We start from the raw sequence: 57671 nt of genomic DNA, 5'->3' as shown, positions 1-57671 counted from the left end.
TGCATCCGCCACGATGGCAGTCCTTGATGTAGCGAGTCGTCATAGGACCCAAGCCACACAGGAATTTCAAAGAACGGTCCGATGGAGCCACCCCCCCCGCGCCAGGTCACGGCACGCGGACTGCTGTAGTTCGATCGCGGCCGTCAAGTCCCTCCTGCTCTACCTCCCGCCCACACGCCCAGTCGCGACGCTCCTGAAGAAAAAGCGTGCCAATCGCTCCGAGGCCGATTTTCCGGCTCCGGACAAGACCCCCTTTACACGGCGATCTCACTTCCCAAAATGGCCCCTCTTTCGTGCTACACGCCTGTGGAAGCACGTTTCGTACGGTACGGAGAAGGGTCTTGCCGGAGGTCGCGAGGGAGTTCAGGGAGCTGCGGGTGGCGGTGGATGCGGCGGCGGCGGTGTCGGGGACGGAGGTCCGCGCGAACGCTGAGCAGCAGTCACAGCCGTTGACGCCCTTCCACGAGCGTCTGCTCGCCGAGGAGCTCACCATCAAGAGCTCGGACTCGCGCGAGCGGCTCGCGGGAGCGCTCGCCGAGGCCAAGGTGGATCTCAACCCCCACCAGCTCGAGGCCGCGTGCTTCGCGCTGGACTCGCTGTCGCGCGGCGGCTGCATGCTCGCGGACGAGGTGGGTCTCGGAAAAACCATCGAGGCGGGCATGGTCATCGCCCAGCTCGTGGCCGAGGGGAAGACGCGCATCCTGATCCTCGCCCCGGCCGTCCTGCGGGCGCAGTGGAACAGCGAGCTGCGCGAGAAGTTCGATCTCGAGTCGGTGATGGTGGATGGCCGCACCGTGCGCGCCACGGGCAACTGCTTCGATCAGCCCTTCCCCGTCATCTGCTCGCACCCGTTCGCCGCCAACAAGGCGCAGCTGGTGGCCGAAATCCCCTGGGACGTCGTCATCATCGACGAGGCCCACCGCCTGCGGAACGCCTACCGCGCGGGCCACAAGACGGGCCAGGCCCTCCGCTCGGCCCTCAGCGGCCGTCCCAAGCTGCTGCTCACCGCCACCCCGCTCCAGAACGACCTCATGGAGCTGTTCGGGCTGGTGACGCTCCTGGACGAGCAGATCCTCGGCCCCGAGCACGCCTTCCGCAGCCGCTACCGGCTGGAGGCCGAGACGGGCGGGCTGCAGACGGACGCCGTCAACGAGCTCAAGGAGCGGCTGGCCCCCGTGGTCCAGCGCACGCTGCGCCGCCAGGTGCGCGAATACGTGCGCTACACCAACCGCCGCTCCATCGTGGAGGACTTCGCGCCCTCGCCCGAGGAGCAGGACCTCTACGAGAAGGTCAGCGAGTACCTGCGGCGCTCCGAGGTCGCGGCCATCGAGCCGGGCAAGAAGACGCTGCTCACGCTCTGCTACCGCAAGCTGCTGGCCTCCTCCACGTACGCCATCGCCCCCACCCTGCGGCGGCTCGCGGACAACCTCGCCAAGCGCCTGGAGGCGGCCAGGCTCGGCCAGCGGGCCCTGGCGCTCTTCGAGCCGGAAGAGGCCAAGCAGTACGTCGAGGAGGGCGAGGAGTGGTCGGATGACCCCGCCAAGCCCGTCAGCCTCCGCACGCTCGAGAACGAGCAGTGGGAGCTGAAGCAGTACGCGGACCTGGCCGACTCCATCAAGGTGAACGCCAAGGGCGAGGCCCTCAAGCGCGCCCTGGACCGCACCTTCAAGGTGATGAAGGGCCAGGGCTGGCCGGAGAAGGCGCTCATCTTCACCGAGTCCAAGCGCACGCAGCAGTACCTCTTCAACCTGCTGTCCGCCAACGGCTACGCGGGGAAGATCTCCCTGCTCTCCGGTGACGCCGCGGGTGGCCCCGAGGAGCGCCGCGCGCTGGTGAACGAGTTCCGCGAGAAGACGCAGATCCTCATCTGCACCGAGGCCGGCGCCGAGGGACTCAACCTCCAGTTCTGCAACCTGGTGGTGAACTACGATCTGCCGTGGAACCCGCAGCGCGTGGAGCAGCGCATCGGCCGGTGCCACCGCTACGGCCAGCAGCGGGACGTGCTCGTCATCAACTTCCTCAACCGGCAGAACGCCGCGGACGCGCGGCTGTACGAGTTGCTGGAGAAGAAGCTGAACCTCTTCGACGGCGTGTTCGGCGCGTCGGATGAAATCCTCGGCGCGCTGGAGAGCGGCGTCGACTTCGAGCGGCGCATCCTGGACATCTACCAGTCCTGCCGCCACCCGGACGACATCAACAAGGCCTTCGACAAGCTGCGCTCGGACATGGAGGGGCGCATCAGCGCGCGGATGACGGAGGCGCGCTCGGTGTTGATGGAGCGCTTCGACGGCGACGTGCGGCGGCGGCTGCGCATGGCCGGGGCGGTGACGAAGGAGGCGCTGGAGAAGCGCCAGCAGGGCGCCAAGGCGCTGACGGGCTCGGTGCTGGGCAACAACAGCGCCTCGGGCCGGCTCCAGGTGGCCAAGGCGGCCTACGCGGTGCGCGACCGCACCCACGACGCCATCAACTACCTGCAGCTGAGCGCGGCGGAGCTGCCCGCGCGGCTGGCCCGGCTGGCGGGCAGCGAGGGCTGGTGGTTCGTCTACAAGTTCGAGACGACGGGCCTGAAGGCCGAGGAGAAGATGGTGCACCTGGTGCTGGTGCTGGACCGGGACGGCAAGAGCTTCCGGGCCCTGCCGCTCGCGGACGGCGAGCACTTCGTGAAGCTGGCGGCCAAGGAGGAGCGGCGCCGGCAGCCGCCTTCGGTGTCCGTGTCGCTGATGCAGGAGCAGGCGCTGATGGCGGCCAAGGAGGACATCCTCCGGGCGGCCGAGCGGCGCAACGCGCTGGAGATGGACCTGGCGCGGGAGCGGGCGGACCGGTACGCGGAGGACTGCCTGCTGGAGACGCGCGAGCAGGTGGAGAAGGCGCGCGAGGCCTGGCAGGAGGCGCGCAAGGTGGTGTGCGCGCAGGAAGACCCCGCCGAGCGGGTGAAGGCCCGTGGACACGCGGAGCGGCTGGAGCGCGAGTACCGCAAGAAGCTGGCCTCGCTGCGCAACGAGGAGGAGAAGCGTTACGCGGCGAAGGACCGGCAGGTGGCGGACCTGGCCAACAAGTCGAAGGTGACGGAAAAGCGCTCACTCATCGCCTCCGCCTACTTCTGGCTGTCGTAGACTCCACTCGACCCCACGCTCCCCTCTCCTTTCGGGAGAGGAGCCCCCCGTCGTTCAAAGGGGGGGCAAGCCCCCCGGGGTGAGGGTATCCGTCCCCCGGGTTACCCCCTGACCAGGCATGCGTCCAGGCACTCGCCTTGTATGTCCCGACGGAGCAGGCGCCCCAGTGTCCGATGGAGACACGAAAGTCGCCCTCGCTGCCTGGCCGGCCACAGATTGGACCCAGGCGACGGAGGAATGAGCCGATGAGCAACAGGGAGAAGGGCGACACCGGGCCTCAGGACGAGTCCTCACGGTCGGCCCGGGCGGGACGTCTCCGGGCACAACCGGGAACCCCGAGGACCTCGGGCCCGACAGGCATGCATCCCCTCGGTGTGAGCCTCGGGCACGACAGCATCCTCTACGTGCCCCCTGGCTACCAGCCGGACCATCCCGCGCCACTCGCGGTGATGCTCCATGGCGCGGGAGGCTCGGCCCGGCACGGACTGGACCTGCTCCGGCCCCTGGCCGATGACGTGAACCTCCTCCTCCTGGCGCCGGGCTCTCAGGGCCCCACATGGGACGTCATCGTGGAGGACTTTGGGCCGGACGTGCAGGCCATCGACGAGGCGCTCGCGCACACCTTCGAGCGCTACGCGGTGGACCCCGCGCGCATCGCCATCGGCGGCTTCTCCGACGGGGCGTCGTATGCACTGTCGCTCGGGCTCGGCAACGGGGACCTGTTCAAGCACATCATCGCCTTCTCCCCGGGCTTCGCCGTGCCACCGCGCCAGCTGGGCACCCCGCGCATCTTCATGAGCCACGGGACGCAGGACCGGGTGCTCCCCATCGACCGGTGCAGCCGCCGGCTGGTACGCGTGTTCGAGCGCGCCGGCTACGACGTGAACTACCAGGAGTTCGAGGGCCCCCACATCGTCCCCGAGGAGATGATGCGCGAGGCGGTGCACTGGTGGCTGGAGGGCACCGTCCACTGAGGCACGGGGCCTCGCGCCCTACCCTTCCGAGTCTCCGGGAGCCAGGGGCTTCAACCGGACCCAGGTGGCGCCCCACCCACCGTCACTCTCGGAGGCGGAGCGGAACGACTCCACCTCGGGCAACTTGGGCAGCAGCGCCTGCACGGTGCGCCTCAGCGCTCCCGAGCCCTTGCCGTGGATGATGCGAACGTCGAGTACACCCTTCTGACGGCAGGCCCAGAGGTACTCGGTGACGACGTCCTTCACGTCGCGCGGGTGGAACACATGCAGATCGAGGTTCCCATCCAGGGGGAGCTCGACGGGTGCTTCGGGGTCGAAATCGGCGTCCGGGTCCTGCTCAGCGGCCACGACGCTCGCGCTCCAGCTCCTGCTGACGACGCTCCGCGGCGAGCTTGTGACGCGCCTCGGCGTCTCGGAACTCGGACTCCAGCGTGGAAATCTCGTTACGCAGGGTGGAGAAATGTTTACGCACGTCTTCCCAGGTGTTGCCGGCTTGCTGGCGTCGCGACTCTTCCTCGACACCAGCGCCCGCCCCTCCGGCCGCCGTCATGCGTGCCACGAGCGCTGCAACCAGGACCGATCTCATGACCACCCCTCCAAGCAAGCTGCGTGCTCAGCCCAACGGGTGTTTCTGATCCTACATCCACCACCATAAGCGCACACGCGAAGGGCTCAAGAGTCCACACTCGCGGGCTTTCCTGTACGTGACATGACGCTTCGCGCCAGGAGCACGGCGGAAAGGGGTGCGCTGCCCTCCGCTTTGTTGTTGAGCGTGATGAAGACGGGCCTGCCGGAGCGCAGCGCGGCGGCACTGGCGCGAGCGATGGCCTCGCGGGTGCGCACGTCCTCTTCCACCAGCTTATCGAAGGGGAAGAAGCGCTTGCGGGCCTCCTCGTAGTCGAGGTGGGGCGGCAGCATCCAGCGCACCACGAGCGCCGGAGCCTGCAAGGCGCGCAGGCGCACGGCCTGGCGCTCCACGGGAGGCATGTTCTTCCAGGCGGCGAGCACGGGGCAGACGCCCACGTCCGCCAGCGCCTGGGCCAGGGCCTCCGTCAGCAGCGACTCGTTGCGCAGCTCGACGGCGTAGAGCGGCCCCCGGGGCAGCGCGGAGAGGAACGCGTGCAGCCGCTCCACGAAGGGCCCTGCCCCGCCGAGGTCATGCGGATCCTGCGGCGGGAGCTGGAACACGAGCGGCCCGGCCTTCTCTCCCAACCCCTCGACGAAGGGAGCCACCACGAGATCTCTCGCGTAGGCGGCATCAAGGAAACGATCATTGGGCTGGCCGCGCAGGTCGCCATAGCGCACGTGCACGGGCCAGCGGGACAGGGTGCAGGCCTCGTGGGCCTTCACGAGGAAGCGGAAGCCGGGAGGCACCTGGGTGGCGTACTCGGCGAAGGCCGAGGCGGGGATGGGGGCGTAGAAGGTCCGGTCCACGCCCACGGTGCGCAGCACGGGGTGCTGTGCATAGGCGGCGAGCCCCTCGCGGGAGAGGCGCGCCGGGGTGGCCTCGCGGTCGTAGACGAGCCCCGGCCCCGTCCAGCCCGGGAACGTCCAGGAAGAGGTGCCCAGGAACAGGCCCGGAGGCAGGTGCTCCCCGAGCGCCCTCACCTCCTCGGGCTGCTCGGCGGGGCCCACGGGCTCCTCGTGGCCCCGGCGGCGCCCTCGAGGCGGCGTGGGGCTGGGGCCTCCGGTGAAGAGATCGAGCTGGGAGGGGTCACGGTCTGGCATGCGCGCTCCGGCGTACTCTATTCCTAGAGTAAGTCGTAACGGCCGAACTTCCAAGGTCAAGTCGAAGTCGAGGCGCACGCCCGGCACACGGGGGCCAGGCGACCACCGGGGTTGAAACCGACGGGTGGCAGCCGGTTGCCCGGAAATATCGCTCCACGGGTCCAAGGCTTCGTCAGACCCACCAGGAGCGAGCCGTGGCTCAATACAAGAATCTCCAGCTGATCGCGTACCGGGTCCCGACGGACCTGCCGCTGCCCCCGGGAAATGAGTGTGACCTCGTCAGCCTCAATCTGTGCAAGGGGCTGGGAACGGACCTCTCCCCCCACCTGGAGGAACTGGAGACGCTGTCCGAGGACGCGCTGAGCCGGGTCACGCGAATGATCGCGGTCATCGACCGGGCCATGCAGTCGAAGAAGGTGTCCCAGGACCCGGCCACGCTGAAGGTCTTCATGGCTCCGGAGTTCTATTTCCGGCCGCAGGCGGGCGGCGCCGCCAGGAGCTACTCGGAGAAGACGCGGCACACCGTCCTCGCCATCCTGCGGCGGGTCTTCGCCCAGAAGAGCCTCATGGGCTGGATCTTCGTCCCCGGGACCATCGTCTGGAACCTGAAGGGACAGACCTTCCTCGAGGACCTCCAGCTCGACGCCAGCACCAGCAAACTCAAGAAGATCGCGAGCCAGGACATCGTCATCAACACCGCCATGGTCGGCATCGGCGGTCATGGAATGACCAGCTACGACAAGCTGCACTATTCGGGCGCGGACAACATCGACGCGAAATACCGCGCCCTGCTCAACAAGGAGAAGAAGACCCCTCAGGACCAGGATGCGACGACCTTCGACCTGAACGTGCTCGAGCCGCAGCGGCCCCTGTTCAGCGAGTACTTCGAGCTGATGCGGAAGAGAAACAAGGATCAGTGCGTCATGGGGGCCGGTGACAACCGCTGGTTCGGTATCGAGGTCTGCCTGGACCACGAGCTCCGTGTGCTCAAGAACGCCTACGGCGAGTTCACGGCCACCTGGCCGAACAACCCTCCCCGGCTCGACTTCCAATTGCTGACGGCGTGCGGCATGCGAATCCAGCCGCACAACGTCACCGTCGGAAAGCACCACTTCATCCTGAGGAATGACGGCATCAGCTGCATCCCCTACGACTGGAAGACGCCCTACGACCCCTCGGAAATCCAGCGCGTGACCGAGGTCGACGAGAACGGCGTGCTCGAGACGACCACCGCCCAGAACGAGGACACCAAGGAGGACTGGGCGAGGATCAACGACATCGTCGATCGGATCGCCCTCTCCGGCGACCTCAAGCTCGATGCGACGGGCGTGGACGCCATCATCTGCACGCCGGTCTACGACAAATACGGGAAGGACATCGAGTCGTTGGACGTGACGAAGAAGCCCCTGGACCCGTGGTTCCCGCAGCAGATCGCCGTCTACCGCCCCCTGCAGCTCGCCAATTTCTGACGAGGAACCCCCGATGAACTACCAGGATCTGAAGCAGAAGCTGTCCGCGGCCGATGGCAAGGCCGTCATCGCGCAGAGCACGCTGACCTCGGGCGTGAGTGATTTCCTCGCCGCCTTCTACAACGGTCAGCCCATCGAGATCTCCGAGGCGAAGACGGAGAGCGAAGACACCGCGGGAGGCACGGTCCGCATCACGGGCCGGGCGAGCTTCCTCGGCGCGGCCGACGTGCCCGTCTCGGCGCGCTTCAGCGTCGATGCCCAGGGCCAGGTGCACGCGACCCTCCGCTACCAGCTGCGCGGCGCGGCCCCGGGGCCCGACGCCTGGACCTTCTCCCGCAGCTTCCCGAAGCTGCCCACGAGCGTCGACTACGCCACGGAGCTCTCCCCGTTCTTCCGCGAGGCCCGGTACGACCCGTTCGCCAACCAGCGCTCCTTCCTGGATGCACTCGACCTCTTCGACACCTTCTTCGTCGTCTCCACGCACGCGGGGCTCGACCTCGAGTCGGACCTTCCGATCGACGTGGGGATCAACTTCGTCAGCCGGATGCGTCCCCAGGGCGTGATGGGAGTCCTCGAGCATGGCCTCGGCGACTCGCCCACCGTTCCCCTCTACGGGACCATCCGCATTCCCAAGGCGGCGGACCGGACCCTCGCGCTCATCCCCATGCAGCGCGCGTGGGATCGTCCGGAGGCACCGGGCATCCATCTCCAGTCGCCCCTGGCGGTGAACTTCAAGCTGGGCTCGCTGTCGTTCCAGCGGGCGATGTTCCAGGTCTACAGCCCCCACTCCACCGAGTGGCTGGCACAGAACCCCTCCTTCAAGCCGGTGCATGGCTACACGGGCACGCTCGCCATCCCGAGCGCGGGGATCCAGGTCAAGCTCGGGGCCGATCTGAAGTGGAACCTGCCCCAGGCACTTCTCTCCGGCCAGTGTGAGGGCATCTCGCTCGGCAAGCTGACCCAGCTCGTGGATCTCACCGGTACCGATGGCCTCTCGTCCTACCTGCCGCAGGAGCTCCAGAAGGCGGTCGACGCGCTCGACACGCTGGAGCTCATGTACATCGCGGTGGATGTCGGGGTCTCCGGCGTCACGCCCACCGTGGACGCGGCCTGGTTCACGGTGGGCTTCCCGAACCTGAAGTGGAAGGTCTGGGGCGATCACCTCGAGGTGAAGGATCTCGCCTGCCGCTTCAACATCCGGCCGGCGGCCCAGAAGACCTCCGTCTCGGTCATGCTGACCGGCACGCTGGAGGTCGAGGGCGTCCCGCTGTCCATCTACGCGAGCAGCGAGGACTCCTTCACCGTGCGCGCCACGACGAAGGAGAAGATCAGCCTCCCGCTCGACAAGCTGCTGAAGACCTACGCGCCCGGCGTTCCCCCGCCCTCCGCGCTGGCGGTCGACAGCCTGGGAGTGATGGTCGCTCCAGGACGCGCGTACGAGATGTCGGCGCTCCTCGCCGGTGCGCCGGATCCCTGGGTCATCCCCATCGGCCCCAAGAAGCTCACCGTCAGCGACGTGGTGCTCGCCCTGCAATGCAGCAATGGAGCGCCGCTCTCCGGCTCGTTCGCCGGGAAGATGGCCTTCGGCGACGACATCCAGCTCGACATCGCCTACGACCTCCCGGGTGACGTCGTCATCCGCAGCACCTTCGAGCGCGTCAACCTCACGAAGCTGATCGATCAGCTGTGCGACGTGAAGGTCCCGATGCCGGGCGGGTTCGACCTGGTACTCGACAACGCGTCGGTGCTGATCCAGAAGCGCGGTAACGACGGCACCTTCCAGGTCTGCGCCGGTGTGAAGGATCTCGGCCTCTTCGCGTTCGAGGTCAGCAAGGTGCCCGGCAAGGGCTGGGGCTTCGCCGCGGGCCTGAGCCTCGGCAACGGCCGCATCTCCCAGTTGCCGGGCCTGTCGGCCCTGCGCGACATCGAGGACACCTTCAAGCTCGAGAAGCTGCTGCTGGTGATCTCCTCGATCGACAACGCGGGCTTCACCTTCCCGGACATGGCGCGGTTCAACCGTCCGGAGCTCGGCGCGAAGCTCGCGCTGCCCGCGCAGGCCACGGGCGTGGTCCCGGGAGTGATGGCGTTCGCCGAGTGGCGGCTCGACTCGAACAGCCGCGAGCAGAAGCTGTTGATGAACCTGCTCGGGCTCGGGGGTACGCAGTCGGCCGCGGTGGTGCTCGGGGCCAATCCCCTGAAGGACTTCCGGCTGTACGTCAGCCAGCGGAGCAAGCTCCAGGGCAACCCGTTCCAGTACCGGTTCGGCGTCGAGCTGAACAATGGCAAGCCGAGCTTCTTCCTGAGCGGCTCGCTCGACGTGAAGATCCAGGGACAGCCGCGGACGTTCGACGTGACGACGGCCTTCCTCCCGGGCGGTGCCTTCATGTCCGCGACGGTGAAGGGCGCCACGGCCATCGACTGCGGGCCGTTCAAGCTGTCCAACCTCGCGCTGCAGGTGGGCGTCAACTGGGCCGGCATCCCGAGCCTCGGCGTCGCTTGTACGATCGACGTCAAGAAGTTCCAGTCCTCGCTGGCGGTGTTCTTCGACTCGACGGATCCCTCGCGCAGCCTGGTGGCCGGCTCCATCAGCAGCCTGACGCTCAAGGACGTGACGGACACGCTCCTGGGTGTGGTGGGCCTGAAGACGCCGCTCGACGAGGTGCTCGAGACCGTCGCCATCAAGGGGACACACGAGTTCTCGCTCCCGGGCAGCCTCGCCAGCGAGCTGGACAACCTCTCCTTCGAGAAGGTCGCGGCTGCTTTCGCCTCCGCGAAGGTGACGATCCCCTCGTCCTCGCAGCAGCTCACGCTGGTGGTGAACGCGAAGGGCTCCTCGTGGCACCTGACCGATCTCTCCACGATGCGCCACTACGAACTGGCGAAACGCGGTGACAGCATCCAGGTCCAGATCGCTCCGCAGTTCTACTTCGCGCCACAGGCCACGGCCATCGGCACCATCAAGTACCCGCAGGGCTACTACATCAACGCCGCGATCTCGTTCGCGGGGTTCGATGCCGCGGCCACCATCGAGATCTCCCAGAGCAAGGGGTTCTCCGTCGACGCACAGATGGACAAGATCGTCCTGGTGGACGAGCAACTGTTCGCGCTCACGGCCGCCCAGGGCGGTGGCGGTCCGAGGATCTCGATCTCCACGTTCAACCAGCCCGCCCACCCGGTGCAGGAGTTCCGGCTGCCGCACTTCTACATCAACGGCGGCCTGACGATGCTGGGGCTCAAGCGCAGCGTCTACGCCAGCGTGACCTCGAAGGGCGTCGAGTTCGACCTGCAAGGGAAGCTGCTCCCCGGCGTGGACTTCGACGTGGAGGCGCGCTTCGGCAAGAGCGGCCTCGAGGCGGGTGGCAAGGTCAAGGTGGGCGTTGGCACCATCGACCTCGGCCCGCTCGGCAAGGCGAAGATCAACACCGACCTCGAGGCGGAGCTGGATCTCGCGATCGGGAAGGAAGTCGAGCTCACGCTCGACTCGAGCTTCGACTTCGCCGGCCAGCACTTCAAGATCGCGAAGTTCAAGGTGGACGCGAAGGCCGATGCGCTGACGAAGCTGCCCGAGGTGATGGCCAGGAAGGTGGAGGCCGCGCTGCGCGACGCGTTCAAGGACGTCAACCAGTGGGCGAACGCCGTGGGCAAGGGCTTCATGGATGGCGTCGACGACACGGAGAAGGTGTTCCGGGACGTCTACGGAAAGAGCGCACAGGAGGCCAAGGCCATGGCCAACGCCATCGGCAAGGGCGCGAACCAGGCCGGCAAGGCCATCGAGGGCGCCGCCAAGGACACCGGCAAGGCCGTCACGAACGTCGCCAAGGACGCGGGCAAGGAGATCAACAAGACGGCGAACAAGGCGAAGAAGGCGTTCAAGAAGATCTTCTGAGCGGGACGCTTCATTGATCCATGGGACAGCACGACATGACCCGATTCATCGGAGCCGCCACCTCCCTCACCGCCCAGGGCATCCAGGCCTGCGCCGACACGCTCTCCGTGCACCCCGCCGAGCTCTGGGCCGTGCTCCAGATCGAGACCCGGGGCTGTGGGTACTTCGCGGACCGCCGGCCCGCCATCCTCTTCGAGCGCCACGTCTTCAGCCGCGGGACGCACGGCCGCTTCGACGCGCAGGCCCCCGACATCAGCAACCCCAAGGCCGGGGGCTACGCCAGCGGCCCGGCCGAGTACCCGCGGCTCGAGAAGGCCATGGCCCTCGACGAGCGGGCCGCGATGGAGAGCGCCTCGTGGGGACTCGGCCAGGTGATGGGGTACCACGCCGCGGAGCTGGGCTACGGCTCCGTCGAGCAGTTCGTCAGCCGGATGATGGCCTCCGAGGACGAGCAGCTCGCGGCCATGGCGGCGTTCATCCAGCACAACGGTCTGGCACAGGCCCTGCGCAACCACGACTGGGCCGCGTTCGCCCACGGATACAACGGCGCGGGCTATGCGAAGAACGAGTACGACAAGAAGCTGGCCGCGGCCTGGCAGCACTTGTCCACCCACGGCCTGCCGGACTTGAGCGTGCGCGAGGGCCAGCTCCTGCTCACGTTCCTGGGCTTCGAGCCGGGCACCGTGGACGGCGCGTTCGGCGCGCACACGAAGGCGGCCTTGAACCGGTTCCAGAGCGAGCATCACCTGCCCCTCACCTCCGGCTTCGATCCGGCCACGCTCGAGGCCCTGCGGCAGGCCGCCCACCCGCCGCCGAGCACGACGGTTCCCACCGCACAGCAGGTCCCCGTGGTCCCCACGCAAGTCCTGACGCTGGCCCCGCGTCCCCCCGCTCCCGTGGTGGTGAAGAGCCCCGAGCCCGTGGAGCTGACACCGGCCGCGCCCACGCCCGCTCCCGCGCCAGTCGAGGTGCTGCCGGTGGAGCTGCTCCGCCAGAAGCTCGCGCAGCCGCTCGGCAATGACGTCCAGCAGGAGCTGGCCAGACTCCTGGCGCTGCGTGAGAAAGCCGCACCGGTGCTCGGCCCCACCGCCATCCAGTCCATCGACCTGGGACTCACGGCCCTGCTGTCCTCGGAGCAGCCCAACCTCGCGTTCGTGCGGGGCATCCGCCTGCGCCTCGCCTCCGCGCTCGCGGACCAGCTCTATCCCCTGCGCCCGCTCCCCCTCCTGCGGTCGAGCTCTCCGGCTACCCAGGTGGTGCTCGGGCTGGGGCTGCTGATGCTCGTCTCGAACGGGATGACCGCCTTCATCCACTCGGTGTTGACCGATGAGAGCACCCAGCTCTTTGGCCTCCCCGTCCGCACGCTGTTGCTGGTGGGCCTGTGCGGCGCCATGGGCGGCGTGGTGAGCATCCTCATGCGGCTCTCGGAGCTCGAGAAGCTGCAGGGCGCCAGCCGCACCTCCATGGTGATGTTGGGATTCTTCAAGCCGGTGATCGGCCTGTACAGCGCGCTCTTCTGCTTCGCGCTGATGAAATCCGGGCTGCTGCCCCTCCAGCCGCCGAAGCCGGAGTCGGAGCAGTACCTCTACATGGCGGTGTGCTTCCTGGTCGGCTTCAGCGAGCGGCTCGCGAAGGACGTGTTCGCCCGCGCGGAGGAAGGGCTCGTCGGGGCGGCCAGCGGACAGAAGCCCGCGCCCCTCGCGGCTCCCTAAGCGGGGAGTGGCCAGGATGGCCGGGCATTGCTGGGCGAACAGAGGTAGCAACCCATGAAGATGCACTGGGCTCATCGGTCCGAGGACGCTCACACCTCGGCAATTCGAAGAACACCTCCAGCGCCTCAGGCCAACCCGCAGGCGGCAACAGTTCCAGGCTCGTGACCAGGGAATCGGGTATGTCCACAGCACCCCTGGAGCAGGCTCAGGGACCAACCTTACGGATGCCGTGGACAACCGTGCGCCGGAAGAGACGCCCTGGGCATCACGTGGAGTGAACGATGTGGCACGCGCTGTCCTGGATGGCTGCGGTCTGTTATCCTTCCCGGCGCTATGGGACGCCTCCAACGACCGCTGGATCGGGCCATCGTGGCCAGAGCCGACGAGCAGCTCTACGCAGCGCATCGGGACGATCCTCAGCCCAATCCATTGTTCGATGCGCAGGGTAATCGCCGCAAGCTAGACCCCAACGATCCGACCCAGGCGGACGTCCAGCGAGAATGGCGCAGCCGCTACACAGCGGAAATCGCCAAGAAGAAGAGCGGTGGCGCCGCAGCAAAACCCAAAACCACGCCGCCAGCCAGTTCGAACCGGTCGACTGATGATCCGGTCCTTCCCTGTACAATCAAACACTGGTTGGTCATCCGCCTGGGCGCACGTCCCAACCAGAAGGCACGAGATCACGAAGGCCAGGTGGATGGACAGCCGGGGTATGCCGGCGAAAAATATGCTGCCAGTGGCGCGTGTGGCACCAAGGAAGGCATGCTCGATGGTGGTTCCAGCCTGCGCTTCCACAACATCAAGGCGGGCCACTGCACGATTGTCTTCAAGCACTTCTACGAGGACATCGAGGCCTTCTTCAAAGAGCAATTGCGGTGAGCCATGACCGATACCCGCACCGTTGATTGGTTCGAGGCTGACAAGGCGCAAGAGAACTTCGCCACCGATACGGCGGGGGAGGTTCTCGTTCAGCGTGAAGCGATCCCCATCATCTTCGTCCCCGGCATCATGGGCAGCCGTTTGCGCCGCGCCGGAACGGACGGCACCGGGAAGGGGCCTGACGGATTGCCGAACATGCGCTGGGATCCCGACAGCTCCATGTTCATGCTCAAGCACTTCTCGGGAGAAGGCCCGCTGCAGCGCAAGCGCATGCTGATCGGTGACACCTTCAACCCGGGTTTCCTCGAGGTGCACAACTCCAATCCGGTGGGTGATGGCTTTCAGGGCATCATGTCGGATTACCACGTCGCGCTCCGGCGACTGCGCTCCAACAATTGGGGACCGCTCTCCAAGATCTTCGTCTTTCCCGTCTATGCCTTTGGCTATAACTGGACCGACAGCAACAAGAATTCGGGGGCGAAGCTCGCGGCCCGTATCACGGAGATCATCGCGCAGGAGAAGTCCGTCATCGGCATGTGTGAGAAGGTCATCCTCGTGAGCCACTCCATGGGTGGGTTGACCAGCCGCGCCGCCAGTGAACTGAACGGGGCCAAGAGCCACATCCTCGGCATCATCCACGGTGTTCAGCCGGCAATGGGCGCGGCCGCCGCTTATTGGCGCATCAAGGCAGGTTTCGAGGGGTTTGGAATGACCTCTCGGGTGCTGGGTAACTCTGGTCCCAACGTGACGGTCATGCTCGGCAATGCCCCCGGGGGCCTCCAGCTGCTTCCCAATGCCGATTACCGTACCAATGATGGGAAGGTGGGGTGGCTGCAGATCACCCAGAAGGGGCAGGCGACACGCACCCTTCCCAAGGCGGACCCCTACAAGGAAATCTATCGCGTGAAGGCCGTGTCGCGCCCCCCAGCGGGAAAGGGTGCGAGCAACAATACCTATTGGGGTCTGGTCGATCCCGACCTGCTCGATCCGCAGCAGGTCTCCGCGCCCGCCTCCGCACCGGCGAAAGGCAAGGATGCCCTGGCGAACAAGCTCAAGCCCTCCTCAGGCCCGTGGGAGCGCTACCTCGCCCTGCTCGCAGAGGCGGAGAGCTTCCACAAGGCTCTCGGCAAATCGAAGCATCCCAATACCTTCAGCTTCCATGGCACGGGGCACGACTCCGCAGACAAGATCACCCTCGCCATCGAATCCAACTGGATCCGCAGCAATCCCTACGAGGTGCGAGGCTTCCGCGGCCTGTTCCGCGACGAGAATGGCGATAGCATGCAAGCCGTGTTGCAAGATCCCGACGGCGATGGAGATGGGACGGTGCCCGTTTCGTCGGCGACCTCGCTCAATGGCCCGAGCAACACCCCGCCTGGAGATCAGTCCTTCGAGGTGGAGCACCAGCCCGCCTACGAGAACCGGGCGGTGCAGGACTTCACGATCCGTGCGGTGATTGCCCTGGCGAAGAAGCGTTATCAGGAGAAGAGAGGCGGGTAGAGAATGCGCCGCGCTGGCTGGGCCGCCTCGGTTTGCGCCATCGCCGTGGCCGCATGTACAGGGCGGGGGCAGGAGAGCAACCATGTGGCCACGGCGGCATCGAGCCCCCCTGTGGCCCGGGAAGGAAGATCCGTGGAGAGCACCAAACAACGGCGTGTGTGGTGTGTAGGCCGGTTCGGGTTCATGCTGCCCGAGGAGCTCACCCTCGCCGGGCGCAGCCAGTCTATCTACCGCGTGAGTGTGGGCACGCAACCGCTCGTCGAGGGCAAGACCGCGCAGGAGCTCTGGAAGGAGAAGTTGCGCGAGCTCGAGGCCCGGACGGAGGGGCCGGGCGCGCCCAAGGAGAGCAAGGCCAGGCAGATGATACCGGGCGCCTCAGCAGCCTGGTACGGCGCCAATCCCATGTTTCCCAACGACCGGACGCTCCTGGTGATGAAGCCCCAACGAGGGCACGTCGTGCTGCTCCAGGTAGAGGCCGAGGCGGGCAATGAGGCGATCGCCGAGCAGTTGGTGGCGGAGACCGTCGCGGCCTATGTCCCCGAGGCGCGCTACGGGTTCTGTGTGGGCGAGGGAGCGATCACCTCCGAGGTGAGCATCAACGAACAAGCGCTCGCGACCTTCGTCAGCGCCAGATATCCCGGCCTGGAGGTCAGCATCTCCACCCAGACGCTCTCGCAGCCGCGCTCAGACCATCCCCTCTCCGACGTGGAGGGGGATCGCCAATCCTTCGCGTCTCGCGGTGATAAACTGGAGGTGCTGCGTGACGAGGAGCGCACGGTCGCGGGCTGGAAGGGACGGGAGGGGCGGGTCTCACTCGCGTCGGCGCGCGAAGGAACGATGCTGCGTTTCACCTGGTTCCATCCGGGAGGAGAGGCCCGGGGTGATAATCCGGAGATCCTCCTCAAGGCGAGCGCGTTCGACAAGCACCAGGCCGAGTTGGAGGCCACATGGGAACTCCTGCTGACTTCACTGAAGCAGCTTCCGCGGACACGCTAAAACCACCGGAACCGACCATGTGGAAGATCACCGCTTCTCAGATGCGCGAGATGGGCAAGGCCCTGCAGCAGCGCTTCGAACTCGGAGCCGTGGACTACCTGCGCACGAACTTCGCTGACTGGAGCGAACTCAAACCCGACGCCGAGCTCTTCAACCTCATCCGCCTGGCCATCAACCGTGCCAGAACCTACGGCATCACCATCGAGGCCGACGTGCTGCGCTATCTCGACTACATGGTCATCTACAGCCAGGAGTTCGATACGGAGCCAGCCACATCCTGGGCCGGGGAAATCCTCCGCGCCCAGGAGTTGTCCGGCACGGAGAAGATGGACCGCATCGACGCCTATGATGAATTCGTCATGAATCGGAAGGACTGATACGACGAACTCACTGAGTTCGAGTTTCGAAGTATCGGGCGATCAGGCTTTAGACGTCTACGCGCCTGCGGCAGCGTCCAGGGCATCGCCCTCAGGGGAAAAGCGCTCGTCGCAACACAAGGAATCCGTGAGCGACGGCGCAGAGCGTGGCGTGATGGTGGAAGCCGAGCCAGGAGCGTCAGCTTTTCGGCGCCTAGAAGAAGCCCATCGCCTTCGGCGAGTAGCTGACGAGCAGGTTCTTCGTCTGCTGGTAGTGGCTCAGCATCATCCGGTGGTTCTCCCCGCCGATGCCGGACTGCTTGTAGCCACCGAAGGCCGCGTGCGCCGGGTACAGGTGGTAGCAGTTCGTCCACACGCGGCCCGCCTGGACCTCGCGGCCCACCCGGTACGCCGTCGATGCGTCGCGCGTCCACACGCCCGCCCCGAGCCCGTACAGCGTGTCGTTCGCGATGCTCAGCGCCTCGTCCAGGTTCTTGAACGACGTCACCGAGACGACCGGCCCGAAGATCTCCTCCTGGAAGATCCGCATCCGGTTATGGCCCTGGAAGATCGTCGGCGCCACGTAGTAGCCGTTCTCCAACTCGCCGCCATGGCGCAGCCGCTCGCCGCCGGTCAGCACCTTCGCGCCCTCCTGCTTCCCGATGTCCACGTACGAGAGGATCTTCTCGAGCTGATCATTCGACGCCTGCGCGCCAATCATCGTCGCGGTGTCGAGCGGATTGCCCGTCTTGATCTTCTTCGCGTGGCGCGAAGCACGCTCTACCGGATGCTCAGCCGGCACGGGCTCGCCTGAAATAGTCCCTCTACCCTCGGCGAACCTGTTCTCCAACCCGTGGCCCTCAGTGGGGACAAGGGGTTCAACCCGGATTCACCCGATACCCTCACCCCGTCCCTCTCCCGGAGGGCGAGGGGAAATGGGCTCAGTCAGGTGCCTGGTGGCACTCATTCACGGACTTACTCCTTGCTGCCTCCCTGTCCGGCGCGCTTTCCCGGTGCATCCACCAGGCTCTTGTCCATCGCCACCACGGCCGTGGGCTCCTCCTCGTTCATGGCGAATGAGGGCTCTGGCGCGCCCGTCACCTTGAGCACCAGCGCCTCCTGGATGAGCCGGGCCAGCGCTTGCTGTCCATTCGGATAGGGCGCGTACTCTCCCGTCAGCGCGCACAGTTGCACGCGCAACCGCTGCCCCCTCGGGGTGCGCTCCTCGAGCCGCCACTCGAGCAGATCCATGATGGCGGCATCCAACGCGGCAGGCACATCCGGGCGGAAGGCCGAGGGCGGCAGCAGTGACGGTGGCGGCGTGGGATTCAACCGCTCGGAGATGTCTTCCCCTCCCTTGAACAGAGGCCGTCCCGTGAGGGCCTCGTGCAGCGTGGCCCCGAGCGCGAAGAGATCCGCGCGCCCGTCGGAGGACTCGCCCCGGGCCTGCTCCGGTGACAGGTAGCCCAGCTTGCCGCGCACCCGGTCCGCCTCCGTCAGGCGCACATGGATGCCCGCCCGCGCCACCCCGAAATCCCCCAGCTTCACCTCGCCAATCCGTGACAGCAGGATGTTGGGCGGATTCACGTCCCGGTGCACGTAGTCGAGCGCCTCGCCCAGCTCCGCACCGATGTACGCCACCACCTCCGGTGGCAGCGGCCCATGGCTCTTGAGCAGCTCTCGCAGCGACACGCCCTCGATGTGCTCCATCGCCATGAAGTACGTGTCCTTGAAGCGGCCCACGTCCAGCACCTGGATGATGTTCGGATGGTTGAGCAGCGAGCCCAGCTCCGCCTCGCGCCGGAACAGCGTGACGAAGTCCTCGTCCTCGGCGTAGGCCGGAAGGATGCGCTTGATGGCCACCACCTTCTCGAAGCCTCCCTCCGGGCTGTAGGTGGCTCGAAACACCTCGGCCATGCCCCCCACCCCCAACCGCTCGTGGAGGAAGTACTTGCCCAGTAGATCCTTCGCGCGGATGGCGTGCAGGGCCTCCTCGGCCTTGCGCGTGATGTGGCCGGCCACCATCGCCGCCATGCCTCCCGTGATGAAGTAATAGACGGCGCGCTGCACCATCAACGGCGGGGAGAACATCACCGGCACGGGCGAGGGCAGCCGGGGCAGGGCCACGAAGTAGTAGAGCAGCAACATCTCGGCGGCCACGAGACAGCCCGCGAAGAGCGCCAGGCGCTTGGAGCGCAGCGCCGCGAGCACGATGAGCGTGCTCCACAGCACGGCCGCGGGATTGGACAGGGCCTGCTCGGCATCCGCGAAGAGGATGTCGTAGGCGAAGAGCCACACGCCGGCACCAGTCTCCAGACAGACATTGAACCAGCAGATGGCGGGGTGGAACCATCCGCGCCGGATCATCCGGGACATCCACCCGTAATACAGGCCGTAGGCCGCGCAGCTGCTGATGCGAGTCCGTGACACGGCCTCCAGCCGCCATCCGATGTGATGGGTGACCTCGGCCTGTCAGTCCCTGCGCGTCCACACCCCGTGAAGGCGCCTTGACGCGCCCCCGCCCGCCCTCTACTGCTTGCGTCGAGCCCGTCATCGCCTCGAGGTCCCCACCATGAGCTCCCCGCGCAAGTCTCCCTACGCCGCAGGTCCCGGCGCGGACGTCGTCCTGCACGGCACCGTCGCCCCCGGCTTCGAGGAGGTCCGCGAGGAGCTCCGCCGCAACTTCACCGAGCGCCACGAGCTGGGGGCCTCCTGTGCCGTCTACCTGCGCGGCCAGAAGGTGGTGGACCTCTGGGGCGGCTGGAAGGACGTCACCACCCGCGAGCCCTGGGAGGAGGACACCTGCGCCCTCGTCTTCTCCACCACCAAGGGCATGTCCGCCATCACCGCCGCCATCGCCCACTCGCGCGGCTGGCTCGACTACGACGCGCCCGTCGCCTCCTACTGGCCCGAGTTCGCCCAGGCCGGCAAGTCCCGCATCACCGTGCGCCAACTCCTCGCGCACCAGGCCGGCCTGCCCGCGCTCGATGAGGACATGGACCCGGTGAAGCTCGCCGACCTCGACTCCCTGGCGAAGGTGCTCGCCCGGCAGGCCCCGGCGTGGGAGCCCGGCACGCGCCACGGCTACCACAGCTTCACCATCGGCTGGTACCTCGGCGAGCTCATCCGCCGCGTCGATCCCCGGCACCGCAGCCTCGGCCGCTTCTTCCAGGAGGAGGTCGCCACCCCGCTCGGCATCCAGTTCCACATCGGCCTGCCCCGGGAGGTGCCCGGCTCGCGCGTGGCCCGCCTGGACGCCGTCGCCAGCCTCCAGGCGCTCTTCCACGAGCACTCGCTCCCCCTGGGCATGATCCTGGCCTTCCTGTGGCCGCGCTCGCTCACCGCCCGCGTCCTCACCAACCCCCGCTCGCGCAAGCTCTCCGACTTCGACTCGCCCGTGTACCGCCCCCTCGAGCTGCCCGCCGCGGGCGGCATCGGCCAGGCACGCGCCGTCGCACGGGCCTACGGGTCGCTCGCCACTGGAGGACAGGAGCTGGGCCTCACACCCGCCACGCTCGAGGCCCTCACCGCCCCGCCCGTCCTCCCCACCCGGGGCACCTTCGACGTGGTGCTCAAGGCGCATACGCGGTTCTCGCTCGGCTACACCCGCGCGTGCCCCACGCTGGACTTCGGCCCCAACCCGCGCGCCTTCGGCACCTCGGGCGCCGGAGGCTCGCTGGGCTTCGCCGATCCGGATGCCCAGCTCGGCTTCGGCTACGTGATGAACCGCGCGGGCCTGCACCTCATGAGCGACCCGCGCGCCCGCGCCCTGCGCGACGCCGTCTACCGCTGCCTCGCGCGCCTGTCCGGCTCCAGCTCGCGCGCGGCGTGAGCCGCCCCGCCGCTCCAGGCCCGAGGTAGCACCCCGTCGAGCGCACGGTGGCTCGGCATGAGGCCCCGCCGTCATGGCGAGCCTCTGCCTCGAAGCCCGCCCTCGGCATTAGTTTCAATCACATCCAGAGAACACCCCATCAGCCCCATTGAAGACCACAGGACCGACCACCCACGGTGGGCGGCCCTGGAAGCCAGACACGATCATTCTCCGCTGGCACGCATTCCGCGAAACTGATTGGCAGGGCCTACACGATCAGGGGTCATGCCCACATCTCGAACCTGCTTTTCTTTACACCCAGGCCGTGAGCTCCCGGAGCTGACACATGAAATCCTATATCATGGCAGGACCTCGCGCACTCGAACCGGCGGAGCTCGGAGTTCCCGAGCTCACACCGGGCTGTGTATTGCTGAAAACCCTATCGGTCTCCATCTGCGCAACGGATGTCGGCTATTACCGGGGTTGTTTGAAGCCTCCCGGATGGCCGATCATCCCGGGGCACGAGTACCTGGGAGAGGTGGTGGAGAGCCAGGTCGAGGGAGAGGCGCTGCGGCCTGGCGACAAGCTCGTCTATTGGGGGCAGACGGACTTCGGTGGGCTCGCCGAGTACCGGGTCATCAGGCCCATCTTCCCTGGCATGCACCGGGAGATGCAGTGGCTGACCGATCGGCACTTCATGGACGACCACCAGGCCGCGGCGGTGCTCGTCGACGACGATGTCCCGCTGGAGAACGCCACCCTCATCGAGCCGCTCACGTCCGTGTTGCGCGCCATCCTGGAGCATCCGCCCCGGCCCGGGGACGATGTCATCATCCTGGGCGCGGGCCCCTGCGGCTTGCTGGGAGCACAGGTGCTGCGACGGATGTTCGGCGTCCGCCACATCACCATCCTCGAGCGCAATCCGGCGCGTCTGGATTTCGCCCGGGCCGCTGGGATCGAGCTGGCCCTGGACGTGGTGAGGGAGGAGGAGGCCATCCATCGGTTGATCCGCGATTCGCAGGGGGCGCATGCACACTACCTGTTCGATGCCCTGCCAGACATCTCGGGTCTCGAGGCGGGCCCCAGCCACACCCGCGCGCTGGGCATGCAACTGCTGGCGCCCCATGGCTGCTACCTGCTTTATGGCGCCACCGAGCAGGTCCAGCCGGTAGACACCTGGCTCATCCTGTCCAAGGGGCTGCGGCTCGTCTCCACTCCTTTCGACGTCCGCCACTTCTCCATGGCCCGCTCCGCGAGTGTGATGAACGTCGCCAGGACGCTGGTCGCCCGCCGGTTCCTCGAGCTGGAGTCCCTCGTCACCCAGACGATTGCCTTTGGTGACGTGGCGGCCATCCGGTCCGTCTTCGACCACTACGGCCAGGACGCCCACTTGAAGACAGTCATCTCCGTGGCGCGGCCCGTGAGCGCGCGCCTGCCGGTCCTGGAACGGATGGCCGCTTGAGGGCCGGGAGGAGGCGGACATGAAGACGGGACGACACGAAAGACTCGCACCCGGACAGCCCGGCACCGCGGGCCGGGCCCTCGGAGGGTTCTACTTCCTCCTGTTCACGAGCTTTGGCCTCTTCGCCCCCTACATCGGGCTGTTCCTTTCCCGGCGGGGCTGGCGCGGCCAGGAGGTGGGCCTGGCACTCTTCACGCTCACGGCGACTGGCTTCCTGGGCCAGTTCGTCTTCGCCTTCCTCGCGGACCACGCCCACCGCAAGCGGACCATCATCTCCCTGCTCGCGCTCGCGAGCGGGCTGGCGGGCACGCTGCTCTTCCTGGCCCGAGGCTCGCTCCTCTTCGGATTGCTCGCCCTGTTGGGGTTGGTCCACCGGCCCCTGGTGCCACTGACCGACAGCGCCGTCTTCGATCTTCTCGATGGCCAGCGGGAGAAGTACTCGCGCTTCCGGCTGTTTGGCTCCACCGGCTTCATCTTCGCCAGCGCGGTGGCCTCGCTGCTCGTGCTGCCCCGGTTGGGGTTGGCGGGGGTGTTCCCCGTGTTCGGGCTGACGCTGCTGCTGGCGGCGGTCCTGCCCGCGTGGTTCGAGCGGCCGGCGGCCGCGAGCCGGGCCCCGTTCTCCCTGGCGTGGCTCGCCGACCGGCGGATCCGGGGGCTCGCGCTGCTGATGTTCCTGCTGGAGTTCGCCAGCACGGCCGTGCAGGGCTACCTGGGAATCTACATGGACCGATTCTACGCCCTGCCGGACGGTGCGGTGTCGCTGGCCTGGGCGATCGGCGTGGCGTCCGAGCTCGTGCTGTTGGTGGCCGCGCCCCGCCTGCTGCGCAGGTACAGCACGAGAGCCCTGCTGGGCGCCGGAGGAGGCGCGGCCGCCCTCCGGTACGTGTTCCTGTCCACGACACTGGCCACGGGCTCCCCCAGGCTGTTCTTCGTCTCGCAGCTGCTTCACGGCGTCTACTACGGCATCTTCTTCGCGGCGGCACTCGGCTACCTCGACGCGTGCAGCCCCGGTCATCTGCGCGCCAGCATCCAGGCGACGGTCCATGCCCTGAGCACACTGGCGGGGCTCCTCCTGGGTTATCTGGTGAATGGCTGGGTCCTGGATGCCTTCGGGCTGCAATGCCTGTTCGCGCTCTCGGGTCTCTTCGCGCTCGCGGGAGTGTCGCTCCTCTTCACCGGGCTCCTGGAGGACGCGGAGCGCCCGCTGGCACGGCCGCGAGGCTCCTCCCCCGGAGTCATCGCTCCACCTCGCCCCACGCGACGACGACGACCACGCCCTTGCGCATGACGAGGCAGTCCCGGACGTTCAGCACCTCCTGGAGGCCCGCCGCGTCCAGGTGTTGTCGGCCGCGGACTTCAAGGACTCGAGCCACGGGCGCCGAGCCGCGCCCGCCTCGCGCCCGGCAGGGCTCGCATGCGGCTGGAGGGCCGGTCCCCCCACGCCAGTTGCCATCCCCGGCGCGCACCCCCAGCGTCGAGGTGCGATCCTCTCTTCCCCGCCCTCGCGCCATGCGTCCCCTGCTCCGTCTTCCGTCCCGTTTCCTTCGCGCTCGAAGCCGGGACCCTGGGCCTCCCCGCCCGGCGGCCCAGCAAACGCCCCCCCCGGTGGAACCATCGCCACTCAGCAATCAGGGGCTCGGGGAGGTGCTCGGGGTGGCGCTCCGCGCCGGGCAGGTCATGGTGGAGAGCGGAGCCAACGCGGCCCGCGTGGAGGAGGCCATCATCCGCTTCGGCAACGCGCTCGGTGCGGATCGGATGGACGTGTTCGTCACCCCGGGAGGCATCGTCGTCTCCGCCCTCGCCCGGGAGCAGCACCGCACCCGGGTCGTGCGCGTGGTGAAGACGGGCATCGACCTCAACCGCGTGGCCGCCATCACCCGGCTCGCGGAGCGCGCCCACCACGGAGCGCTCTCCCGGGCCCAGCTCCGGACGGAGCTGGAGCACATCGCCAGCCAGCCCCGGCTCTATGGGCATCTCACCACCGTCCTCTCGGTGGGCATGGCCTGCGCGGCCTTCGCGCTCCTCTTCGGCGGCAACGCCCTCGAGGTGCTGACCGCCGGAGCCGCCGCGGGCGTGGGACAGGCGCTGCGCGAGCTGCTGGTCCGCCTGCGCTTCGGCCGGCTGGCGATGACCTTCCTGGTGGCCGTGGTGGCCTCCGCCCTGGCGCTGGTGGGCTCGCGACTGCTGGAGGTACCCGCGCCGGGGCTCGCCATGGCCGCCTCGGTGCTGCTCCTGGTCCCCGGCGTTCTCATGGTCAGCTCCATCGTGGACCTGTTCCGAGGCAACACCCTCTCCGGCATGGTCCGGGCCACCTCCGCCGTGCTCATCATCGCCACCATCGCGGGCGGCCTCTTCGTGGTGCTGCTCATCTCCGCCCCGCACCTGGCGCTCACCACCCGGACACCGCCCCCGCTGTGGGCCGCCACGCTGCTGGCGTTCGCCGCCGCCGTCGGGTTCTCCGTGCTCTTCGACGTTCCCCGCCGCGCGCTCTGGGCCGGGGGCCTCGCCGGAGCGGTGGGCGTCTGCCTGCGCAACGGCCTGCTGCTGCTCTTCCCCAGCGTGCCGCACGAGGCCGCCATGCTCTGCGCCGGCTTCGGCATCGCCCTGGTGTCCGGCGTCCTCGCGTCCTTCACGCGCATGCCCACCAGCATCTTCACCATCCCGGGCTTCATCCCGCTCGTCCCCGGCGTGCTGGCCTTCCGCGCCGTGCTGGGTTTCGCCGAGCAGGACTACACCGCCGGCACCAGCAACCTGGTGCAGGTCACCCTGCGTCTGGCGGCGCTCGCCGCGGGACTCGGCACCGCCCAGGCGCTCACCCGGCGCCAGTGGTGGCCCTTCGCCCGGTAGCGAGCCCCGCGTCTACACACCGGCCGGAGGTGCCGCCGTGGCCCCGGGCGACAGCCGCTCCAGCAGCGCCCTGGCCTCCTGGAAGTCGGGGGCCTCCTGGTTCAGGTCGAGCCGCTCGCGCAGCCGCTCCAGCAGCCGCCGGGCCTTCTCCGGGACGCCGTCCTCCATCAACAGGCGGGCCAGGCCCACCGCCGCCCGCACCTCGTAGGTGCCCGCCTCCTGGTGTCGGGCCACCGCCAGGGCGTGGAAGTAGCAATACCGCGCGTCATGCGGTTTCCCACGGGCCCGCAGCAGCTCGCCCCGCAGACGATGAATCTCGGCTTCGTAGACGTGCTCCCCCGTCTGTTTGATGACCTCCAGGGCCGAGTGCACCCGCTGGAGCCCCCACCCCGTCTGGCCCAGCTTCAGGTGGACCTCCGCGAGCAGGCGCAGGGTGTAGCTGCGTCCCAGCAGGACGCCGAAGGCCCACCAGCGCTCCAGCTCCTTCTGGAGGAGCTCCAGGCCCTCGCGGGGCTGACCCAGCTCGGCCAGTGCCCAGCCCCGGACGCTGGAGGACCACACCCGCCACAGCTCATAGCTGCGCTCGCTGGAGAGGGAGATGGCGCGCTCGGCCCACGCCAGGGCGCTCGCGGGCTCCCGGCGAATCTCGCTGGCCACGGCCGCGTACGTCAGGGCGTAGGCGAGCGTATGCGGGTGGCCGAGCTGCTCCGCCTGCTCCAGGGCCCGCGCGCTGTACCCCCGCGCCCGCTCCGGCAGTCCCAACAGCGAGCAGGGCACGGCCGCATAGGCCAGGGCGGCGATGCGCGGGGCCGCGAATTGCAGCTCCTCCGCGGCGGAGCCCGGCTCGTGCTTCACCTGGGCGGCGCAGGCCACCGCGCGCTCGCCGTACTCCATGGAGGTGCGGACCCTGCCCCAGATGAGGAAGTCGTAGATCATGCTGCGGTAGCCCTCCAGCAGCAGCTCCGGATTGGAGTGGAGCTCGCCCAGGCGCATCAGCCGCTCGCCCAGCTCATGGCAGCGGGAGAACTCCGCGCGCGTGAAGTGCCAGGAGAACAACCCCGCGAAGGAGAGGTGCGGCGGAGGGAGCGCATCCCCCAACCGCTCGAGCAGCTCCCAGACCCGGGCATAGGTCCGCTCCACCTCGGGCGAGCCGTAGCCCCGCAGTTGGTAGAGGGGCGTGCCCAGGGCCAGGAGGATCCTCAGCTCGTCGGCGGCACGCTGGCTGGCATCCGGCAGACCCCGCAGCAGGGTCAACGCCTGGGTGAGGTGCGCCACCGCTTCCCGTGCGGCCGAGCGCGTCTGGGCGAGCTGCCCGGCCCGCAGCCACCAGCCGATGGCCTGCTCGGACTGGCCCGCCGCCGTGAGGTGGTGGGCGATGACCTCGGGGCACGACTCCACCTCCTGGCCGAAGTGCTCCTGGAGGATGCGGGCGAGCCGCCGGTGGTAGTACCGCCGCTCGCGCGAGGACAGGGACGCGTAGGCGGCGTCCTGGAGGAGCGCATGACGGAAGCGGAAGGACGGCCCCCGGATTCGCGTCGGGTCCCGCTGCTCCTGGAGCAGTCCCCCGCGAATCAGCCCGGAGAGCTCGCGCCGCAGCAGCGGCTCCTCCCCGCGCGTGAGCGCCCGGAGCAGCTCGAGTGAGAAGTCTCGCCCCACCACCGAGCACATGCGGATCAACGTCCGCTGGCGCGTGGGCATCAGGTCCAGGCGCGCCAGGAGCAGCTCGTGCAGGGTGGCCGGGAGGGTGCCCGGCAGCTCCGGCGGGCCGCCCCGCTCCAGCACCACGCGCAGCATCTCCTCGATGAAGAGCGGAATGCCATCCGAGCGCTTCGCCAGCTCGCGCACCAGCTCCGTGGGCAGGGTCCTGCCACCGGCGGCCGCCTTCACCATGTCCGTGGCGAGCTCCGGGCCGAGCCGGTCGAGCACCAGCCGGTGGAACCAGGGATGGAGCGGCCAGGGCGATTGGAACTCGGGCCGGGCCGTGAGGACGATGAGGATGCGCTCCCGCTCGAGGTGGCCGAGCAGGTGGTCGAACAACTCCAGCACGAAGGAGTCGGCCCAGTGCATGTCCTCGACGGTGACGAGCACGGGGCGATCCCTCGCCATGCGCTGGAGCAGGGCTTCCAGGGCCTCGAAGATGAGCTCCTTGCGCCGCTCGGGCGTGAGCTGGCGTACCAGGGCATCCTCGGCCACGGGCAGGTGGAGGAAGAGGCCGATGAGCTGCACGTGCTCCCGGCTCATGCCGAGCTCGCCCCCCAGCCGCTGCTCCAGCTGCGCCAGCTGGGTGCGCGGCTCGCTCTCCGGGGAGACGTGGAGCAGGTGGTGCTTGAACACCTCGAAGCCCGTGAGGAGCGCGCCGGAGCTGAAGCGCGGCCAGCACTGGGCCGGCAGGAGGTAGGCCGACTTCTGAGGCACCCGCTCCAGGAACTCCTGGAGGAGGCGGGACTTGCCGATGCCGGCCTCGCCGGTGAGCAACACGCAGCCGCCCTCGCCCGCGCGGGCGCGCTCCCACCACCCCGACAACAGCCGGAGCTCCTCCTCCCGGCCCACCAGCGGCGTGCGGCCCCGGGCGGAGAGGGCCCGGCTGAAGCGGGACAGGGCCTCGCGCTCGCGCACCACGCGCCACGTCTCCAGGCTCGCCGTCCCGGCCAGTCCCTCGAAGGGATGGGCGCCGCGCGTCTCCGTCTGGAAGCTTCCGCCCACCAGCCGCCAGGTGTTGCCGCCGACGAGCACCTCGCCGGGCGCGGCCTGTCTCGCGAGCCACTCGGCCACCTGGGGGGCCTCGCCCAGGATGGCCACGGCCCGTTGCTCCCGGGGATCCGGGGCGTGCTCGCCCAGCGCCATCAGGTCCGTGTGGACGCCCACCTTCGCGGCCAGCGAGCCCAGGGAGAGGTGTGGCAGGGCCCGCTGGAGGGCCCTGGGAAGGGAGGAGGCCAGGAGCAGTGCCGCGCGGACGGCGCACTCCGCGTCGTCCTCGCGCATGCGGGGGGTGCCGAAGGAGGCGAGCACCTGGCGGCCCAGGAAGAGGGAGACGGAGCCTCCGTACTTGCGGATGGCGTCCACGCATTTGCGGTGGAAGGCCTCTTCCAGCTCACCGAGGGCATCGGCATCGAGCGGCTCGGCGGCGCCCCCCGTGCCCGTGAGCAGGCAGCACACCAGCGTCACCTGCCGGCGCCGGGGCACGCGGGCCCGCGGCTCCACCTGGACGAAGCCGAGCCGCATGCGCAGCTCCCTCAACTCCGCCGCCATCTCCTGCGCGGACTGGAAGCGCTTCTCCGGCTCCTTGGCCAGGGCCATGGCCACGAAGGACTCCAGTTCCCGGGGCAGCTCGGGCCGGCGCGTGCGCAGCAGGGGCGCGGGCTCGTCCGACGTCACCCGCAGCCGCAGCTCCCCGAGGGTGGAGTACGGCCAGGGCAGCTCGCCCGTCAGCATCTCGTAGAGCACCACGCCCATGGTCCAGAGGTCGGTGCGCACGTCCTGCGGCCCGCCCTCCCACTGCTCCGGGGCCATGTAGACGGGCGTGCCCGCGGTGGGCAGGTGCAGGGCCTGCGAGGGGTCTCCCACCGCGGTGAGGCTCGCCAGGCCGAAGTCGAGCAGCTTCACCATGCCCTGCCGGGTGATGAAGACGTTGCTCGGCTTGAGATCCCGGTGGATGACGAAGTGGGCGTGGGCATGCGCCAGTCCCGAGAGCACGTCCTGCAACACCTCCAGCGCGCGCCTGGAGTCCACCCGCCCCCGCCGCATCAGCGAGGTCAGCGACTCGCCCTCCAGGCACTCCATGACGATGAAGGGAATGCGCGTCGTCATGTGCTGGGGGCACCACTCGCTGACGTCGAAGACGCGGACGATGTGCTCGTGGTCCAGCCGGGCGATGGCCCGGGCCTCCAGCAGCGCCAGGTCCGCCAGCTGCTCGCGGGGCAGGAGGAACTTGAGCGCCACCACGCGCTGCAGCTCGTGATCCCTGGCCCGGAAGACCTGGCCCATGCCCCCGCTGCCAATCTTCTCGAGGATCTCGAAGCGGCGGCCGTCCTTGCCGCCCAGCCACTCGCCGGGCCTGGGCAGCCGGAGCGGGATGGGAGCCTGGGCCACCTCCCTCAGGAAGGAGTCGAAGGAGGCATCGATGGAGTCCTCGGTGTCGGCCGGGGGCTCGCCCTCCCCATTGGCGTACCTGCTCATCGCATACTCCCAGCCCACGCGGGGCTCGCCGTAAGCGAAAGCTGCCCACGGAAATACGGCGCGGCAAAGGCGCGCGCGAAGGGGGGGACGCGCGGCAGCTTGCCCGGAAGCGGGAGCTACACCGTCAGACGCTACAGCGTCAGACGCTACACCTTGAGGCGGATGGCGCCGGGGAGGATGGAGATGCGGCACGGCAGCCTGCCGGGCACCTCGCCATCCATCTCCAGGAAGACTTCCTCGTCGCTGTCGGCCTCCAGGGTGCGGCACTGGAGGTAGCGCGTCTTGTTCCAGGTGATGTGGTCCCCGTTGTAGACGCCCTTGGACTTGATGATGAAGTCGGACAGGCCGTAGTCGTGCCAGATGGTCAGGTCGAACACGCCATCATGGGTGATGGCCTTGGGCGCCACGCACATGCCGCTGCCGAAGTAGCGGCCGTTGGAGGCGGCCACGACGGTGATGCCCAGCTCCTCGGGCTCGCCGCCGTCCACGCGCAGGCGCACCTTGCGGTCCTTGTACTTCGCCATGGTCTTCACCGTGCCCCACAGGAAGCTCAGGTTTCCGCCGAGCGCCTTGCTGCCGATGTTGACCTCGTGGGCCACCGCCGCGCTCACGCCGAAGGAGGCGATGTTGGCGAAGTAGCGCGACTCCTTCTGGCCCTGGTGGTTGACGTACTCGACGAGCCCCACGTCGAAGGGCTCGGTCTTGTCGGTGCGCAGCCGCGCCAGGGCGGAGTCCAGATCCAGCTCCCACCCGAAGGCGCGCCGGAAGTCGCCACCGGTGCCCCGGGGGATGAGCCCCAGGGCGGCGTTGGGGTTGATGGCCTTGCCGTCCGCGAAGAAGCCGTTGACCACCTCGTTGACGGTGCCATCGCCTCCCACGGCGGCGATGCAGTCATAGCCGTCCAGGAGCGCGTCGCGCGTCAGGCGCACCGCGTCCATGGCGCGCTCGGTGAAGCCGAACCCGAAGTCGCCGATCGCCCGGGTCACCTGGCCCGAGATCTCCGCCCAGCGCTTGCCCGTCTCGCCACCGGCGCTGCGCGGATTCACCACGAGGAACGTCTTCATCGCGAGGGTCCCGGTCCTACTTCTGGGGGAGCGGCACGGCGCGCACGTGCACGTCGCGCAGCTGCTTCTCGTCCACGTCGCCGGGGGCGCCCGTCATCAGGTCCGTGCCCATCTTCGTCTTGGGGAACGGGATGACGTCACGCAGCGACTCGGCGCCGGTGAGCAGGAACGCCAGCCGGTCCATGCCCAGCGCGATGCCACCGTGCGGGGGCGCGCCGAACTTCAGCGCGTCCAGCAGGAAGCCGAACTTGGCCCGCGCCTCCTCGTCGGAGATGCCCAGCGCCTTGAAGACCTCGGCCTGGACCTTCGGGTCGTGCAGACGGATGGAGCCGCCGCCGATCTCGAAGCCGTTGAGCACCACGTCGTAGCGGTGGCACTTCACGCGGCCCGGATCCGTGAGCAGGTACTGCACGTCCTCGTCGTGCGGGCGGGTGAAGGCGTGGTGCGCGGCGGCCCACGTCTTGGTCTCCTCGTCGTACTCGAAGAGGGGCGGGTTCACCACCCAGAGGAACTTCCACACGCCGCCGCTGCCGTACTCGGGGATGAGGCCCAGCTTCTTGGCCACGTGCACGCGCAGGTTGGCCATCACCGTGTGCACCAGCGACTCGCGGCCGAACTGGAACAGGAGCAGATCTCCCGTCTTCGCGTTGCACGCCTGGTTGATGGCCTGGCGCAGCACGGGGGTGATCGTCTTGGACAGCGGGGACTGCGTCCACTCACCGCCCTCGCCCACCTTGGCGCGCGCCAGTCCCTTGGCGCCATTCTGTTTGGCGAACTCCTCCAGCTTGTCGCTCTCCGCGCGGCTCATCGGCTTGTCCGCGGGGACGACCATGGCCTTGACGATGCCGCCCTGCTCCACCGCCTCGAACATCATCGGCACGCCGCCCGCGGCGCCGTGCTGCTTGATGAGCCCCGTGAGCACGATGTGCTCCAGCCCGAAGCGCAGGTCCGGCTTGTCGTTGCCGTACTTCGCCATGGACTCGTAGAAGTCCATCCGCATGAAGGGCGTGGGAATGTCGATGCCGAGCACCTCGCCCCACAGCCGTTTGATGAGCCCCTCGATGATGGTGAAGATGTCGTCCTGGGTGACGAAGCTCATCTCCACGTCGATCTGCGTGAACTCGGGCTGCCGGTCCAGCCGCAGGTCCTCGTCGCGGAAGCACTTGACGATCTGGAAGTAGCGGTCGAAGCCCGCCACCATGAAGAGCTGCTTGTAGAGCTGGGGGCTCTCGGCCAGGGCGTAGAACTTGCCCGGGTTGAGCCGGCTGGGGACGAGGAAGTTGCGCGCGCCGCCCGGGGTGTACTTGCCCATGAAGGGCGTCTCGAGCTCCAGGAAGCGGTGGTCCACCATGTACGAGCGCGTGATGGCGTTCATCTTGGAGCGCGTCATCAGCGACTGCTGCAGCGGCTTGCGGCGCAGATCCAGGAAGCGGTAGGCCAGACGCTTGTCCTCGGCCGTGTCGATGTTGTCCTCGACGAGGAAGGGCGTGGGCTCGGAGCGGTTGAAGATGGTGAGATCCGTGGCCTTGATCTCGATCTCCCCCGTCTTGAGCTTGGGGTTGACCTGCGTGCCACGCGAGGCGACCTTGCCCTTGATGCCGATGCAGTACTCGAGCCGCAGCTGCCCGGCCAGCTCATGGGCCTCCCTGGCGATGTCCGGCTCGAAGACCACCTGGGTGAGGCCCTCGCGGTCACGCAGATCGATGAAGACAGCGCCGCCGTGGTCTCGCCTGTTCTGCACCCAGCCGAAGAGGACGACCTCCTCACCGATGTTGGCCTTGGTGAGCTGGCCGCAGGTATGAGTACGCTTGACCTCGGTAATGAACGGGACCGCCATGACACCGCCTGCACAGAGGGGGGTTGGAAGGGCGGCACCATAGAGAGCGTGGAAACGGTGCGTCAAGGAATCCGAGAAGGAACCCCCGGGCCGCGCATGAAGCGGAAGGCACTCGCCGTGGGGTGCGCGGGCGCGCTGTGGCTGGCGGCTCCCGAGGCCCACGCGGGCTCGGTGATGGTGGAGGCGAGCGCGGGTGCCTCCCAGCGCACCTGGGCGCTGCTGGGCGACGTGGAGCTGCGCAAGGACGAGACCTTCCTCACCCTGGGCTACACCGGCGCGCGGCTCGAGTCGGACACCGCCCTCTCCCACCAGCTCTCCACCGGCGTGGACCACGCCCTGTCCGAGCACTGGCTGCTCTCCGGGCTCGTCAACGTGGGCCTGCCCAAGACGACCACCACCGCGCTGGCGCCCGCCCGGCCGCTGCTCGGGCTGCCGGCGATGTCCGCCCAGAGCGGCTACCACAGCCTCGGCGTGCAGCTCGCGGCGGCCTACGACTCGGCTGGCTTCTCGGACCTGGAGTATGGGTGGGACGGGGGCGTGGGGCTCACCCGTTACGCGCTGCGGCGGCGGATCTCCGTCCGCGAGGATGGGAGTGACGAGACCCTCTTCCAACGCAACGAGCCGCTCTTCGTGGTCCGTCCCTCACTGGGCGCGCGGCTGCTGCTCTTCGACAAATGGGAGCTGGGCCTGCGGGGTGGCGTGTACCTCTACAGTGGAGATCCGCTGAGCGCCGGCCAGTTCACCGAGGAGGAGATGGAGCAGGTGTTGCGCCGCTACACCAATGCCGCCGAGGGAGGCCTGCTGTTGAGGAACTTCGCCCGGCGCCGCATCGGGGAGCTGGCGTTGGACCTGAGCGGCCGCATGCTGGGAGTGAATGCGCTCACCGGCTTTCCCAGCGCTCCGGCGCTCTTCGATCTCAAACCCTCGGTGACCTGGCGCGTCAGCGCGGCGGTGCGGGGACAGCTCTCCTACGCCTTCACGCGCTACGTGCCGGGCGAGGGGTACGCCCACGTGGTGGGGACCCGGTGGACGGTGCGGCTGGCCGGGTCCTTCCGGCTGTGGGCGTCGCTGTCGCTCCAATCGGACCACCCGGAGGGGGAGGAGCCCCTGCGCTCGGGGATCGCGACGCTGGGCTCGGAGCTCAGCTTCTGAGCCCACCTTCCTGACCCGGCTGACCCGGCTTCAGGTGGCCACCGGACCCGTAGTAAGAAGGCGGGCATGGTCCGAAAGCTGACAGCCGCTGCCGCCGCGCTCGCGACGCTGACCGCGTCGTGCGCGCCGCCCTCCCAGCCGCCCGTGAAGGTGCGCGCGCTCGTGCTCTCCAGCAATGGCGAGTACACGCCCACGGAAGTAGAGCTCAAAACGATCACCGACATCGTGGCCATGGAAGGCCAGGTGATGAAGGTCGTCGGGGGCGCCCTCATCCGGGTGGACTCGCAGGATCCCGAGTTCAACGCGGCACAGGGCAAGGGGGATGAAGCGTACAAGCGCGCGGTGCTCAAGGACGTGGGCCGTCCCGTGACCGCCAGCTACATCACGGACGAGAAGGGCGTGCTGTGGCCGGCGGACTTCCACACGTGGAATCTCGTCACCACGTACTACAACCTCGAGCGCGCCCGGGACTACTTCATCAACACCGCCGAGGTGAAGGTGGCGGAGTTGCCGCAGGCGACGACGTACTACTTCCCCGAGTTCGTCCTCGCGGACAGCAGTGATGAGCCGCAGGTGGACAACGCCATCTACTTCTCGCCGGTGCAGGCCTTCCTGGTGCTGCCCTTCAAGGAGATCGAGAAGGCGCCGATGGCGCTCAACGCCTCCATCCTCACGCACGAGTACGCGCACCTGGTCTTCAACCGCCGGGTGTACGAGGGCCAGGGCGTTCCCGTGCCCCTCCAGAGCTGGTCGCTGGACGGGAGCACGCCGGGGCTCAACGCGATCAAGGCACTGGACGAGGGCCTGGCGGACTTCCATGCCTACGTGGCCTCGTGCCAGACGAGCTACAACTGCAACCCGCGGGTGCTGTACACCACGCTGGAGGGCCCGCAGGCGGAGGCGAGGGATCTGTCGAAGAAGTGGTGCATGGGCACGGAGCTGAAGCAGCAGCTCCAGCTGGCCAACTTCGGCCAGTTCACCGAGGGGCAGTACCTGGTGGGCACCATCGTGGCGAGCGCGCTCTACGAGTCCGCGTCGACGTCGCCGGCCTGGCGCCAGGTGCTGGCGCGCGCGGTGGTGGCGGCCTACTCGGACCTGGATACGGTGAAGCCCGGCCTGGCCCAGCTGGCGAAGACTTACACCACCGACCAGTACGGGTTCACGCTGGCACGAGCCCTCCGGGCCCTCATCCAGCACATCCCGAACGGTGAAGACGAACTGAAGAACCGGGTGTGCTCCAACCTCGCCACGCGGCTGCGGTTCACGGACAAGGAGATCGCCGAGTTCACCGGCGGCGCTCAGTCCGGTCCGAGCGACTGCCCGCAAACCCCCACCATCAACGACTGTTCGATCACCCCATGAAGACCGCCAACCTGCATTCCTGGCTCCTGCCCTGTCTGCTGGGGGGACTGACGCTCGCCGCGCCCACGTTCGCGCAGGACGAGGACACGCCGTACACCTATCCGGACGAGGAGGAGTCGGAGAAGAAGAGCAGCTCGCGCCGCCGCACGCAGGACGAGGACTCGCCGTACGCCTATCCGGACGAGGAGAATCCCGAGCGGGCGCAGAAGCGCCGGCGCCGACAGGAGGAGGACACGGCGGAGGACTTCCGGCGGGCGGCCGAGGGTGACGAGGAGGAACAGGGCTACGAGCGGATGTCGCGCCTGGACGATCCGAACACGGGCGTTGCCTTCGAGGTGCTCGGCGGGGCGATGTTCCTGAGCAGCCCGCGGGGACAGCTGGTGGGCGACCTGCTGCCGGCGGTGGGAGGGCGCTTCACGTGGGAGTACGGGCGGCTGTTGGGCTCGGAGGCGCTGCGCGAGGCGCTCTGGTTCGACGTGCGCTACACGTACGCGGGGCAGCGCGAGGGCACGAAGCTGATCGTCGGAGACAGGCAGTTGCACTACGCGACGATCGCACCGGCGTACGAGCTGACGTTCGGCGAGTCCTCGGACTACGGCGCCTACGCGCAGGTGGGCGGAGGCTTCGTATACGAGCGCACCACGCTGGAGGTGGGCGGCAAGCTGACGCCGCTGGACGGAACGCAGTTGCTCATCCAGTACGGAGTGGGCCTGAGGGGCCGGACGAAGCTGTCGCTGGAGTCGAACGTGCGCCTGGCGTGGAGGGTGGAGCTGATGCGGTTCCGGCGCGGCTACCAGGACGACACGTTCGTGGGAGCGAGCCTCGGCACGGCGTTCTGACGGAAGCCCCTCCCCTGTCCGTCCCGGCCCCGCCTGGCCCTTCTCTCTACGCGGAGCAGCGCGACAGACCGCCTTGGGCGCGGCATCTGATAGGGTGGACTCTGGAGGTAATCCCCCCTGGTGCGACTTCTCCCGTGGTTACCGCTCGCCATCCTCCTGACGGGGGCGACAGCGGCATCTCAGCAGCCTCAGCCCCCGGCCCGCGAGCGGCAGGAGCGGCAAGTCGTCGTCCCCAACAACCCGGATGACCCGGTACCGGAGGTGCGCGTGGCGGCGAACGTCGCCACCCTCTTCGTCTTCGATGCCCCCATCGACAGGGGCTCACTGGAGGTGGAGGGGCGGGCAACGCGCTTCAACCTGATGGACATAGGTGAGCGCACCATCACCCTTGAACCCGCTGTGGAGCCGGGGGGCGGGGAGAAGCTGGGCGTGCGGGTGCGCTACAAGGACGTCGGCGTCCCGGCGTACGCCACCTTGGCGCTCGTCTCCCACCCCACGCGGGTGGATACCCGGGTGGATGTAATGCGCCGCCCGCGCACCCTGGAAGCGCTGGAGGCGGCTCTCGCCGAGAAGGACGCGCAACTCGCGGCGCTTCGCGCTGTGAGTGGACCCGCCGGGCTCGTGTTCTCCGGGCGGCTCGACCTGAATGGAGTGCAGGCCCGACGCATCGAGAATCTGCCCACAAGCACTCAGAGTGGGCTGAAGGTACTGAGCGGAGAGGGGTATCGCGCCAGGTCCTGGGCTCTCGCCGTCATCCGTGTGCAGAACCTTCCGGGACAGAAACCATGGGAGTCAGGGCAAGCGCGCCTCACCAGGAGGGACGGAACCCCGGTGAAGGTGCGTTCCGTGGACATGAACAAGGCGCAGCTCGCACCCGGTGAGGAGGGCCTCATCGCGGTGGAAACGGAGGCGCCCTTCTGGAAGGTGGACGGCGTCCTCCGCCTGGAGCTGCTCGACAAGAGCGGCAGCCGGCACCTCTCCATTCCCAATGTGAAACTGTAGGAGCGCTGGCTCATGACTGAAGCCCTGCACCCAGACCACCTCAAACCCGGCGACAGGGTGGGGCCCTGGCTCATCGTCGCGGTGCTGGGCCGTGGAGGCTCCTCCCGCGTCTTCAAGGTGGAACGCGACGGCCAGCCGTACTCCATGAAGATGGGGCTGCTCCCCCTCAACCCATTCACGGAGGAACTCACCGAAGAGCAGTACGTGGAGGAGACGAGCGCCTGGCGGCGCCTGGCGCGCGAGGCCGCGGCCCTCTTCACCTACTCCTCCCACCCCAACCTGCTGCGCGTGTACGCGGTGGACTTCTGGCCCCACCCCACCCAGGGCTACCCCTTTCTCGTCACCGATTTCGTGGAGGGGGACGACTGGCACCGGTGGCGGTGGCGCAAGCCCCTTCACGCCGTGGAGCTGGCGGACACCTTCTCCAGTGTAGTGCGCACCGTGGGGGTGCTGCACGCACGCGGCGTGTACCACCGGGACTTGAAGGCGGATAACATCCTCATCCGCCGCAAGGACGGCAGGCCCTTCCTCATCGACTTCGGCACCGCGCGCCTGCCGGGAGCCCTCACCCAGACGCTGGGCCTGCCCGAAGGCGTCCTGCACCTGGTGCCGCCCGAGCTCCTGGCCTACACGCGCACCGAGGCGTGGAAGCGGGGCGAGCCCTTCCAGGGAGGCGTGCCCGCGGACTTGTACGCACTGGGGGTGCTGCTCTACCAGGGCCTGACGGACCTCCACCCCTTCAACCCCGAGCTGCCAGACAAGGAGTTGTTGGCCGCCATCGCCAGCATCCCTCCCACCGCCCCCCACCTCCTCAACCCCCTGGCACCGCGCGCCCTCAGCGACATCGCCCTGAAGCTGCTGGAGAAACGGCCTGAGGACAGGTACCCGCATACCGAGGCATTACTCCAGGCGCTGGAGGCGGCCGTGGAGAAGGTGAGGAAGTCCCCCGCCTGGAAGGTGCCGCTCTTCGCCGTTGAGAACAGTCCGGCGGAAACCCTCCCCGAGGAGGTGGCGGCACAGCCAGCCCAGTTGCCGCCCGCAGCGCGTGAGGCCCCGGAGGAGGCACCGCCCCCCGAGGAGGCAGAGCATCCAGCAGACGCGAAGCAGGAGGAGCCTGCTGCGCCAGGAGGCCCGAGGCGCACAATGTGGCCCCGGGTCGTGCTCGCGGGCCTGACCGTGCTCGGCCTTGCCTTGTCGCTGGTGTACTCCACACTCACGCCCCCACCCGAGGCACTGCGGCCTGGGGCTGGTTCCGAGAAAGGAAACCCACCCGTGTTCACCTCTTCACGCGCCACCCCCTCGAGTCTCCTCGCTGCCTGGCTGTGTGCCGCCGTCGGCATCGGTTGCCCCGCTGCCCAGGTGAAGCCTCCCGCGCCCGAGGACTGCCCGAAGGAGGCGACCGCGGCCATGTTCCAGGAGCTGGAACTCACACGGGGTAGCCCACTTCAGGCTGTCGTGGACATCAACCAGCCCGGCGACCCGAGCGAGGCAGGCGTCTACCAGGACGGCCCCGTCATTGGACGTCTCACAGTCGGAGATGGCAACCTGCCCGAAGGAACGCTGCTCCACGGCCACCTGTGGACGGGACCCGGCATCTACGAGTTCATGGAGGAGGAGAAAGTCCCAGCCGTCCTGGGCCGCTACACGCTGGCCGTGCTGCCCGATGGACGGAAGTACCCCGTGTGCATCGTGCTGGGCAACCCGGACGACGGGCGTGTGCCCATGCATGAAGGCTCCAAGGAAGGCGCCGCCGTGCTCAACCGGGAGCTGCCGGTGAGTGTTGTCCGGCGCTGGCCCTGAGCGCCTCGGCCCTTCGTCGCCGCCTGAATCGAGAGCGCCGAGGCATCTTCTCGCCTTCTGGAGCTCGCTGCTGGCCGCTGCCGCCGGTCACAAGAGCGCAACCTTCTTCTTGTGCTCTTCCCACTCGCTCAAGGCGGTTGCCACATGGTGGAGCGTGTGGAGCTTCAGCCTCTTGTGGTGGACCGCCAGGTAGTGCTCCCCGCCGATGACCACGAAGGTCTCGGGGTCCGCGGGGTGGCGCTTCAACCATTCCTCCGCTTCCGTTCGCGAGGGGAACGAGGGCGCCCCTGGTGGGATTCCTTCCGCGGTAAGCGCAGCGATGGCCGCTTCAATGACGTACTCACGATACATACCGCGGGTGTTGTCCTCGCGCATGTACCAGAACTGATAATAGTCATCGCCGATGAGGATGTTGGCTGGGCTCGGTGGTTCCGCGGTGCCCTTCAGCCATTCTTCCGCTTCATCCCGGTGGGTGAACCGCGCCACGGCGATGGGCGCATAATGATGAGGGTGGATGAAGAAGTCTTCGAACTCATCGAGCTGACCCGTGTCGGCGATGAAATCGAGCAGGGCAATGAGAACGCGGACGTGCTGCTTCTGCTCGGGCTCGGGTACTTCATCGATGACCTCGAGGAGCATCTCGACCGCTGGCCGCGAGAATTCGCCCTTGCCAGCATTCAAGGCCGGGCTTGTCCTGGAGGGAGCTCCAGGCGCAAGCTCATTGAGATAATCCTCGAAGCGGTAGATCTGCCCGGTCACCTGAACGAAGTTCCTGCTTTCGCCCACGTACCTCCAGAGTCGCTTTTCGTCCTCACGGCCTTGCGCCAGCGCAACCTGCCAGCGAGAACCCGCGAACTTCGCGGCGCCCGCGAGTGTTTCGAAGATCCTCACCAGCATGTCTCCGCGAGTTGGACGCGGGTGCTCTACCATGGACATGCGCGGAGGAGCAGGAGGTCTGCGATGACGGTTCGGCCTGCGACTGCCCGGACTCACCGGCGAAGACGCGGTGCTTCGACGAGCGCGGCGAGCGCATTGGCATCTGCGGGGGGCTGAGTGCCCGCTCAATCGCGGACTTCGATCTGCCCGGTGTAGACCTTGTCCAGCCAGTCCATGCCCTTGAAGCCGAGCTTCCGCGCGACCTCGGTGAGCTCCTCGCGCTTCGCGGTGTTGCCGGCGTAGTGGTAGGCGATGGCGAGGTTGGCGGCGATGGTGGGATCGTTCTTGTCGAGCGAATACGCCTTCTCGCCGTGGGAGATGGCCTCGTCGTACAGGCCGCGCTTGAGCGCCACCACCATCATGCTCGACCAGGCCTGGGCGTAGGACGGATCGATGGCGGTGGCGCGCTTGTAGGCGGCCATGGCCTGCTCGTACTCCTTGTGCATGCGGAAGATGCGCCCCTGGCCGGTGATGGCCTCGATGCGGCGGGGCTCGATCTCCAGGGCCTTGGCGTAGGCGGCCTCGGCCTCGGTGGGCCTGTTCAAGTCCAGCAGGACATGACCGAGCAGGGTCCAGGCCAGGTCATCCCGCGGCTCGGCCTGCAGGTGCGCGCGCAGCCGCTTCTCGGCCTCCTCCACGGCGCCACCGCGGTACAGGGCGGAGATCTCCTCCACCGGTTTCTTCGCCTCCTTGTTGGCGGACTTGGAGTCACACGCGGCGAGCAGGAGGACACAGACCAGGGCGAGCAGGCGTTCGGCGGACATGACGGACTCGGCGGAACGGGGGGAAGGAGCAGGAGGTCACTATGACGCCCGCGTGTGCTCCCATACAACGCGAGGGTGGATCCCCGGGACAAGGAGGGTGTCGGCCATGTGCCAGCCGCGCCCGTGGACTGGGAAAAGATTTCACCCGTGCGGGTGAGGCCGCCACCCCCCGTCCCCCAGTCCCACCCGCAACCCCGCGAATCCACGAGGGCGGGCGCTGGCATGCGTGCTGCTTCGTGCCGGGGCAGGAAGGTGAGTCTGGTTGGGGGAGGCGGGGAATGAAGGACGTGGCGAAGCGACACCTGGACCCGGTCTGTGGCAAGCACCTGGAGGCGCCCGAGGGCCGTCCGTCCACGGAGTACAAGAAGCGGCGGTATTTCTTCTGCTCGGAGCGGTGCCGCACGGCGTTCCAGAAGCAGGCGGAGCGTTTCCGGATGAACGACCTGGCGCGAGCCGGCGCATTGCTGACGCCGGGCCGGGTGCGCTGGGGCATCGCCTGAGCCATCAGGCGGCGATGCGCAGATCCTTGAGCTTGAGGGACAGCCGCCGCTGACCGCGGAAGGTGTCGAAGCTGGCCTGGAAGGCCAGGTCCACCGGGCCCTCGGTGAGCGCCAGCCGGTCCGCCATGCCGAAGCCGATGGCATCCACGGAGGGCGCGTCCACCAGGGCCAGCTTGAGGTGGCCGGCGCCGCCGGACTTGTGCGGGAGCACGCGCGGGCGGGCCACCTGGTGGCGCAGCACGAGCACGGGCTCGGGGTTGCCCTGACCGAAGGGCCCCAGCTTCTGCAGCGCCTCCACGGCGCGCTCGTCCAGCTCCTTCACGCCCACCACCGCGTCCACCTTGCAGCGGGGGATGAGGTCCTCGGGCGTCAGCCGCTGCCGGGCAATGCGCTCGAAGGACTCGCGCAGGGCGGGCAGGTGCCTGGCCTCGATGGTGAGGCCGGCGGCGTGCTTGTGCCCACCGAAGCGGGCGAGCAGGTCCGCGCAGCCGCTGAGCGCGTCGTAGAGGTGGAAGCCCTCGATGCTGCGCGCCGAGCCCTTCCCCACCCCGTCCTTCACGCCCACCATCACGGTGGGCCGGTGGAAGCGCTCCACCACGCGGGAGGCGACGATGCCGATGACGCCCGGGTGCCAGCCCTCGGAGTAGAGGACGAAACCGCGCGCGTGCTCGGCGCGCTCCTCGGCCTGGGCGAGCGCCTCGGTGAGGATGCCGCTTTCAATGCCCTGCCGCTCGGCGTTGGCGCGGTCCAGCACCTGCGCGAGCGAGCGCGCCGCCTCGAGCGTCTCGGAGCACAGCAGCTGCAGGCCGAGCGAGGCGTCATGGAGCCGGCCGGCGGCGTTGATGCGGGGCCCGAGGCGGTAGCCCACCTGCCCGGCGGTGACGGGGCTGTCCGCCTCCAGGCCGGCGACCTCCTTGAGGGCGCGCACACCGTAGCGGCGGCCGGAGGACAGCTCCTGCAGGCCGTGGTGGACGAGGATGCGGTTGGCGCCGGTGAGGGGCACCACGTCGGCCACGGTGGCCATGGCCACCAGGTCCATCAGGGCCTTGAGGTTGGGCTCCTTGCGGGTGGCGAACCAGCCGTCCTCGCGCAGCTTCTTGCGCAGGCCCATGCAGAGGTTGAAGGCCACGCCCGCGGCGCACAGGTGCTTGGTGGGGTACTCGCAGCCGGGCTGGTGCGGGTTGAGCACCGCCACGGCCGGCGGCAGCGTGGGCGGCACCGTGTGGTGATCCACCACCACCACGTCCAGGCCCAGGTCGCGGGCCCGGGAGATCTCCGCCACGGAGGTGACGCCGCAGTCGAGCGTCACCAGCACCCGGGTGCCATCCGCGGCGATCTTCTCCACGGCCTGGAGGTTGAGGCCGTAGCCCTCGTCCAGACGGTGGGGGATGTAGGTGGCCGGCCGCACGCCCAGCTCCCGGAGGAAGAGGTTGAGCAGCGAGGTGGAGCACACGCCGTCCACGTCGTAGTCGCCGTAGAGGGTGATGTGCTCCTTCTCGCGGATGGCGCGGAAGAGCCGGTCCACGGCGGCGGCCATGCCCTTCATGCGGAAGGGATCGGGCAGATCGGCCAGCCTGTCGGACAGGAAGGCCGAGGCGGCCTCGGGGGTGCGCAGGCCGCGGTGCACGAGCACGCGGGCGGAGAGCGGATGCAACCCGAGCTCAGCGGCCAGCGCCGCGGCCTGCTCCTGGGGTACCTCCGGCATCAACCAACGCACGATCGCCTACCCTCCTCGGATGTCCCGCGTGGGGCTCCGGGCCAATACACCGACAGTCTACTTTGGAAGTCTGTCAGAGGAAACCCGACCAGCGGACGAGCGGACGAGCGCTCCTGGGATGCCCTGCCTGCGCACGCGTCGCGCGGGATGAACAGCTTGCGATGCACGGCGGTGAACAAGGAGGGCTGCATGACACGCAGGGGCATCCAGTGGGTGGCGCTGGCGCTGGGGTTGGGAGTGGCGGGTACCGCGATGGCGGAGGACAGGCAAGGAGATGTGAACGTCTTCGTGAATGGAGGCGTCGGCGGGTACACGGGCGACCTGGGCGAGCTGTCGGCGACGGGCCCCACCTGGGGAGCCACCCTCAACCTGCAGCCCTACAAGATGCTGGGCTTCGAGGTGGGCTACGAGGGCTCGAAGAACGACGTGACGGACGACCGCTTCCGGGCCGCGGATGCTCCCTCGTTCATCCGCCATGGCGCCACCTCGCTGGTGAAGGTGTCGCCGCCCTTCGAGAAGATCCGCCCCTTCGTGGGAGCGGGGCTGGGCGTCTCGTACGTGTACGTGCGGGGCGCGGGCACGGGGGACCCGTACAGCTCGGACCTGATGGAGCAGGTGCCGCTGGCGGCGGGCCTCGAGTTCAACTCCGGGGCGCTGACGGCGGGCATCCGCGGCACGTGGCGGGTGCTGGTGGACGACAACTTCGCGGACGGGGCGGTGCCGGGGGACGCGAGCGGCGCGCTGGTGGACGGCACCCTCACGGTGGGTGGCCGCTTCTGAGCCGGTGCCCCTGAAAACCGAAGGCCCTCGTCCCCGCGCGAGCGCGGAGCACGAGGGCCTCGGTGTGAACGGCCGCGTGTGGCTCAGGCCGTCTTGGGCTGGTTCATGCCGGTCTTCTCACGGGCCTGGCGGGCGGCCTCGCGCTCGTCCAGCCAGATGGTGAGCGGGCTGGCGATGTACACGGACGAGTAGGTGCCCACGATGATGCCGATGAGCATCGCGATGGCGAAGTCGCGGATCTCTCCCACGCCGAAGATGATGAGGCCGATGAGGGAGAGGGCCGTGGTGCCGGAGGTGAGGATGGTGCGGGCCAGGGTGTCGTTGACGGCGATGTTGATGACCTCCGCCAGCGGCTTGCCCTTGAACTTGGCCATGTCCTCGCGGATGCGGTCGTAGATGACGATGGTGTCGTTGACCGAGTAGCCGACGATGGTGAGCAGCGCGGCGATGGCGGTGAGGCTGAACTCGGCGCGGCTGACCAGGTAGAAGCCGGCCACCATCACCACGTCGTGGAGCATGGCGAGCAGCGCGCCCGGGCCGAACTTGAAGTCGAACCGGAACGCCACGTAGATGAGGATGGCGATCATCGAGTACAGCAGCGCCATGACGCCGCGGTTGCGCAGCTGCTTGCCGACCTGCGGACCCACGTACTCCGTGCGGCGCATCTCGAAGTCCGGCTTGTCGGCCTGCTGGCCCGTCATGAGCGCGGCGCGGATGCGGTCCGCCATGCCGCTGGCGACGACCTGGTAGTCGAAGCCACCGGACTGAGCGGCGCCCAGCTCGCGCACCTCCTCCACGCCCGTGCCCGTGCCCACCACCGCGTTGCGGATCTGCTCGGCGCTGAGCGCCTGCTCGGAGCGCAGGTTGATGATGCCGTTGGCCAGGTCCGGGTAGATGCTCTTGATGGGGCCCAGCGCCTGGAGGGCCGTCTTGGCCTTGGCCGCGCTCTCCTCGGTGAGCTGGGTGACGCCGCCGAGCCGCAGGAGGAACGAGTTCTCGTCCGCCGAGCCGATGCTCTGCACGGACACGTCGTGCAGCCCACCGGACTCGGCGCGCTTGCGCACGTCCGCTGCGGTGATGTTGTTGTTGAACTTGACCTCGACCACGGTGCCGCCGGCGAAGTCCACGCCGAAGTTGAAGCCCCACACGGCGATGCCCACCAGGATGAGCAGGTTGATGGCCGTGGAGATGAAGATGGCGGGCTTGCGCTTGCCGATGAAGTCGAAGTGCGTCTTGTTCTTGAGGATCTGCATCTGCGTTCCCCGGGCTAGACGGACACCGTCTGCGCGTTACGGCCGTGGACGACGTAGGTCATCATGACCCGCGTCACGAGAATGGACGTGAAGAGCGACGCCAGCAGGCCGATGATGAGCGTGGTGGCGAAGCCGCGGATGGGGCCCGTACCCGTGAAGAAGAGCACGAAGCCGGCGATGAGCGCGGTGACGTGGGCGTCGAAGATGGTCCAGAAGGCGCGGTCGTAGCCCTGATCCACCGCCATGCGGGCCGTCTTGCCGTGGCTGAGCTCCTCGCGGATGCGCTCGTTGATGAGCACGTTGGCATCCACCGCGATCCCCAGCGTCAGCACGAAGCCGGCGATGCCCGGCAGGGTGAGCGTGGCGTTGAAGAGCGCCAGGCCGCCGAGGATGAGCATGCCGTTGAGGATGAGCGCCACGTCCGCGATGAGGCCCGCGCCCTTGTAGTACAGCGCCATGAAGGCGACCACGAGCGCCAGACCGACGGCGGCGGCCAGACCGCCCTTGCGGATGAGCTCGTCACCCAGCGAGGCACCCACCTGGCGGATCTCACCGGTGGTGACGGGGGCCGGCAGCGCGCCCGCCTTGAGGGCCAGGGCCAGCGTCTGGGCGTCGGCGAGCCACACGTCCAGGGGACGGCCACCCGAGCGGCCCATGGTGATGCGGGCGCGGCCACCGCCGATGCGCTCGTTGATGCGCGGGGCGGACTGCACGTAGTCGTCCAGCACGATGGCCATGCGCCGGCCGGTGCCCTTCTCGGTGAGCTGCTCGAACTCGCGAGCGCCGGCCGCGTCGAAGCTGACGTTGACCTCCGGCTCGTTGAGCTGGCTGAGGTTGGCGTCCGCGCCCGTCAGGCTCTCGCCGGTGAGCGGCACGTCCTTCTCCACCAGGTAGGTGCGGTAGCTGTCGCACACGCCCTTCTTCGTCGCGCTGGGGATGCACTCGAGCAGCACCTGGCGGTCCGCGGGCGTCTTGGGCTGCACGTAGGCCAGCAGCGCCTCGCGGTTGGGGCCCATCAGCTGCGGGAAGCCCTCGGAGGTGTCCAGGGTGATGTTGCTGCCCTCGGGCGGCGGCGTCTGGGTGAAGGTCTGCCGGAAGAAGTCGGTGGAGTCATCCACCATGCGGAACTCGAGCTGCGCCGTGGTGCCCACCAGCTCCTTGGCCTGCTCCGGGTCATTGCGGCCCGGCAGGGAGATCTGGATGGCGTCGGTGCCCAGCTTGCGCACGTCCACCTCGGCCACGCCCCACTTGTCGATGCGGCGGCGGATGACGAGCATCGCCTGGTCCACGGCCTCCTCGCGGAAGCGGTTCACCTGGCCCTCGTCCGGGGTGAGCACCAGCGTGGCGCCATCGCGCGACACCTTGACGAAGTCGGTGAAGGTGGCGAGCACCTCCTTCTCGATGGCGTCCATGGTGTTGGGGTCCGCGGCCGTCAGCGACAGGCGCAGGGCCTCGGGATCCGTGTTCACGGTCACCTGGCCCAGCTGCTTGTCGTTGATGTAGCGGGCGATCTGATCACCCCGGCGCTCGGTGCGCTTCTGCAGCGCCGTCTTGGTGTCCACCCGCATCACCATGTGGATACCGCCCTGGAGGTCCAACCCCAGGTTGATGCGGTACTTGGCGGGGGGAGCCCACTTGGGCATCCGCTGCTCGAGCAGGGTGAGGTTGTTGCGATCCGCCCTGTCGAGCACGAACAGCGAATAATAGGAGGGGACGAGGAGCCACACGGTCAACAGCGTCACGCCAATGACCAGGCCCAGCCTCCAGTACCAGCCGCGATCCATTACTTCTCCTCCTTCTTATCTTCGATCTTGGCGGCAGGGGCGGGCTCACCCGCCGTCGCATACCTGCCGGCCACGGAAGTCTTGAGCACGCGCATGCGCACCCCGGTGGCCACTTCGAGTGTGACCTCGCGCTCCGACACCACGTGAATGCGCCCGATCAGCCCGCCCCGGGTGATGACCTCATCGCCCTTCTTCAGGCCGGCCACGAGCTCGCGGTGCTCCTTGAGCTGCTTGTTCTGCGGCCGGATCATGACGAAGTACATGATCACGAACAGGCCGATGAAGAGCACGATGCTGGGCACGGCGCTCTGGCCGCCCGCCGCCTGGGCCAGGATCAGAAAGCTGTCTGCCACAAACCGCCTCGTCTCGAGAGAGGGTTCCGCCCACGCCGCCGTCCACCACTGGACAACGGACAAACCGGAAAGGGGGGCCTTCTAGCAGCAGGCACACACCCCGGGCAAGTGAACGGCGAGGAGTCCCCGGCCTTTCCGTACCGCGTCAAGCCCGTTTGCCTTCCTCCTGGCCTTGTGCTGCCCCGGAGGGAGGTGCCGTCCGGCACGCTGGAAAAGCCCCGGCGGACCCCAGGAACCGGCCGTCTGGACGGCCGCCGGGATGTACCGCTGGCACCTACTTCGAGCGGGTGCGCTCGGACTCCTGGGCCCGGGCCTTGTCGCGGAAGTCCCGGGCGAAGGCGGTGTACCGGTCCTCGGCGATGGCCTGGCGCACGTCCTTCATGAGGGTGAGGAAGTAGTGGAGGTTGTGCAGGGTGTTGAGCCGCATGGCGAGGATCTCGCCCGCCACGAAGAGGTGGCGCAGGTAGGCGCGGCTGAAGTTGCGGCAGGTGTAGCAGGAGCAGGCGGGGTCCGCGGGCCGGGGATCCTTGGCGTAGGTGGCGTTGCGGATGACGACCTTGCCCTCGGAGGTGAAGAGCAGGCCGTTGCGCGCGCAGCGGGTGGGCAGCACGCAGTCGAACATGTCCACCCCGTGCTCCACGCAGGTGACCAGGTCCACGGGGGTACCCACGCCCATGAGGTAACGCGGCTTGTCACGGGGGAGGAGCGGGGCGGAGAAGGCCACGCCCTCGTGCATGGCCTCGGGGGTCTCCCCCACGGAGTAGCCGCCGAGCGCGTAACCGGGCAGGTCCACCGCGCACACATCCTCGGCGTGGGACTTGCGCAGGTTCTTGTCGAGGCCGCCCTGGACGATGCCGAAGAGCGAGGAGCGCTCGCGGCTCCAGGCCTTCACGCACCGCTGCAGCCAGCGCGTGGTGCGCGCCAGGGACTTCTCCAGGTAGGCCCGGTCCTCGGTGGAGGGCGGGCACTCGTCAAAGGCCATGATGATGTCGGCGCCGAGCGTCTCTTGAATCTCGATGGAGCGCTCGGGCGTCAGGAGGATGTGGCGCCCGTCCAGGTGGGACTGGAAGGCGGCGCCCTCCTCGGTGATTTTCCGCTTCTCGGCGAGGCTGAAGACCTGGAAGCCGCCGCTGTCGGTGAGCATGGGGCGGTCCCAGGAGATGAAGCGGTGCAGGCCGCCCATCTCCCCCACCAGGTCGTCTCCGGGCCGGAGCATCAGGTGGTAGGTGTTGCCGAGGATGATTTGAGCATCGAGGGTGAGCAGATCATCCGGCCCCACGCCCTTGACGCTGCCCACGGTGCCCACGGGCATGAAGATGGGGGTCTCGATGAGACCGTGGGGGGTGTGCAGGCGGCCCCGGCGGGCGCGCGAGCCCGAGGCGTCCTCGTGCAACAGCTCGTAGCGCACCAGACTCGGCGGGACGCGGGTGTCACCCTTCTCCTTGCGCGGCTCTGCCATGGCGTCGTATCTCCTACTCCGTCACCAACATCGCGTCGCCGTACGAGAAGAACCGGTAGCCGGCGGCGACCGCCTCCCGGTAGGCCGCCAGGGTCTGCTCGCGGCCGAGCAGCGCGCTCACCAGCACCACCAGCGTGGAGCGCGGGAGGTGGAAGTTGGTGAGCAGCACGTCCACCTGCCGGAAGCGGAAGCCGGGGCGGATGAAGAGGGTCGTCTCGCCCGTGTCGGCGCGCAGGGTGCCCGAGTCCGGGTCCGTCGCGGCCTCGAGGGTGCGCACCACGGTGGTGCCCACCGCCACCACGCGGCGGCCCTCGGCCTTGGCGGCGTTCACCGCCCGGGCGGTGGCCTCGGGGACGAAGTAGCGCTCCGGGTGCATGTGGTGCTTCTCGAGGTTGTCCTCGCGCACGGGGAGGAAGGTGCCGGGCCCCACGTCGAGCGTCACCTCGACGCGGTGGATGCCCCGGGCCGCGAGGGCGTCGAAGGTGGCCTGGGTGAAGTGCAGCCCGGCGGTGGGAGCGGCCACCGCGCCCGAGGCCCGCGCGTACACGGTCTGGTAGCGCTCGGCGTCGGCGGCCTCGGGGGCGCGGGTGATGTAGGGGGGCAGCGGGAGGCGGCCGGCCTTGTCCAGCAGCTCCGCGAGCGAGGTGCCCGGCGCGGCGTGGAAGCGCACCCGGTACTCCCCTCCTCCGAGCGCCTCCAGCACCTCGGCCTCGAGGCCCTCGGGGAAGGAGACGCGGGCGCCGGGCTTGAGGCCCTTGGAGGCCTGGCCGAGGCAGATCCACTCGAGGGCCTCGGTGGCGCCGCCGAGGGCCTGCGAGGTGAGCGTGGGGGCCGAGGGGCGGACGACGAGGAGCTCCACGCGGCCGCCGCTGCCCACCTTGCTTCCGAGCAGGCGGGCGGGGATGACGCGGGCGTCGTTGACGACGAGGAGGTCGCCTTCGCGCAACAGACCGGGCAGGTCGGAGAAGTGGCGGTGCTCGCGGGCGCCCGAGGAGCGGCTCACCACCAGGAGGCGGGAGGCATCGCGGGACGCGAGGGGGGCCTGGGCGATCTGCGCCTCGGGGAGTTCGAAGTCGTAGTCGGAGAGCTGGGAGGACACGGAGGGGCGCTTGTAACAGCCCGGGCGCCTCGACGAAACGGGATGTGTCAGTAGAGCTGCTGGAGCTCGGTTCCCGGGTAGTAGTGCAGGAGGATGTCGCGGTAGGAGAGGCCCTCGTCGGCGAGCGCCTTGGCGCCCCACTGGCAGAAGCCGGCGCCATGGCCGTAGCCGCGGCCGGAGAAGTGCCAGCCGCCGCCGGAGCGCTCCACGTCGAAGTCGAGGCTCTTGAGCTTCGTGTAGCCGAGCTTGCGCCGGAACGCCGCCCCATCGAGCGAGAGGCCCCCGGTGGTGGCCACGCGGTTCACCCGGTCGGTGGAGGTGCGGGAGGTGACATGGAAGCCCTCGGGGGACTGGCCGAGGGCGGCCTGCAGCTCCGAGTCGGAGACGGTGACGCTCCAGCGGCTGGCGGGGAGGCCGCCGCACGGGCAGTCCACGGCCTGGAGGTAGGGGAGATTGCGCTGGAGGGCATCCTGGCCGGACTCGGTGCGGCCGCCGCAGGAGGCGTGGAAGTAGGCCTCGATGGGGGCGAGCTCGTAGGTGAGCACCTCGCCGCGGGTGGCCTGGACGGCGGCGAGGGAGCGCGGGTCCTCGCGGTTGACGCCGCCGTAGACCTGGTGGAGTACGCTGCTGCCCATGTGGAAGGGGCTGCCGTAGGTCTCGAGCTTCTTCTGGAGGGCGTAGGTGCGAGCGGCGACGGCCTGGGCCTTGAGGGCCTCGGGGGGGAAGGAGACGGGCATCTCGCTGCCGAGCACGGCGGCGAGGTAGTCCTCGAGGGGGATGACGTTGATGAGCTGGAGGCCGTCCTTGTAGAGGCGCACGACGACATCGCCGCGGACCTGCATGTCACCGGCGCGGAGGGGCGAGGAGCCGGGGACACCGGCGTCGCGAGCCTCCTGGCCGGCGCGGAAGCGGACGGCGTTGCCCATGACGGGGGCGCCATTGAGCTCCAGACGGGAGCCGCGGCGGCGCACGGTGGCGCTGTCCTGGTCGAGGGGCGAGAAGCGGGCGTCCTCGGAATCGGAGGCGAAGGAGAGGCCCTTGCCACTCACGCGCACCTGGCCCTGGGAGTCGCCCATGGCGATGCGCATGGTCTCCACGGCGAGGGCGCGGAGCGGCGAGAGCAGGAGCAGGAGGAGTGCAACAGGACGCAACATGGCCTCGAGTGTAGGGGGTGGTGCTCATGGCTCAAGAAATCGGCCGGCGGATGTCGGAGAATGAGGCCCCCGTGTCCCCTGCCCCCGACGTCTCCCACCTGTCGACCGCCGAGCTCGTCGCGGCGCTGCGAGCACTGCCATATCGCCAGACGGCCTTTCTCCTGACGCGGCTGGTCCAGGACCGCTCGACGCGGGAGAGCGCGCTCTTCTACGGCATCACGCTGGAAGCCTTCTGCGTGCACCTGTTGCGAGCGGGGCTGGCGTTGACCCGGGCGGCGGTCCTGCCCTGCCGGGAGCCGGAGAACGAGGCGGAGGAGGACGTCTGGTCGCGAGCGCTGGCCGAGGCCTTGGAGCGCGAGGCGGCGGCGGTACCCGGGGCGCTGACGGAGACGGTGGCGCTGTGCCGGAGGCTGCGGGCGTTGGGGCGGGAGGTGGCGGCGGCGCTCGAGGCAGCCGAGCGCGAGCAGGAGGAGTCACCGAAGGGACGGCGGGAGGATGTGCTGAGAAGGCTGGCGGTGGCGGTGCTGCTGGTGCTGACGGCATTCCTGTACTGCAACCGCCCCGAGGAGGCGCCGGAGCGGCGTGTCCAACCGCGGTCCCTGGAGCGCCGAGGGCCTGGACGGAGGGGGAGGTGGGGCATAAGGGAGGGGGATGCGCATCGCGAACCTTGCCCTGCTCACGCTGGCCCTGGTGGGTTGTCCCAAGCAGGTGGACACCCGGGTAGCCGGCTCGGACGATGACCAGCTGACCACCTACGAGGCGCGGCTCGAGGAGCTGCGGGCTCGGGGCTCGGCGGGAGAGCTGTCCTGTGCGGACCAGTGCACGCTGTCCACGCAGACATGCGACGTAGCAGAGGCCCTGTGTGGTGTCGTGGCCCTCAATCCGGATCGAGCGGATCTGCCACCGAGATGCGCACGGGCAAGAGAGTCCTGCGCGGAAAAAACGGACAACTGCACGCGCTGCCGGACCCGCTAGAAGAAACCAGCCCCCCGCCACCAACAAACCCCTGCGCCAACTTCGACCCACCGCGCCAACTCCTCCCTCGCCCTCCGGGAGAGGGTCGGGGTGAGGGTGCCACGCATCCCGGGTTCCCACCGTGAACGCGAGCCCCCGAGCCCCACCGGATTACCCGTGGACCCCGGACCTCCCATACGATGGAAGGGCCCATCCAGGAGTGCCCATGTCCCGCCGTCTGTCCGTGCTGTTGCTGTCGACCTGGCTCATGACGCCGAACCTCGTGTTGGCGGAGGATCTCACCCCCGAGCAACTGGCGCGCATCCGCCGGGCCGAGAAGGCGGCGGTGGACAAGGTGAACGCGACGCACGGCAACAAGAAGTCCTCGGAGCTGAGCAACGAGGAGCGCCGGCAGATCATCCGGGAGCAGCAGGAGGCGTCGCGGAAGGTGATGGAGGAGAACGGCGTGTCGCCGAAGGACTACGCGCGCCAGTCAGCGAAGATGGGCCCGAAGCAGAACGAGCAGGTGGCGGCGGCGGAGAAGGCGCTGGAGGCGCAGGAGAAGGCGGCGGGTGCGGCGAAGCCCTCCGCGGACAAGGAGCCCGGGGAGATCCAGGTCCAGGAGGGGTTCAGCGAGGACAACCCGGTGATGATGGAGGAGCAGGAGGGAGCGCCGCCGGTGGTGGAGCACGGCCTGCCGGCGGGAGAGGAAGGCCCGTCCGAGCCCTCCGGGGCGCAGTGAGCGCCCTGCCCTATCCCCAGCGCCGGGCCTGCCACACGGAGTCATAGGGGCAGGAGCAGTCGGTCTCTTCGGGCTCGGGGTAGGCGTAGCGCTCGCCCTTGTAGTTGCGGAAGACGGTCTCGTGCTCGCCGCGCTCCAGGACGTAGTCGGGCTGGAGGGTCACCTTGCCGCCGCCGCCGGGGAGGTCCACGGCGAGGTGGGGAACGGCGAGCCCGGTGGTGTAGCCGCGCAGCTGCTGGATGATCTCCATGCCCTTGGAGATGGGGGTGCGCAGGTGCTCGCAGCCCTGGGCCACGTCCATCTGGTGGAGGTAGTAGGGGCGGACGCGGATGCGCAGCAGGGCGTGGGAGAGCTCGCGGATGATGCGGGCATCCGAGTTGAGCTGGCGCATGAGGACGGCCTGGTTCTCCACGGGGACGCCGTGGTCCACGAGCCGCTCGCAGGCCTCGCGGGCCTCGGGAGTCACTTCCTTCGGGTGGTTGAAGTGGGTGACGACGTAGACGGGGGCGTAGCGACGCAGGAGCCGGGCCAGCGAGTCGGTGACGCGCATGGGCAGGCACACGGGCACACGCGTCCCGATGCGCACCATCTCCACGTGGGGAATCTCATGGAGCGGGGCGAGCAGCTCCTCCAGCCGCTCCTCGGAGAGGAGGAACGGATCTCCGCCGGAGATGAGGACGTCACGGACTTCGGGGTGGCGGCGGATGTACTCGAGGCCGCGGCGCATCTGCTCCTTGGTGAGCTCGGCCTCACCGCCCTTGGTGATGCGGCGGCGGGTGCAGTGGCGGCAGTAGACGGAGCAGGTATCGAGCGCGAGGAAGAGGACGCGGTCCGGGTACTTGTGGACGATGGCCTCCTCGGGCCGGGTCTTGTCCTCGCCGAGCGGGTCCGCGAGCTCACCGGGGCGGATGCGGGCCTCGGCGCGGACGGGGATGGACTGCATCCGGATGGGGCAGAACGGATGGTCGCGGTCGATGAGGGACAGGTAGTACGGGCTGATGCCGATGCGGAACAGCTCGGAGGTCTCCTGCACGCCGGCGCGCTCGTCGGGGGTGAGGAGGACGTACTTCTCCAACTGCGCGAGGTTGCGCACGGCGTGGCGCTGGTGCCAGCGCCAGTCGGACCACTCGGCGTCGGTGGCGTCGGGAAAGAGGGAGCGGCGCCCGGCCTCGGAGGCCGGACGCGCGGGGGCGCCCTTGGAGGGCGGCACTGGGGGGAGCATCACGCCGCCTTGGCCTGATCACGCCACCACTGCTGACCGGACTCGGGCAGCGTGTAGATCGGGTCGAAGTACTCGTACTTGCGCGAGAGGGCGTCGGGGTCGTTGCCCTCGATGCCGGTGCGGTAGTTCTTGGTCCAGTAGGAGATGCCGCGCTCGTGGTCGTACTCGGCGACCTGGTGGATCCACCGCTTCCCGACGAAGGGCACGTCGCAGACGATGCGCGGGGTGGCGAAGCCGGGCATGTACCCCATGATGTCGTGCTGGAGCTTCTGGGCCTCGGCCACGCTGAGCCGCCAGTGCTCCGAGTTGGGGATCATGTCGCACATGTAGAAGTAGTACGGGAGGATCTTCGCGTGATCGAGCAGGGTGAAGCACAGCTCGAGGAGATCCTTGGGGGTGCTGTTGACGCCGCGCAGGAGGACGCCCTGGTTGCGCACGTCGCGGAAGCCCATGTCGAGCAGCTTGCGCACGGCCTTGCCCACGAGGGGGGTGAGCTGGCGGGCGTTGTTGACGTGGGTGTGGAGCGCGAGGTCCACGCCGCGCTCATTGGCCTTCTTGGCGAGCCGCTCCATCCCCTGGAGGACGGAGTCCTGGAGGAAGTGCTGGGGGATGGCCATGAGGCCCTTGGAGGCCAGGCGGATGTCGCGGATGTTGGGGATGTCGAGCAGGGCGCTGACGAAGGGCTCGAGGGCCTGGATGGGGAGGTTGGCGATGTCGCCGCCGCTGACGACCACGTCGCGGACGGTGGGCGTCCGGCGCAGGTAGTCGAGCATCGCCTCGTAGCGCTCCTTCTGGCCGAGGTTGAAGCGGTGCTTCTGGACCTGGGGGACGTCATTGCCCACGAGGTCCATGCGGGTGCAGTGGCCGCAGTACTGGGGGCAGGTGGGGAGCATCTCCGCCAGCACCTTGGTGGGGTAGCGGTGGGTGAGCCCCTCGACGGCCCACATCTCGGCCTCGTGGAGGCTGTCGCGGCTGGCCTTGGGGTGGTTGGGCCACTCGGGGTGCCGGTCGTCGAAGGCGGGGAGCATGTAACGGCGGACCGGGTCGTTCCACAGGTCCGTCTCGTCCATGGTGTTGAGCATCTGGGGCGGGACGAGGATGGACATCGTCGCCCGCTCCTGCTGGTCGCGCTCCATGCTGGCCAGGAGGTCATCCGGCAGGAAGTGGCCGAGGGCGGCCTTGAGCTCCTTGAGGTTCTTGACGGTGTGCTTGCGCTGCCACACGGAGCTCTCCCACTCGGCCTGGGAGACGTCCTTGTAGCCGGGGAGGCGACGCCAGTCGGGCTCCACGAACTCACGGCGGAGCGGATAGGAGAAGGGCTGCTGCGCGGGGCCAGCGGAGGCGGCCTTGCCGCGGATCGGCGTCGTCGTCATGGCGATCCACCTTGAAGGGGAACCAGGGCCCGGAAACCGGGAACCCGGATGGAAGCCCCTCTTTACCCAACACGGGAAAGAGGGCAACCAATGCGTGATTACTCGAGGGGGATGTTGATGAGCTTGGCCACATCCCCCTCGGAGATGGTGACCTTCTGGGGCTTGCTCTGTTTACCGCCGAGCTTGAAGACGACGGTGCGGCTGCCTACCGGCAGGAGGAGCGGATTACCAAGTGCCACAGGGGTCTGACGGCCGGTGTTCTTGCCGTCCACCCAGATCTGGGCACCGGGAGGGCGGGAGCTGCAGGCGAGCTTGCCCTTGGCCACGGAGCGGGAAGACCGGGTGCTCTTCTCCGGGGAGGACTTGGAGACGGTGCGCTCCGGGCGCTCGGGGGCGGGCTCCTCCTTCTCGAGCTCGAAGGGCACCTGCACCTCGGTGTCGCCCTCGGAGCGGAACTTGCCGGAGTAGCGCTTGAAGCCGGCGCGAGTGACGGTGAAGGCGTAGGTCTTGCCGATGGTGAGGTTGGCGAGCTTCGCGTCGGGCGTCTTGCCCACGCGCTTGCCGGCCACCTCGATCTCCGCGCCGGAATCTCCCACGAACACGGCCGCGAACGTGGTGGGCTTGGGTGGTTCCTCGGCCGCGGGCGGAGTGCCCGTCCCCTGCTCCGGAGTCGAGCCCGTCGCGGACGCGGTCTGCGGGGCCGGGTCCTGAGCGGGAGCACTCGGCTCGGTCTGGGAGTCGGACGGAGTCCCCGCCGAGGTACCCGTTCCCGTGCCGGTCCCGGTCCCGGTGGCGCTGGCGACCTGGGTATCGGTGGCCGCGGGCTTCTCGGGCTGATCGGGTGGAGGCTCGGCCTCCAGCGACACGCTCAGCACCTGGGCGCGCTGGCCCTTGGTGACGGTGACGGACTGCTCCGCGCGCAGATGACCTGGGGCGGTGGCGGTGAGCTTGTGAACGCCCGCGGGGAGCTCGATGACCTGGTTCTGCGCGACCGGCTGGCCGTCGATCCGGACCTCCGCGCCCTGGGCGGGCTGGACGGAGATCATCACGCTGCCGGTGTTGGGCCCGGAGAACAACACGACACCCAGCATCACGAACACGAGCAGCACGGCGCCCGCGGCGATGCCGATCATGGCCTTGGGAGGCAGCTTCTTGCCGGCCACGGCGGCGCGAGGAGCCTTCTTCTGGGGCGGGGGCTTCGACTTCTGGGGAGCGGGCTCCTGAGCCTCCTCCGGGATGGCGACAGGGCCGGTGGTCTCCTCTTCCTGGGGATCGTCCACCTCCCCCGGCGAGTGCTGCTCGCCATACTCGTCCTGAGACTCCTCGGACAGGTGCTGCTCGTCCTGCTCGAGCTCGTCGTGGGAGGAGTCCTGCTGCTCCTGCTCCAGGGTCAGCCGCCTGCGATGACCGGTGGGCATCGGGCTGAGCATGGTGCTCCCCGATTCAACCTGCCCCACGCGGGTGGCATTGGGCTCCTGAGGCTCCGGACGTGCCGTGGGAGCAGGTCCAACAACGGTAGCGCCCGCGTAGCCCTCCCCTTCCTCATCGCCAATGACCACCTGCTGCCGGCCACCGCGGCCGCGAGCGGAGGGCGGCGAGTTGTCATCCCCGGAGGGGTAGTTCGTCTCACCCGTCAGGCTGTCGTCGACCAGCACGCTCGAAGAGGCCGCCGGGCCGGAGGCTCCCGGCCGGGGAACCACGAGGGAAGGATCGAAGATCTGCGTCTTGTCTCCCGCGCCATCGAGTTCCGCCAGCTCCTCATCGGTCGCGGGAGGCACATGGCCGCTGCTCACCGCGGGTTGAGCGGGAGCCGTGGGCGAGCGTCCGACGGGCATCGCGGGGAGGGACTGCTGCCGGCGTGGCGCGCGGGGGGACAGCTCACCCGTCACACCCGTGGCCTCGAGCTGTTCCGGACGCTCGATGGAGGCGTAGCGCTCCATCTTCTCGGCCTCGCGGACGATGTCCTCGGCGAAGGCCTCCTTCATGTAGGCCGAGAGGTGCTTGGACGAGTAGATGGCATCGCCAGCCAGGAGGAAGCGCATCAGATCCTCCTGGAGATCCGATGCCCACTGGTAGCGGTCCTCCACATCACGGGCGAGGGCCTTCATCAGGACCTTCTCGAGTCCCGCCGGGATGTTGGGATTGAACTGCCGAGGCATGGGCACGTCGGCGTTGCGGACCTTCTCCAGGGTGGAGAAGTCCGACTCGCCCACGAAGAGCCGCTCGCCCGTCAACATCTCGTAGAGGATGACGCCCACGGCGAAGACGTCGCTGCGGCGATCGATGGGCAGGCCACGGACCTGCTCCGGGCTCATGTAGCCGAACTTGCCCTTGAGGATACCGGCCTGCGTCTTCTGCGACCGGTTCGCCGCCTTGGCGATACCGAAGTCGATGATCTTCACCTCGCCTTCGTACGAGATGAGGATGTTCTGCGGAGAGACGTCGCGGTGGATGATGCCCAGGTCCTGCCCGCGCGCATCCTTCTTGCGGTGCGCGTAGTCGAGGCCCTCGCACATCTTCGAGGCGACGAAGACGGCCTGGGCCGTGGGCATGATCTCCTTGCGCCGCCGGTAGCGCTCCAGGAGCGTGCGCAGATCCCGCCCGGCCACGTACTCCATGGCGATGAAGTAGGTGTCCTCGTGCTTGCCGAGCTCGTCGATGCGCACGACGTTGGCGTGGTTCAGCTCGACGCTGATCCGTGCCTCGTCGATGAACATCGTGATGAACTCTTCGTCCTCCGCCATCGTCGGGAGGATCTTCTTGATGGCGAGGATCCGCTCGAACCCTTCGACGCCGAAGGCCTTGGCCGTGAAGACCTCCGCCATGCCGCCAACGTTGATGCGCTCGAGGAGGAGGTACTTCCCAAATGAGGTCGGCTTCTTCATTGCGTGGATCCGCCCGCACCCGGAAGGCCACAGCTCCACTCGGGGGAGAGCAGTGGGTGGAAAACCGGACGAATCCGGGACTTTAGACGGAGCACGGACGGGGAGTCAAACCACCCTGAATGGCGGATTCCTCAAGAGTTCCAGCCACTTGGGTCATTCGCCCCGTCTCGGAAGGTCTGCCGCGAGAGTGGCGACCGTTTGCTGCGCCTGGATGCTCTCGGAGTAACTGCCGGACAGTGCCCGGTGAAGCCGTACGGAGTACCAGGCAGCAGCCCGCAAAGGCGAAGGCCCCGAGCTCTCACGTGGTGTGAGGACTCGGGGCCTTCAAAAAAATCCGGCAGCGACCTACTCTCCCGCGCGGTTTCCCGCGGAGTACCATCGGCTCTGGAGGGCTTAACTTCCGTGTTCGGGATGGGAACGGGTGGGACCCCTCCGACATTGCCACCGGAAAGCTGTGACTTAGTACATACAAAGGGTAGTTTTCAATTTCTAGCTGGAGAAGCTGGTGCCTTCTTCCGGGCCCGGCGCCGCTCTGTGGAGCGCGCTCGGGGCCTCGACCTTGGACTCGAATCCCCTACTCCCTCCCCGTGGGGGGTGGAGCTCGTGAGAGATTGAGGTAAAGTAAGCCGCACGACCAATTAGTACCGGTTAGCTCAACGCGTTACCGCGCTTACACACCCGGCCTATCAACGTCGTAGTCTTCGACGGGTCTTCAGGGGCTTGCGCCCGGG

42 protein-coding genes, 2 rRNA genes and 1 pseudogene (1 of these 45 running past the window's edge) are annotated in these 57671 nt (G+C 68.4%); 23 read left to right on the top strand and 22 right to left on the bottom strand.

Annotated features, from left to right (window positions below; translation table 11 throughout):
- The 3 genes from VFZ09_RS16535 to VFZ09_RS16525 all read left to right on the top strand — a co-directional run.
- On the top strand, positions 1-27 hold the 3' end of the coding sequence (locus VFZ09_RS16535; protein ID WP_329728545.1) for a DUF4265 domain-containing protein. The gene continues 423 nt to the left of window position 1, outside the view; only the last 27 of its 450 coding nucleotides appear in the window; its start codon lies beyond the left edge, outside the window; it ends in the stop codon at positions 25-27.
- A gap of 314 nt (positions 28-341) precedes the next feature.
- Positions 342-3113, top strand: coding sequence for an SNF2-related protein (locus VFZ09_RS16530; protein ID WP_329728544.1), 2772 nt, complete (start codon positions 342-344; stop codon positions 3111-3113).
- 359 nt (positions 3114-3472) lie between these two features.
- The gene (locus VFZ09_RS16525; RefSeq protein WP_329728543.1) at positions 3473-4087 is read left to right on the top strand and encodes a phospholipase; all 615 of its coding nucleotides are present in this window, start codon (positions 3473-3475) and stop codon (positions 4085-4087) included.
- Positions 4088-4105: 18 nt separating this feature from the next.
- Here VFZ09_RS16525 and VFZ09_RS16520 read toward each other — a convergent pair whose 3' ends face one another.
- The 3 genes from VFZ09_RS16520 to VFZ09_RS16510 form a co-directional block, all read right to left on the bottom strand.
- Positions 4106-4435: a Smr/MutS family protein gene (locus VFZ09_RS16520; protein WP_329728542.1), complete on the bottom strand. Its 330-nt coding sequence runs from the start codon at positions 4433-4435 to the stop codon at positions 4106-4108.
- On the bottom strand, positions 4425-4673 hold the full coding sequence (locus VFZ09_RS16515; protein WP_329728541.1) for a hypothetical protein: 249 nt from the start codon (positions 4671-4673) through the stop codon (positions 4425-4427). Before VFZ09_RS16515 ends, VFZ09_RS16520 begins: the two co-directional genes overlap by 11 nt.
- Positions 4674-4759: 86 nt before the next feature.
- Positions 4760-5815 carry a DUF72 domain-containing protein gene (locus tag VFZ09_RS16510; protein ID WP_329728540.1) on the bottom strand — a complete coding sequence of 352 codons (1056 nt, stop codon included), beginning with the start codon at positions 5813-5815 and terminating at the stop codon, positions 4760-4762.
- A gap of 194 nt (positions 5816-6009) precedes the next feature.
- On the opposite strand from VFZ09_RS16510, the gene VFZ09_RS16505 reads away from it, so the two are divergent.
- From VFZ09_RS16505 to VFZ09_RS16475, 7 genes are all read left to right on the top strand, one after another.
- On the top strand, positions 6010-7284 hold the full coding sequence (locus VFZ09_RS16505) for a hypothetical protein (protein ID WP_329728539.1): 1275 nt from the start codon (positions 6010-6012) through the stop codon (positions 7282-7284).
- 13 nt (positions 7285-7297) lie between these two features.
- The gene (locus VFZ09_RS16500; protein ID WP_329728538.1) at positions 7298-11170 is read left to right on the top strand and encodes a hypothetical protein; all 3873 of its coding nucleotides are present in this window, start codon (positions 7298-7300) and stop codon (positions 11168-11170) included.
- Positions 11171-11205: 35 nt separating this feature from the next.
- Positions 11206-12882, top strand: a complete 1677-nt coding sequence (locus VFZ09_RS16495; protein ID WP_329728537.1) for an N-acetylmuramidase domain-containing protein — start codon at positions 11206-11208, stop codon at positions 12880-12882.
- A gap of 369 nt (positions 12883-13251) precedes the next feature.
- Positions 13252-13761 carry a hypothetical protein gene (locus tag VFZ09_RS16490; protein ID WP_329728536.1) on the top strand — a complete coding sequence of 170 codons (510 nt, stop codon included), beginning with the start codon at positions 13252-13254 and terminating at the stop codon, positions 13759-13761.
- Between the two features lie 3 nt (positions 13762-13764).
- Positions 13765-15261 carry a hypothetical protein gene (locus VFZ09_RS16485; RefSeq protein WP_329728535.1) on the top strand — a complete coding sequence of 499 codons (1497 nt, stop codon included), beginning with the start codon at positions 13765-13767 and terminating at the stop codon, positions 15259-15261.
- Between the two features lie 183 nt (positions 15262-15444).
- The gene (locus VFZ09_RS16480) at positions 15445-16257 is read left to right on the top strand and encodes a T6SS immunity protein Tli4 family protein (protein WP_329728534.1); all 813 of its coding nucleotides are present in this window, start codon (positions 15445-15447) and stop codon (positions 16255-16257) included.
- Between the two features lie 17 nt (positions 16258-16274).
- Positions 16275-16634, top strand: coding sequence for a hypothetical protein (locus VFZ09_RS16475; protein WP_329728533.1), 360 nt, complete (start codon positions 16275-16277; stop codon positions 16632-16634).
- 193 nt (positions 16635-16827) lie between these two features.
- On the opposite strand, the pseudogene VFZ09_RS16470 reads toward VFZ09_RS16475, so the two are convergent.
- Positions 16828-17388, bottom strand: a pseudogene (locus VFZ09_RS16470) (aldehyde dehydrogenase family protein); the annotation flags it as partial.
- A gap of 200 nt (positions 17389-17588) precedes the next feature.
- Entirely contained in the window at positions 17589-19043 is a 1455-nt protein-coding gene (locus VFZ09_RS16465; RefSeq protein WP_329728532.1) for a serine/threonine-protein kinase, read from the bottom strand.
- A 142-nt stretch (positions 19044-19185) separates the two neighbouring features.
- Between VFZ09_RS16465 and VFZ09_RS16460 the strand changes: the two genes are divergently transcribed.
- The 4 genes from VFZ09_RS16460 to VFZ09_RS16445 all read left to right on the top strand — a co-directional run bounded on the left by VFZ09_RS16460 (position 19186) and on the right by VFZ09_RS16445 (position 24733).
- Positions 19186-20445 (top strand): serine hydrolase domain-containing protein, encoded by a 1260-nt coding sequence (locus VFZ09_RS16460; protein ID WP_329728531.1) that lies wholly within the window; start codon positions 19186-19188, stop codon positions 20443-20445.
- Positions 20446-20770: 325 nt separating this feature from the next.
- Positions 20771-21886: a zinc-dependent alcohol dehydrogenase gene (locus VFZ09_RS16455; RefSeq protein WP_329728530.1), complete on the top strand. Its 1116-nt coding sequence runs from the start codon at positions 20771-20773 to the stop codon at positions 21884-21886.
- Positions 21887-21905: 19 nt separating this feature from the next.
- Complete coding sequence (locus tag VFZ09_RS16450; protein ID WP_329728529.1) at positions 21906-23174, top strand: MFS transporter; 1269 nt, start codon at positions 21906-21908, stop codon at positions 23172-23174.
- A gap of 365 nt (positions 23175-23539) precedes the next feature.
- Positions 23540-24733, top strand: coding sequence for a threonine/serine exporter family protein (locus tag VFZ09_RS16445; RefSeq protein WP_329728528.1), 1194 nt, complete (start codon positions 23540-23542; stop codon positions 24731-24733).
- A gap of 12 nt (positions 24734-24745) precedes the next feature.
- Here VFZ09_RS16445 and VFZ09_RS16440 read toward each other — a convergent pair whose 3' ends face one another.
- The 3 genes from VFZ09_RS16440 to aspS form a co-directional block, all read right to left on the bottom strand.
- Positions 24746-28909: a protein kinase domain-containing protein gene (locus tag VFZ09_RS16440; protein ID WP_329728527.1), complete on the bottom strand. Its 4164-nt coding sequence runs from the start codon at positions 28907-28909 to the stop codon at positions 24746-24748.
- 146 nt (positions 28910-29055) lie between these two features.
- Positions 29056-29973, bottom strand: coding sequence for a diacylglycerol kinase family protein (locus VFZ09_RS16435; protein WP_329728526.1), 918 nt, complete (start codon positions 29971-29973; stop codon positions 29056-29058).
- 16 nt (positions 29974-29989) lie between these two features.
- On the bottom strand, positions 29990-31810 hold the full coding sequence (gene aspS, locus VFZ09_RS16430) for an aspartate--tRNA ligase (RefSeq protein ID WP_329728525.1): 1821 nt from the start codon (positions 31808-31810) through the stop codon (positions 29990-29992).
- Positions 31811-31906: 96 nt separating this feature from the next.
- Here aspS and VFZ09_RS16425 point away from each other — a divergent pair, with 96 nt between their 5' ends.
- The 5 genes from VFZ09_RS16425 (at position 31907) to VFZ09_RS16405 (ending at position 37965) form a co-directional block, all read left to right on the top strand.
- The gene (locus tag VFZ09_RS16425; protein WP_329728524.1) at positions 31907-32962 is read left to right on the top strand and encodes a hypothetical protein; all 1056 of its coding nucleotides are present in this window, start codon (positions 31907-31909) and stop codon (positions 32960-32962) included.
- Between the two features lie 66 nt (positions 32963-33028).
- Positions 33029-34324, top strand: a complete 1296-nt coding sequence (locus tag VFZ09_RS16420; protein WP_329728523.1) for a hypothetical protein — start codon at positions 33029-33031, stop codon at positions 34322-34324.
- Positions 34321-35163 carry a hypothetical protein gene (locus tag VFZ09_RS16415; RefSeq protein WP_329728522.1) on the top strand — a complete coding sequence of 281 codons (843 nt, stop codon included), beginning with the start codon at positions 34321-34323 and terminating at the stop codon, positions 35161-35163. The genes VFZ09_RS16420 and VFZ09_RS16415 overlap by 4 nt, the downstream gene beginning before the upstream one ends.
- A 120-nt stretch (positions 35164-35283) precedes the next feature.
- Positions 35284-36165 carry a DUF2381 family protein gene (locus VFZ09_RS16410; RefSeq protein WP_329728521.1) on the top strand — a complete coding sequence of 294 codons (882 nt, stop codon included), beginning with the start codon at positions 35284-35286 and terminating at the stop codon, positions 36163-36165.
- A gap of 12 nt (positions 36166-36177) precedes the next feature.
- On the top strand, positions 36178-37965 hold the full coding sequence (locus VFZ09_RS16405; RefSeq protein ID WP_329728520.1) for a serine/threonine-protein kinase: 1788 nt from the start codon (positions 36178-36180) through the stop codon (positions 37963-37965).
- Positions 37966-38052: 87 nt separating this feature from the next.
- Here VFZ09_RS16405 and VFZ09_RS16400 read toward each other — a convergent pair whose 3' ends face one another.
- Positions 38053-38856, bottom strand: coding sequence for a hypothetical protein (locus tag VFZ09_RS16400; protein ID WP_329728519.1), 804 nt, complete (start codon positions 38854-38856; stop codon positions 38053-38055).
- A gap of 170 nt (positions 38857-39026) precedes the next feature.
- Positions 39027-39665, bottom strand: coding sequence for a tetratricopeptide repeat protein (locus tag VFZ09_RS16395; RefSeq protein WP_329728518.1), 639 nt, complete (start codon positions 39663-39665; stop codon positions 39027-39029).
- A gap of 278 nt (positions 39666-39943) precedes the next feature.
- On the opposite strand from VFZ09_RS16395, the gene VFZ09_RS16390 reads away from it, so the two are divergent.
- Complete coding sequence (locus VFZ09_RS16390; protein WP_047856904.1) at positions 39944-40165, top strand: YHS domain-containing protein; 222 nt, start codon at positions 39944-39946, stop codon at positions 40163-40165.
- A 4-nt stretch (positions 40166-40169) separates the two neighbouring features.
- Here VFZ09_RS16390 and recJ read toward each other — a convergent pair whose 3' ends face one another.
- Positions 40170-41882 (bottom strand): single-stranded-DNA-specific exonuclease RecJ, encoded by a 1713-nt coding sequence (recJ, locus tag VFZ09_RS16385; RefSeq protein WP_329728517.1) that lies wholly within the window; start codon positions 41880-41882, stop codon positions 40170-40172.
- Positions 41883-42071: 189 nt separating this feature from the next.
- On the opposite strand from recJ, the gene VFZ09_RS16380 reads away from it, so the two are divergent.
- Positions 42072-42662: a hypothetical protein gene (locus tag VFZ09_RS16380; RefSeq protein WP_329728516.1), complete on the top strand. Its 591-nt coding sequence runs from the start codon at positions 42072-42074 to the stop codon at positions 42660-42662.
- Between the two features lie 83 nt (positions 42663-42745).
- Here the strand turns inward: VFZ09_RS16380 and secF are convergent, their stop codons facing one another.
- From secF to VFZ09_RS16350, 6 genes are all read right to left on the bottom strand, one after another.
- Positions 42746-43915, bottom strand: a complete 1170-nt coding sequence (gene secF / locus VFZ09_RS16375; RefSeq protein WP_329728515.1) for a protein translocase subunit SecF — start codon at positions 43913-43915, stop codon at positions 42746-42748.
- Between the two features lie 14 nt (positions 43916-43929).
- Complete coding sequence (gene secD / locus VFZ09_RS16370) at positions 43930-45699, bottom strand: protein translocase subunit SecD (RefSeq protein ID WP_329728514.1); 1770 nt, start codon at positions 45697-45699, stop codon at positions 43930-43932.
- Entirely contained in the window at positions 45699-46052 is a 354-nt protein-coding gene (gene yajC / locus VFZ09_RS16365) for a preprotein translocase subunit YajC (RefSeq protein ID WP_329728513.1), read from the bottom strand. Before yajC ends, secD begins: the two co-directional genes overlap by 1 nt.
- A gap of 274 nt (positions 46053-46326) precedes the next feature.
- On the bottom strand, positions 46327-47511 hold the full coding sequence (gene tgt / locus VFZ09_RS16360; RefSeq protein WP_329728512.1) for a tRNA guanosine(34) transglycosylase Tgt: 1185 nt from the start codon (positions 47509-47511) through the stop codon (positions 46327-46329).
- 13 nt (positions 47512-47524) lie between these two features.
- Positions 47525-48610: a tRNA preQ1(34) S-adenosylmethionine ribosyltransferase-isomerase QueA gene (queA, locus tag VFZ09_RS16355; RefSeq protein WP_329728511.1), complete on the bottom strand. Its 1086-nt coding sequence runs from the start codon at positions 48608-48610 to the stop codon at positions 47525-47527.
- Between the two features lie 47 nt (positions 48611-48657).
- On the bottom strand, positions 48658-49764 hold the full coding sequence (locus tag VFZ09_RS16350) for a SpoIID/LytB domain-containing protein (protein WP_329728510.1): 1107 nt from the start codon (positions 49762-49764) through the stop codon (positions 48658-48660).
- Between the two features lie 26 nt (positions 49765-49790).
- On the opposite strand from VFZ09_RS16350, the gene VFZ09_RS16345 reads away from it, so the two are divergent.
- On the top strand, positions 49791-50504 hold the full coding sequence (locus VFZ09_RS16345; protein WP_329728509.1) for a hypothetical protein: 714 nt from the start codon (positions 49791-49793) through the stop codon (positions 50502-50504).
- 440 nt (positions 50505-50944) lie between these two features.
- Positions 50945-51460: a hypothetical protein gene (locus VFZ09_RS16340; RefSeq protein ID WP_329728508.1), complete on the top strand. Its 516-nt coding sequence runs from the start codon at positions 50945-50947 to the stop codon at positions 51458-51460.
- 10 nt (positions 51461-51470) lie between these two features.
- Here the strand turns inward: VFZ09_RS16340 and VFZ09_RS16335 are convergent, their stop codons facing one another.
- The 5 genes from VFZ09_RS16335 to VFZ09_RS16315 form a co-directional block, all read right to left on the bottom strand.
- Positions 51471-52682 carry a KamA family radical SAM protein gene (locus VFZ09_RS16335; RefSeq protein WP_329728507.1) on the bottom strand — a complete coding sequence of 404 codons (1212 nt, stop codon included), beginning with the start codon at positions 52680-52682 and terminating at the stop codon, positions 51471-51473.
- Complete coding sequence (locus VFZ09_RS16330) at positions 52682-54055, bottom strand: lysine 2,3-aminomutase (protein ID WP_329728506.1); 1374 nt, start codon at positions 54053-54055, stop codon at positions 52682-52684. Before VFZ09_RS16330 ends, VFZ09_RS16335 begins: the two co-directional genes overlap by 1 nt.
- A 98-nt stretch (positions 54056-54153) precedes the next feature.
- Positions 54154-56940: a serine/threonine protein kinase gene (locus VFZ09_RS16325; protein WP_329728505.1), complete on the bottom strand. Its 2787-nt coding sequence runs from the start codon at positions 56938-56940 to the stop codon at positions 54154-54156.
- A 332-nt stretch (positions 56941-57272) separates the two neighbouring features.
- Positions 57273-57389 (bottom strand): 5S ribosomal RNA (gene rrf, locus VFZ09_RS16320).
- A 168-nt stretch (positions 57390-57557) separates the two neighbouring features.
- Positions 57558-57671: ribosomal RNA gene (locus tag VFZ09_RS16315) — 23S ribosomal RNA — on the bottom strand; the annotation flags it as partial.

This window comes from Archangium sp., from assembly GCF_036277355.1.
GTDB lineage: Bacteria > Myxococcota > Myxococcia > Myxococcales > Myxococcaceae > Archangium.
Note: the sequence above shows the minus strand (reverse complement) of the source record. Positions and strands in the feature narration are given on the sequence as shown.

What these genes read in the sequence shown, in the direction of transcription:
- VFZ09_RS16525 (WP_329728543.1), top strand. Translation starts at nt 3,473, where the DNA reads ATGCATCCCCTCGGTGTGAGCCTCGGGCACGACAGCATCCTCTACGTG.
- VFZ09_RS16515 (WP_329728541.1), bottom strand. Translation starts at nt 4,673, where the DNA reads ATGAGATCGGTCCTGGTTGCAGCGCTCGTGGCACGCATGACGGCGGCC.
- VFZ09_RS16510 (WP_329728540.1), bottom strand. Translation starts at nt 5,815, where the DNA reads ATGCCAGACCGTGACCCCTCCCAGCTCGATCTCTTCACCGGAGGCCCC.
- VFZ09_RS16500 (WP_329728538.1), top strand. Translation starts at nt 7,298, where the DNA reads ATGAACTACCAGGATCTGAAGCAGAAGCTGTCCGCGGCCGATGGCAAG.
- VFZ09_RS16495 (WP_329728537.1), top strand. Translation starts at nt 11,206, where the DNA reads ATGACCCGATTCATCGGAGCCGCCACCTCCCTCACCGCCCAGGGCATC.
- VFZ09_RS16485 (WP_329728535.1), top strand. Translation starts at nt 13,765, where the DNA reads ATGACCGATACCCGCACCGTTGATTGGTTCGAGGCTGACAAGGCGCAA.
- VFZ09_RS16480 (WP_329728534.1), top strand. Translation starts at nt 15,445, where the DNA reads ATGCTGCCCGAGGAGCTCACCCTCGCCGGGCGCAGCCAGTCTATCTAC.
- VFZ09_RS16475 (WP_329728533.1), top strand. Translation starts at nt 16,275, where the DNA reads ATGTGGAAGATCACCGCTTCTCAGATGCGCGAGATGGGCAAGGCCCTG.
- VFZ09_RS16460 (WP_329728531.1), top strand. Translation starts at nt 19,186, where the DNA reads ATGAGCTCCCCGCGCAAGTCTCCCTACGCCGCAGGTCCCGGCGCGGAC.
- VFZ09_RS16455 (WP_329728530.1), top strand. Translation starts at nt 20,771, where the DNA reads ATGAAATCCTATATCATGGCAGGACCTCGCGCACTCGAACCGGCGGAG.
- VFZ09_RS16450 (WP_329728529.1), top strand. Translation starts at nt 21,906, where the DNA reads ATGAAGACGGGACGACACGAAAGACTCGCACCCGGACAGCCCGGCACC.
- VFZ09_RS16440 (WP_329728527.1), bottom strand. Translation starts at nt 28,909, where the DNA reads ATGAGCAGGTACGCCAATGGGGAGGGCGAGCCCCCGGCCGACACCGAG.
- VFZ09_RS16435 (WP_329728526.1), bottom strand. Translation starts at nt 29,973, where the DNA reads ATGAAGACGTTCCTCGTGGTGAATCCGCGCAGCGCCGGTGGCGAGACG.
- aspS (WP_329728525.1), bottom strand. Translation starts at nt 31,810, where the DNA reads ATGGCGGTCCCGTTCATTACCGAGGTCAAGCGTACTCATACCTGCGGC.
- VFZ09_RS16425 (WP_329728524.1), top strand. Translation starts at nt 31,907, where the DNA reads ATGAAGCGGAAGGCACTCGCCGTGGGGTGCGCGGGCGCGCTGTGGCTG.
- VFZ09_RS16420 (WP_329728523.1), top strand. Translation starts at nt 33,029, where the DNA reads ATGGTCCGAAAGCTGACAGCCGCTGCCGCCGCGCTCGCGACGCTGACC.
- VFZ09_RS16415 (WP_329728522.1), top strand. Translation starts at nt 34,321, where the DNA reads ATGAAGACCGCCAACCTGCATTCCTGGCTCCTGCCCTGTCTGCTGGGG.
- VFZ09_RS16405 (WP_329728520.1), top strand. Translation starts at nt 36,178, where the DNA reads ATGACTGAAGCCCTGCACCCAGACCACCTCAAACCCGGCGACAGGGTG.
- VFZ09_RS16395 (WP_329728518.1), bottom strand. Translation starts at nt 39,665, where the DNA reads ATGTCCGCCGAACGCCTGCTCGCCCTGGTCTGTGTCCTCCTGCTCGCC.
- VFZ09_RS16390 (WP_047856904.1), top strand. Translation starts at nt 39,944, where the DNA reads ATGAAGGACGTGGCGAAGCGACACCTGGACCCGGTCTGTGGCAAGCAC.
- VFZ09_RS16380 (WP_329728516.1), top strand. Translation starts at nt 42,072, where the DNA reads ATGACACGCAGGGGCATCCAGTGGGTGGCGCTGGCGCTGGGGTTGGGA.
- secF (WP_329728515.1), bottom strand. Translation starts at nt 43,915, where the DNA reads ATGCAGATCCTCAAGAACAAGACGCACTTCGACTTCATCGGCAAGCGC.
- secD (WP_329728514.1), bottom strand. Translation starts at nt 45,699, where the DNA reads ATGGATCGCGGCTGGTACTGGAGGCTGGGCCTGGTCATTGGCGTGACG.
- tgt (WP_329728512.1), bottom strand. Translation starts at nt 47,511, where the DNA reads ATGGCAGAGCCGCGCAAGGAGAAGGGTGACACCCGCGTCCCGCCGAGT.
- VFZ09_RS16350 (WP_329728510.1), bottom strand. Translation starts at nt 49,764, where the DNA reads ATGTTGCGTCCTGTTGCACTCCTCCTGCTCCTGCTCTCGCCGCTCCGC.
- VFZ09_RS16345 (WP_329728509.1), top strand. Translation starts at nt 49,791, where the DNA reads ATGGCTCAAGAAATCGGCCGGCGGATGTCGGAGAATGAGGCCCCCGTG.
- VFZ09_RS16340 (WP_329728508.1), top strand. Translation starts at nt 50,945, where the DNA reads ATGTCCCGCCGTCTGTCCGTGCTGTTGCTGTCGACCTGGCTCATGACG.
- VFZ09_RS16335 (WP_329728507.1), bottom strand. Translation starts at nt 52,682, where the DNA reads ATGCTCCCCCCAGTGCCGCCCTCCAAGGGCGCCCCCGCGCGTCCGGCC.
- VFZ09_RS16330 (WP_329728506.1), bottom strand. Translation starts at nt 54,055, where the DNA reads ATGACGACGACGCCGATCCGCGGCAAGGCCGCCTCCGCTGGCCCCGCG.
- VFZ09_RS16325 (WP_329728505.1), bottom strand. Translation starts at nt 56,940, where the DNA reads ATGAAGAAGCCGACCTCATTTGGGAAGTACCTCCTCCTCGAGCGCATC.